This is a genomic window from Microbulbifer variabilis, from assembly GCF_020524905.1.
Classification (GTDB): Bacteria; Pseudomonadota; Gammaproteobacteria; order Pseudomonadales; family Cellvibrionaceae; genus Microbulbifer; species Microbulbifer variabilis_A.
On the sequence record NZ_JAIVKI010000018.1, the window covers coordinates 1 to 57,671 of the forward strand.

Sequence of the window (57,671 nt, forward strand, 5' to 3'; positions counted from 1 at the left end):
GGTGTGTTCAATGAGCCGTAAGGGAAATTGTTGGGACAACGCACCGACTGAACGTTTCTTCAGCAGCCTGAAGCGGGAATGGTTAACAGGAAATCTCTATCCGACAAGAGAGGATGCGACAGTAGATGTAAGAGCCTATATTGCTTATTACAACTCACGCAGAATACATACAACACTGGGGGACATAGCCCCTATCGAATTTGAGAAATATGCTTAAAGAAGTGTCCGGTTGGAGTTGACCACAACAAATGGCTTAAATACTTGACAGGGGACCATAGTCACTTGTTAGGCATTTTTAATCTCCAAACTCGGAAGCTTTACTTTTGGTATCGGCTGACCCGGCCTCCAACCAGGAGGTAAACTCGGGCCTCTGAGCTGGAACGGTTCTTTTGGAAAGGTGCTTTCTATAAATCGCTTATTTGTAATATTTTCACTAGGACACACTTCGATGACTAAATGCGTAGCTGTTACTGCAAAAGGAGAAATATGTATCCACTCTGGGTACCAACCTTTTTCATTTAGAAGTGTATCAATCACTTTCTCAGACTCTACAAACAATCTAGTATTAGGCAGCTTAACTTTACCCAGCCCAGGCTCCCACTCCTGATCATCAGTATCAAAAACGCGATAAAACAAAAGCTTATCTGGAAGTGGACCGATGCACGACTCTTCATTACATCTTTTTACGCAGCGGGCGACCTCTTCTAGAAACATTTCTAGAAAAGCTTCCTTCGTAAACGTTTCTTCAATTAGTTTCATAGCTTTACGCCTAACGCCGCCATAAAACGCGCGACGCAAGGAGCGTCGTAGGCCGCGCATTTTGCGGCCGATTTTTAATGGCCTTGTTATAACTTTTGTGGGTTAGAAAACACACAATAGAACACCCCAGACAAAATACCCCAAAGAGCACCTGCCAACAAAAAGGCTAAAGGTAAACCAGTGGGTAACAAAACAAGTAAAGCTATACCGCCACCTATGGAACCAACTACCGGCACTTTGAATATATTACGCTTAGCTAGCTGTGGATGAATGAACAGTGCTGCTAATAAAGACAGCAATAGGGCTACCGGAAACCCTAGCGCTACGACAGCGAAATGGATATCACTGCTGTCTGCCGGGCTAATTCCAGCAATCAAATAGCCTGCCAAGACTGTAATAAGCCCTCCTGCTACAGGCGCCAATACTATTGCAGCTTCACGTTTCATACTGAGTTATAACGCCGCAAGCAAAGGCGAGCGCTAGCGAGTCCAGCCCGCAGGGCGATTTTGCCTTGCTTTGTTAATTTTTGCCTAGTTCCATGTGCAACAGGGGATATGGCTTGCCTTGACCGTCTAGTGGAGAACGACCGACAATATTGAAGCCCAAATGCTCATAGAAGCCTAATGCTTGCTTATTTTGTTCGTTGACATCCACCTTGGTAGCGCCTTGATTTTTGATGGCGTGTTCCATTAGTTGAGCACCCACGCCTTTTCCTCTAGATTCTGGTGAGATGAAAAGCATTTCGATATTTCCTTCATGAACGCCGCAGAATCCATGAATTTTTCCATCATCATCTTTGGCACATTTCAAATCTACAGCATCGAAATATTGTTCTAAGATCAAAGACTTTAAAGTGATTATGTCTTCTTCCTGAAGAAAATCATGGGTAGCCCGAACTGAGGACTCCCAGATTTCTATCAGAGTTTCATAATCTTTCTTTTCTGATTTCTCAATTTTCATAACTTAACTCGAATAAGAAATTTAACGTTGCCAGCAAGGGCAGCCGAAGCGAAGCGTAGGCTGTCCAGCCCAGCCTCCGGCTGGGCGATCTTGCCTGGCCTAGTTATAGCTGGCGCGCTCTGAACGACCTACTTGCTCTCTGCCAGCCACCTTTGGCTGGCCACTGCCCGATAAATTTACAGGGAAAAATACCATACTTTCCCTACCGATTAACTAACTTACTGGCACTCAAAGATGGCGCGGCTGGCTTGCAAGGCCTGCTGACTTAAAACGAAGGCACTTGAATGAAACTGCGGTACCAGGTGGTAGAAAAACTCTTTGAAAAAGTGTGCCCAGTTAGAAATCGATGCTTGTAGCAACTACAAACTATCTAAAAATTGACCGCCACAATAACGCTGCCATAACCGGCAGCCGGAGCGCAGCGTAGGCTGTCCGGCGCCGCTAGGCGCGAAGTTCATGGCCTTGTTAGAGTTTGCTCAAACTCTATTCGTACTTTGTCTCCAGAAACTAGAGGGAAATTCGATTCCATATGGGTTTCAATGTAATTTCCATTTCGAATCACTTTCAAAATGACCCTTTTAGTCCGATGCTTCTTCTTTGAAAGCATGTGATTATATAAAAGGCCAATCTCTTCATGGCTCAGAAATTCCATTTTGACGTTGTACTTCTGACAATATTGATCCACTGCCTCTGAAAGAGTGCACGGTTCAACAGAAAAAGGACGTTTTGGAAAATCTCTTTGAGTCCGGCCATTATAAAAATCAATCTCTGACCAGTTTTGGTTGGCCGGCCCTTCAATTTCTATCATGTTGAACTCTAACGCCGCCAGCAGGGGCAGCTTACCTTGTGCGCGTTTTGCGCGAAAATTGGAGCGCAGCGACCGCGCAAAACGTGCACAAGGTAAGCTGTCCCGCGGAGGGCCGAAGGCCCGGAGCAAATTGCCTGGCCTTGTTAAGCTTCTTTGATCTGGTGGACCGAATCACACCAAATCTCCCCCCAACCTTCATCCAGGTAATCAATTTTTACATTGCCATACTCTTTTTGAGAGTCGGTATCTTTAGAGACGATTAGATGCTCTACGTCCATTAATCTTGAGAGGTTATCTATACTTTTTGGTGCTTCGAAGTACAGATTGACCTTTTTATTTTCGCTCTCAGTCTGAACACTAAAAGATAGTGGCCCCTCTCCGCCTTTGCGCTCAATGGAAACACGAGTAACTACCCACCCTGCACCAAACTCATAGAGCTTTTGTTCCTGGCTCATATCGTTCCCACGGAATACTTAACGTTGCCAACAGGGGCAGCCGGAGCGTTTGCGTGCGAAGCGCGCCGCGTAGGCTGTCCAGCCTAGCCCCACAGGGGCTGGGCGAGCCTGCTTGGCCTAGTTATGGGGCCCCATTGTGTAATAAGTAACCCTGAATTATCCCATAAAATAACACGCCCACCACAACACTACTTGGGACATAGTAACGAGCGTTGTTTACCGGTAAAGCCGCCGTCAATAATGCTGAACAAACTGCTGAAACCATAGCAACACCAAACCAATTTCCCTTTAACTCTGGTGAAACTGCCCAAAGTACATATGCCATGGGAATCAAGCTTGAAGCAAAAAGACAAACCATGAATTTCCAAAGATATACACTTAATTTTTGGTCTTTGTGAATTTGGCTCAATTTCTAGCCCTATAACGCCTACAGCAGGGGCAGCCGAAGCGTAGCGTAGGCTGTCCCTCCCAGAACCCGTAGGGGGCTGGGACTTGCTGCCTGTGTTTGTTATGGATGATTAGCATCATGATAACTCAATCATCCCAGGTAAAACCAGCTTCACTCAAGCGGTGCCTAACCTTGCTAACTTTTAATTCATCAGACTTACCAGATGATTGCGATTTATCAATATCTCTAGTTAGGTCAAAATAGTTCGTTCCTAGAAACTCTGAAAGTAAAGTGGCTAGGTTCCTATTTGAGTACTCACCGTATAGAGTGTCTATCAAAGGAAAGTACTCGTCATCCGTAATCCCATTTGGAAAAGCTGATTGTAATGCCTTTAAGTCATTCTTAATAAATTCTTCCATCACTAAATAGCCATAACGCCCGCAACAGGGGCGACCAATGCTATGCACGTTTTGTGCGAAACTGGGAGCGCAGCGACCCGCACAAAACGTGCATAGCGTTGGGCGTCCCGCGGAGGCCCGAAGGGCCGGAGCATTCTGCTTGCGCTTGTTATGAGCGCTTACGAAGTGCACCTTTTACTCCACCTATTTTTATGGGGCCAAACCTTCTGAATATCTGGTCCACCAGCAGTGGCAGCACGATAAAGATAACGAAAACGGCAAACCAGCTAAAGAAAAAAAACAGGTAAAAGAACGCTGCAGTCCCAATTGCCGATGCAACTATTGTCTCTATGAGATTTGCCCACCAAGTTTGATGAAAAATAGAGACGCATTCCGAGCATACATAGTTGTTACTAAGAATCGGAACACTGAGGCTCTTTTTGGAGCAGTTTGGGCATTTCCTTTTAAGCATGCTCGATTAGCTCATAACAGTGTATTCAAAAGCAGCTGCAATATATCACCCTGCAACATATCCCAAGATCAAAAAACCACCAAATCCAGAAAAAGGCTTACAAATCAAGGGGTTAGAAATATCTGACATAGATACACTCAAGTGGATATATTGCGGCTGCATTATATCTTGTTATTTTGTTGCTTTTGATCACTGTTGTAAATCATTAAAAATCAATAAGTTAACGCTAATCTTACCGCGGATATGTGCACCTGCTTGCGATCTTAGATATCGGCAATAGTTAACGGCAGTAAATTCCGTACATAAAATGGCAAAGGAAACCAACACTTATGAGACTTTTGCAAGTGGATTTAGCCTTGAATGCATAAGTTGGCTGGAATATTTTCGCTATATCCGATCGCTTCTAGGAAGGTCGCTTTAAGCTCCAGGCACAGCTAGATGGAAGAAGTGTCCTAGCCGCCCATAAGGCCTAGCTTGATCTTCTCAGCCGATTTGGTGGAAGGTTCTGGCCACACTGCCATTCAACGGCGTATTCGTGCTGCGATCTTAGTGAGTAACTCAATGACTTGTACCGCTTGTAGACCGCAAACCTTACATTCCTCAACGCAATGAGGTTTTGCCCTAGGCCAGCTGCACAAACGCCTGATACTGACTCAAAAATACCCTCCCAGACAACTTCTGCAAAAAACTACTTTTCTCCAAACAATCCATCACTGGCCCTTTCACTTCGGAGAGATGGAAGCAAACCCCTCTATCAGCCAGATTCGCATTCATGGACTCCAAAACTTCTAATGCACTCCAGTCAATCTCATTCACTGCACTACACATCAGAATGACATGCTTCACCTGTGAGCTATTAGCTAGGCCGCTATAGATACGCTCTTCCAGTACACCGATATTAGAGAAAATCAAGCGGCCATCTACTCGGAAGGTGAGAATCTCGGGAACAGTTTTTACCTGGTGTCGGTGAATATTGCGGAAATGCTCAGTGCCCTCCACCAGGCCCACTTCGGCGATATGGGGCTTGGAGGCTCGATAGATAAATAATAATAGGGATGCGGCAACACCACAGGCAACGCCGGGCTCGACACCCATTAATAGGGTAACGGCGATTGTCAGGGTAACGGCAATAAAATCTGCCTTGGCAAAGTGCCAGGTTTTACGCAGGATGGAGAAATCCACCAGGGAGAGAACCGCAACAATGATGGTGGCGGCCAGGGTGGTTTTCGGTAGGTAATAAAGAAAAGGGGTCAAAAAGAGCGCGGCTAAGGCGATGCCTATGGCGGTAAACAGGCTGGCAAATTGTGTCTGCGCACCTGCAGCATCATTCACTACCGAGCGGGAAAAGCCGCCACTCACCGGGAAACCACCAGAAAGGCCGGAGCTGATATTGGCCATGCCCAGGGCAACCAACTCCTGATTACTATCCACTCTTTGTCGGCGCTTGGCTGCAAGGGTTTTGGCCACTGATATGGATTCTACATAGCCAATAATGGCGATCATTAGTGCAGGAACAAGTAAAGATTGCAGTAGCGGCAGTGTTAGCTTTGGCAGTGATAGCGGTGGTAAACCGGCGGGGATAACGCCTACCAGTGCCACCTGGTGAGCTTCAAAATTTAGGACAGCGGATAAGGCAATGGTTGCCAGCACGCCCACTACTGGGGCCGCTCTGGCAAACAGTTCGGCATTATTGCGAGATAAGCCCATTTTCTCCAGCCATTTTGCAGCAAAGGCTCTGGCCCAATAGAGAAAAACCACCACCCCCACTCCAGTGATCAAGGCGAGGCTATTGGTGCTTTGTAGGTTCTGCCATAGCGATAGCAGTAACTCCGGTGCAGTATCACCATGGGCGGCCACCCCCAATAAATGCCGCAGCTGGCTGAGTGCAATCAATAATGCGGAAGCAGTAATAAAACCCGAGATCACTGGGTGAGAAAGAAAATTCGCCAGCATGCCGAGTCGCAAAGTGCCCAGCAGAAAAAGTATTCCTCCGGAGAGCAACGCCAGGGCGGCGGCTGCACTCAGGTAATCTACCTCACCAGTAGCGGTGACCTCTCCCAGGGCGGCGGCACTCATCAGTGAGATCACCGCGACCGGCCCCACAGATAGAGTACTGCTAGAGCCGAAAATACCGTAGACCACCAGCGGCACCATGCTGGCATAGAGGCCGACTTCCGCCGGCAGCCCCGCTAACAGGGCATAGGCAAGGGATTGGGGAATCAACAGTACCGTGACAATTGCGGCGGCGAGCAGATCGCGGTTTAAGGTGCGGCGGTTATAGGATTGAAAAGTAGTGAAGATGGGAAACCATCGGGAGAGTTTCTGCATAACCATGGTTTACCTTCCGCTTTTTCTCTTCACGTCGTCAGTTTCATCCGTATTGTCAGGGCATATGTCAGGCATATAACTGCGGCACCCTCTAACAATGCATAACGGTGCCGCAATCTTTGGTATGTATAAGCCAGCCATTAAAGCGCCTTAATTAGGTGCTCGATTAATTAGGGCTCGATAAGTTAGGAATCGATAGCAACCAATGCGGCGCTGACATCAAAACCTGCTGCCTGAGCCTGGCTATGCAATTGTTTTTTATCGGCACCCATTAAAATTTTGGCCCCGGCCCAAACCTGGCTGGAACGATTACCGGTGCGGCAAAATGCATGAATTTTTTCACCGCTCTGCAATACATTGCGAAAGGCCTCGCAGTCCTCCCGGGTCATTCGCCCACGGGTAAAAGGAATCGCAATAAAGCGTAGGCCGGCATCCTGAGCGGCCCGCTCCATAGCTTCGTAACTGGGGTGTACGTCACTCTCCCCTTCCGGGCAGTTGCACACCACCACTTGCACACCACTCTGTGCCAACGGTGCCATCTCTTCACAGGTAATATGTTCAGAAACGCTCACTTGTTCATCTAATTTTTTAATATTCATCGTCGCCTCGTTGTGACTGCGGCCCCAGCTAAACATGGCTGCAGAGTTCGGTTTACTTGGATTTTTTACAGCTGATTTAGCGGCACTTTTAAATAGACTGTGCCGTTGGATTCTGCCGGAGGAAACTGACCGGCACGAATATTGACCTGCACTGAGGGGATAATCAGCCGCGGCATGGGCAGGCTGGCATCGCGTTTTTTACGGATTGCCACAAACTCGCTTTCGCTAATGCCATCACGCAGGTGGATGTTTTCCCTTCGCTGGGCCCCCACGGTGGTTTCACACTCGTGCTCCCGCTGGCCCTGCGGTGGGTAGTCGTGACACATGAACATGCGGGTTTCGTCCGGCAGGGATAATATTTTTTTCACCGACAAATACAGTTGTGCAGCATCACCTCCGGGGAAATCACAACGGGCACTGCCCACATCGGGCATAAACAGGGTATCTCCTACAAACAGGGCATCGCCGATCAACCAGGCCATATCCGCGGGGGTATGGCCGGGGCTATAAATCACCCGCGCCTCCAACTCTCCCACCTGAAAATTTTCACCGTCTTTGAACAGGTGATCAAACTGGCTGCCATCGGCAAGAAACTCCCGCTCCAAGTTAAAAACCTCGCGAAAAATCTTCTGCACCTGGCAAATCTGCTCGCCGATGGCGATGCGCCCACCCAACTGCTCTCGAAGGAAAGGCGCCGCAGAGAGGTGGTCGGCATGGGCGTGGGTTTCCAATATCCACTCCAGAGCGAGGTTCTTTTCCCGGATAAACGCCACTATTTCTTGCGCACCCTTGTTGCTGGTACGCCCGGATGCCGCGTCAAAGTCAAGCACGGCATCCACCACTGCGGCCGAGCCACCGTCCCTGTCGTATACCACATAGCTCCAGGTTTCGGTCTCCCTATCGAGGAACGGCCGCACCTGAGTGCTTTGCTTTACCTGCGGCATTTTTTGCCCTCCAAATTCACTACCCGATCAATATACATTTTGATAATATGTAAAACAATATATTATTAACTTGTAGATTGTTGCCAGGCCAAATTTATGCCCGACACCACAAACCTCGACTTAAACAAGATGCGCGACTCCGCCGGCCAGGCCGCGGCCATGCTCCGCTCCTTGGCCAATCAAGACCGACTGCTACTGCTGTGCCAACTCAGCCAGGAAGAACTAAATGTAGGCGAACTTGAGGAGCGCCTGGGTCTTCGCCAGCCCAGCCTCTCCCAACAGTTGGGTGTTCTACGCCGCGAGGGGTTGGTGGATACCCGCCGGGAGGGTAAACATGTTTACTACCGGGTAGCAGACTCACGGGTTCTGGCACTTCTACAAACTCTTTATCAACTCTACTGCGCGGAGTAACCCCATGACCATCGATTGGACTGCCTTCACCCCGGTCACGGCACTCGCTGGCGGCGCCCTTATCGGGCTCGCCAGCGTCCTATTACTGATCTTTAATGGCCGCATTGCCGGCATCTCTGGTGTTTTAGGCGGCCTGCTGGAAGGCAGCTCCGGTATCGGCTGGCGCCTGGCTTTTATTATCGGCCTACTGGCCGCACCGCTGGCTTGGCAACTCTTTGCCCCCCTCCCCCCCATCAAAATTGAGGCGGGCTACCCCACCCTGATCGCCGCCGGCCTGCTGGTGGGCTTCGGCACCCGTTTGGGCTCCGGCTGCACCAGCGGTCACGGGGTCTGTGGCCTGTCCCGCCTCTCACCCCGCTCACTGGTCGCCACGCTGGTCTTTATGGCGGCGGGCTTTGCCACTGTTTATGTTGTGCGCCACCTGCTGGCCGTTTGAACGAGGATCGAATCATGAAAACCACTGTGACTGCGTTGCTGGCGGGCTTGATCTTCGGACTGGGCTTGCTGTTATCCGGTATGGCTAACCCGGAAAAGGTATTGGGCTTTTTAGATATTGCCGGCGCCTGGGACCCTTCCCTGGCACTGGTTATGGCGGGCGCCATCGCCGTCAGTCTGCCCGCCTTTCAATTATTTAAAGGGCGCAAAGAATCCTTACTGAAAGAAACCTTACAGTTGCCAACCAATACCCATATTGATCGCCGCCTGGTGATAGGCGGCCTGATGTTTGGTATCGGTTGGGGGCTGGCGGGCTTCTGCCCTGGTCCCGCCCTTGTGGCGAGCGGTGCCGGACTGGAAAAAGCACTGATATTTACTCTAGCCATGCTGGCCGGCATGGGCATTTTCAGGCTGAGCGCCCATAAGATGATCCCGGCGCGAGGGTAAGGCGGGCACCTGGGTGCGGTTGGCACTGATAACCAGCGCCGCCGCAGCGGTCTATCTTGTTGAATCAAGATATCGCCACGACGACTAAGAAGAAAACGGCTAATCAACAGAAGCAAAATATGCGTGTGCAGCAACTGATTCCCCTCTGGCTAAAACGCTACCAACCCAGGTGGCTGATAGGGGATGCCGTGGCTGCAATCCTCGCCAGTATGATGTTGATTCCCCAGGCTCTGGCCTATGCGGCACTGGCCGGCCTACCGCCCTACTTGGGACTTTACGCGGGTCTGCTGCCTCTGGTGGGCTATGCCCTGTTCGGCTCCAGCTCGGTACTCTCTGTAGGGCCCGTGGCAATATTGGCCCTGATGACCGCCTCCGCGCTTGCCCCCATCGCCACACCCGGCAGCGCCGAATATATTAATGGGGCCATACTGCTGGCCCTACTCAGTGGAATAATGCTGCTATTGATGGGCTTCCTAGGCCTTGGCAGCCTCTCCAATCTACTGAGCCTGCCGGTGGTCAATGGCTTTGTCTCCGGTGCGGCAGTGTTGATCATCGCGGGGCAAATAGCTCCGCTACTCGGCATTAAAAGCGAGGGGCACACAGCCCTGGAAATTTTGCTAAGCACGATTGATAACGGCCCATTTAGCGATCCGGATGCAGCCATAATGGGGCTGATTGCCCTATCCAGCCTGATTATCGCGCGCCTCGGACTTCCCTTATTACTGCGCACCCTGGGTGTTGAAGCCACACGGGCAAAATTGCTGTCGCGCCTGGCCCCCATGCTGATAGTGCTCCTCTCCATCGCCCTCACCGCTATCTTCCACTGGGAGCTGGATTTGCCCGTAGTGGGCGAAATTCCCGCGGGTCTACCAGACTTCACCCTACCAGTTTTTAACCCCTCCATGATTTACGAGCTGTTGCTGCCGGCACTGATTATCGCCCTGCTCGGCTTTGTCGAGAGCCTCTCAGTGGCCCATACCATCGCCCTTCGACGGGGGGAAAAGCTCGATGCCAATGCGGAATTGCGCGGCCTCGGTACCGCCAATCTTCTCAGTGCCTTTTCCGGAGGGTTTGCGGTAACCGGCAGCTTTGCACGCACCGCGGTGAACGATGAAGCGGGGGCAAAATCACCGCTAAGTGGCATTATCGCCGCAGTGTTGATAGCCCTGGTACTGCTCTATGCCACCAAGGTGTTTACCGAACTGCCGGTGTGTGTGCTGGCCGCAACCATTATTGTGGCGGCAGCCAACCTGATTGACCTGCGCGCGCTGGCACGACACTGGCACTACGACCGCACCGATGGCCTGGCCATGGGCGGCACCCTACTAGGCGTCATACTGTTTGGCGTGGAGGCGGGCATCGGCCTGGGCGTGGGGCTCTCTTTCGCCACCCTGATTTGGCGCGCCAGCCGGCCTCATATCGCCGTGGTGGGGCGTGTTCCTGGCACCGAGCACTTCCGCAATGTGCTGCGCTATACGGTAAAAACCCAGCCGGACATTCTCTTCCTACGCATTGATGAAAATTTGTTTTTCAGCAATATCAGCGCGGTAGAAGACCGCCTGTTTGCAGAGGTGAAACGGCAAAAGAGCCTGCACGACCTGGTGCTGATTCTCTCTTCGGTCAACCGCATCGACAGCACCGCCACCGAGCGCCTGCAGCAGGTCAACCAAGACCTGCTGGAGCGCAATATCCGCCTGCACTTAGCAGAAGTTAAGGGCCCTGTACTGGACCGGCTGGGACGCTCCAAGCTGCTGCAAGAATTAACCGGCCGGGTATTTCTCTCTGCCTATATCGCCGAACTGGCCCTGCGCCATCACAATATCAGTGATGATGATCAACCCAGCGCTCCGCCCTCCCCCGCCGATCCCACTTGACCCGTCACTTGGTTAACTTGTCTGCCAGCGCCAATTACTGGCAAAATATCCAGTATTTGGGCGAAGGACACCATGGCTGGCGATACACTGACACAGGAACAGCGGGCCATTGCGGATCACTCCGGCGGTCACGCCAAGATTATTGCCGTGGCCGGTTCCGGCAAAACCACCGCCCTGCTGCACTATGTAAAAAATCGCCTGGATGCCGGCATCCCCGCCGCCCAGCTGCTGGTATTGATGTACAACCGCAGCGCGCGGGAGGATTTCGAGCGCCGCATGGGTCAGCTGGGCAGTAACCACGCCCCTGCAGTGCACACCTTTCACAGCGTCGGCTACCGCCTGTACCAGCGCATGATCGCCAACGGCCATATCGCCGCAGCCAACCTCAGCCCCCTGCCACAATCCAGCGTACAGCTGCAAATCTGGAAAGCCATCGAGGAGTGTGCTCCCACCCATGAGCTAGAGGAAATTCGCGAGCGCAAGCAGTCGGAAATCGAGGCCGCAGAATTTTTTATCGACTACAGCAAAACCCTTCTCTGCGGTGAACACAGTGCGCTCAAGGAACTAAAACTCGGCGACGAATACAGTTATTTTTTACAGGTATTTCGCACCTTCGAAGACTGGCGTCGAAGCAAGGCAACCGTAACCTATGCCGACCTGATCTACGAACCGGCGAAATTACTCCATGAAAAACCGGAGTTGGCACAACAATACGGCGGAAATTATGAAGATATTCTGGTGGACGAGTACCAGGACATCAATGAGATACAGCACTTCCTGTTGCGAGTACTGCACGGAGGCAATGGCAATGTGATCGCCATTGGCGATCCCGACCAAACCATTTATGAGTGGCGCGGCTCCAAGCCGGAATTCCTGCTCAAATTATTCGACCAGGATTTTCCGCCGTCTTACATTTATCACCTGAGCCGTACTTTCCGCTACGGGCACCAGCTGTCCCTGGCCGCCAACCACTTTATTGAGAACAACCGCGACCGCGCCGAGATTTTTTGTGTCTCCGCCGATGGCGAGCGGCAAACCCCCATCGAACTTGTGAGCACCGATAAAGAGGGGCGCTGGCTGGTAGAACACCTGCGCCGCTGCCAAAAGCAGGGCCAATCTTTGGCGGGTATCGCCATACTGGTACGCCTCTGGTCTATTGCCGCTCCGCTGGAACTGGCGCTGCTGGCCAACAGCATTCCCTACCGCTCCGCCAGCCGTAACACGGTGCTGTCGCGCCGTGAACTGCGGCCGCTGTTCTGGAGCCTAAATATCGCCTCGGGACGTTTTAGCGAACTCCCACCCAAGCGGCGCCAGCAAGGATTATACGAATGGCTCACCGCGCCACATGTGCGCATCCCGCGCAAAGTACTCGAACCTCTCTGTGCCGCCCTCGCCACTCGGGAGAAAGGCTGGGGCAAACAACTGCTAGCGCAACTGCCTGAGCCCCTGAGCAAACCCCAAGCCAAACGCCTGCGCCAACGAGCGGAGCTTTTGATACAGATAGAGAGCTGGCGCGGCCACGCCGGCGAGCTGTTGCGCCGACATATTGGTGAGCTAGAGCTTCTCAGCGGTATTGCCGAAGACGCCTTCACCCGCCAGCAGGGTGAGGAGAGGCAACAGACTATTCTGGCCTTCTGCCAATACCTGGATACCCTTAAGCAACCTCCGGCAGAAGCCTTGGCGCACCTGCAGGAATTACAGCGGCAACACCGCGAGGGCGAGCAGACTGCGGCGGAGGCCATCCAGATCACCACCATGCACCAAGCCAAAGGGCTGGAGTGGGACCAGGTCATTATTCCCACCCTCACCCAGCACAATATGCCCTACCAGTCCCAGCGGGATTTCAGCACCCCCGCCTCCCTGGAGAGTGAGCGTCGCCTGATGTACGTGGCCATGACACGGGCAAAGTCCAAACTGTTTCTGCTGGCCCCCACCGAGGAAGCCAAGCGCAAAGACCCCGAGGCCGCACAGCCCTCGTTATTTATCGACGAAATGCGATTGCCCCTCAGCCAGCTGATGGCGCAATGCCTGCGCGAACGCCCCGAACATATCCATACCGATATCCCGGTCTCCCGCCAAGCCCTGCGCTACCTAGAGGCCTGCGACTACAACCCAACACTCAGCGCACCCGCCGCCCCCATACGCAAGCCCACCCAAGGCGAGGCCTTACGCCACAACAAGCTGGGCCAGGGACGCGTTTTAAAGTGGGAGGATCAGCGTGTGGAGGTGCAGTTCAGTGATGGCAAAACGCGACGCTTCGACTGGGACACCCTGGCCCGCTATTTGGTGTAGCGCTTGGCAAGGTCAGAATGTATGGGGTAAGACAATGATTTGTAACGATTTTTTTAAGAAAACAGTTGACTTGGGTAAAGCGTCTCTATAATATCCGCACCCGTAACGCGCTCGTAGCTCAGCTGGATAGAGTACCTGGCTACGAACCAGGCGGTCGGAGGTTCGAATCCTCCCGAGCGCGCCATACAAGAAAAAGGCTTATGTCTCGCGACATAGGCCCTTTTTGTTTTGCGGCACCCAATAAATAACGAGTTAGCCACCCGCAAGTTGAATCCCACAAACCTTCACCACCACCATAAATCGCTACACTCAGATAGCCTTAGCCAGCTCATAGAAAACGCCCACTGTCACCCCGATCTAGTCATCACCAATTAGCCACAGGCTCTCAGTAACTTCAGGTAGATACCTCTCCTTATATCTGCATCTGTCTGAACCAGAAAGATTATGACAACCTTAAAGCACCAGAGTCCCCCTCTATAAATTCACACTTACATGTGAAGTAAGCTGTGAAACTCCAATGCAACCTACCTCCAAGATAACTTACCCTTAGTGGCCCACCACAGTCATTCACAGGAGCGGCACTCAGAACAGGCCACTCACTGGAAAATCTGCGCTTCAAGAACCTCCGCTGCCCACTTTTCACTCATCTTTAATACATGCAAGGGGCCCTTACAGTAGATGGGTGCAGATTTAGGGGTATAGATTCATTTCTAAGCCACCCACGAGCCGTAAGCTAAAGAGGTTTTAATATCCAAGTCTTGCTCTATCTATCAGAATCCAAGAGCAGCCTCCTCTATTTCTAGAAGAAAATTGATGATTCTTTGATTAATAAAGGCTTCCCAAAAAGACATAGAGCAGAGAAAATAATGAATTATAAAGAAGCTACTCTATATCTTCCTTTGAACACCTGTGCCAACAAAAGATAACTTTGATCTTCAGAGTCTTTTTTTGTTTGCTGCAAACCTGGAAGCGCTTTCGAATTATAGAGAAGAGTGATACAGAGACCCCTCTTTTGAATGAACTGTGATGTGCTGCACTTAAAGGTTGAATGCAGGTAATGAAGATTTATGGATATACGAAAAACACATTGCGAAAGAATCCGTCAGAACTGTCTGAGGCCACGCTCTCAGCAAACCCGGTAGAGCTTCGCGAACTTGCGGATTTTCTAGAAAAGTGCGCAACCGAAATAGAACAGCAGGGCTCAAATTGGGAGCATGAGCATTTTCGAAGCGATGACAATAATCTTGATACACTATCGCTCATTATATTTAATTCAGGTGCCGAGCAGTAATTCATACACATAACAAGGGTTTCCAGTCGACACCCAAAGCTGCATGTTTTTTGTGCAAGGTCGAAAAGTTCCCATTCTTGTCCAAACCGCGCTCCCCTTCGGGCGCACCTGAACCCGGTTGATGAATTATCAACTGATCTGAGATGTATATGAAGAAAGTATTTTTTGCACTACTCCTATTATCATTATTTGGCTGCGCTACTCCCAAAGGCCCTTTTGAACGACTCACTAAAGCCGGGGAGTATGAGGTGAAGGCGGATGAAGCTAGAGAGATGAATAGATATTCCGAAGCGCAAAACTATGAAAAAAAAGCAAAAGCACTTAGGCATGAAAAACCCTTTAAGAAAGAAGATGTAGCGTTAGATGCATTTGAAGTGCTCGTAAATTGGATTTTTGGCAAGGAGACAAAAGAGGAAAATCTTGGATGGCAGTAAGATTCACAACAAAGACACTCAGCAATAACCACAAAAAAAACAAGCGTGGCTGGGACGCCCAGCCTCCCCTACGCTTCAACGCCTCCCGCTAACGGCATTAACTTATGGGAAACATATGAGCATAATTTCATCTTTCTATATTTTCCCATCAAAGCTTCAAGACAAACTTCTTGAGTCTGCAAAGGTAAAGATAAACGTAGAGAAAAAACTATTTGGTTTAATCAAATGTAAAACCAAAGATTTCTCAGGTTTTGACAAGTTCCTCTCTGAATATACAAATGAGCAAGAAGCTTATCCCATGAATGGATCAATCATGGTAGACCTTCTAGCTACTATGGAAGATGAAGGGCATAAAATTTTTGAGTATTCCCTAGAAAAATCCAATAAATTAGGCGACTTAGTTCAGTCATCAACTGCTCTATTTGACACAAAAGGTGCAAATAAATTTATATCTTCATTGAAGAACCATGAAATAAATATTGATACAATTAAATAACAATATAATGAATACAATATAGATTATTCAGAGATTGATCTTGATGACACATTTCAGAAAACAAAGAAACACCTTATAACCTGGCTTAAATCAATAAAAGACAATGAGACTGGACTGCTTATACTCGGCTAACAAACCAATGACCCACGTTTTTTTGATACCTGACAGCTTATACTTCACTGCGCTTTAGCAGTGAGCTATTGAAGAGCTATGCATTTCTAAAATTCAAGATAGGAAAAATTAAATGGTAACCTGCTATTTGAGATATGTGATAGATCCATACAAACTCGAAGAGTTCGAGAAATACGCAAAAATGTGGATTCCTCTCGTTAACAAGTTTGGCGGTGAACACAATGGCTATTTCTTGCCATCTGAAGGTGCTAACAATATTGCTTTGGCATTATTCACTTTTCCCAGCCTCGCGGACTATGAGAGGTATCGGCAAGATTCATTCAAAGATGCTGATTGCAAAGCTGCTTTCCAGTATGCGAAGGACACAAAGTGTATTCTTAACTATGACCGCAGTTTCTTTAAGCCAATTTTTGAATAGCAAGTATATGTACAACAAGATGCGCAACCGAACTACAGCATTTGTCACCTCTATTCTTGAAAAAAGTGACAATCACCTCCGGCACCTGCGCATGATGTCACAAGAAAAAAGGCATAATGGATGAAGTGCGGGCAGTAAAATCCAGCGAAGCTATTACGGCAGGAGACCTATACTTTATTGAAAGTATAGAAAAAGGTAAGCGATCAAGGCCAACTTTTGAGGAGGGCTTCCCAGTAGCATACCCAAATCGCTTTTTATGCCATGCCGCTAGCAGAGCTCGACAGCAAAGAGCTCTAAGTGTGATTGCTTTGCAGCCTTAATTGATTGCTCTCTATGGTTGTGTGTCGTAAACCATTACCCCTTCTGGTATTTCATACCAATCTTGTTTTTCACTAACCCAAACATGGATAGCCGGCTTTATAACGCTGGTATCTGCTAGCGTTGAGGGTTTCAGCATAATATGCTGTGAATTGCTTGGGTTGTAATGGTATATATGGTTGGCGCACACTGGACAAAATTTTGCCGTACTGGTGTTCCCACTTTTGGCTAGTCTGCTCCACTCTTTTAATTCGCCATGAATTTCAATGGCATTTGACTCGATCATTGCCGTTAAACTAAAAGCACTCGTTGAAAGCTTCTGACATTGGGTACAGTGACAAGCTGCAACCGCTATTGGTGGCTTTCTAAGCTTGTATGTAACTTGACCACATTGGCATGATCCATCTACTGGATATTCCATTTCATTCTCTCTCGATAGTTCTTTTGTAACTCACGTTTCGCAGACACTAAAACGTATAACCTCAACTCGCGCATTGTGACATACTCCTCCCGGTCGGTCTGTGAGTTGTCCCCCCAATTACTTTCAGCCTCTTTGGTATTTGATATAGGGCTACCACTCCCCTCCCCCTTATAGTGATCAATATTTAGCCTTGAGCACTCTTTTTAATAAAAGTACTTGACGCGCCATGAGTAAATCTATATTGTCCGCACCCTCAACGACGCGCTCGTAGCTCAGCTGGATAGAGTACCTGGCTACGAACCAGGCGGTCGGAGGTTCGAATCCTCCCGAGCGCGCCATTTCTAAAGGGCTTGTATCTCCGGATACAAGCCCTTTTTTTATCCCTCCAAGCCTTTCCTGCCAATGCAACCACGGGTGCCGATAGCGGGCGTAAAACCATATACTACGATAAATTATTAGCGAGTCTTGGTTTCGGTTTATCTTGATTCCTTGACTTTTTAAAGGTAAGAGTGGTTTGCAGTTTTATGCTCAAGCGTGCAGTGCTAGCCCTATTTTCTATTCTTGCTATTTATATTGCCGCCGCTTATGTCTATAACAACTATTTGACCCAATCTTTAACTTTTAACCGATCCCCTTACGAACCCAAGCAATCAGAAAGCCTCAATTATCTCAAAGATAAAGACACCCTCAAAATATTGATCATTGACGGCGGCGGCATCAGGGGGTTAATCCCTTTATATGTGATCAATTATATTGAGAACAGGCTAAACAAGCCGATTAGTGAGGTTTTTGATATCTATAGCGGGGTATCCACCGGTGCAATTATTGCCAGTGGCATCAATATTCCTGAAAAATATATTCCTGCAGACTATGCGGGGCATGATTCTGCAACAGAATACTTAATCCAACTCTATAAAGAGGAAAGCGATTACCTGTTTTCTTCTCCCTGGTATCATGATCTCTTGTCCGGCTGGGGGCTTTTTTCCCCTTCATTTCTGGGGGAGCGCCTTCATCGGGTGCTGGAAACTCATTATACAAAGTCTCTTACTTTTACTGACTTAAATAATTTTGTCATTATTCCTGCTCTGGATATTCACAGTGGCAGAATTCACCTATTCCAGAATCGTGGAGATGCGGTCAGACAACTGCCCACCAACAGCTTATACCAGTTAGTGGCTGCTGCTGTCAGTGCTGAAACCGTCTTCCCTCCTGTAGCCTTCAGAGCAGCTGAGCGCTCTCGGGAGCACAGTTATTTTGCCGATGCCGCCATGGCTATGAATAACCCTACTAGCTTAGTGTTACTCAATATCCTTGAGAAGTTCCCAAACAAAAAATATTACGTACTTATTTTAGGGGCGGGTTCTCCACCATTGGTCAGTGCGCAAATGGATTATAGCGAGCTAAAAAACTGGGGGCGCATCCGCTGGATTCAGGATGCTTTCAGTAGTATTTATAGGTTTATGGACCGCCAGCAATTACTCGCACTGGATCTCGCTCAACTATTCTCAGATAGAGAGCGACTGGAATACGATTACTTGAATATTGAAGTCACTGACCCGTTCGTCGATATCTTTGACTACAAATCTCTTCAATATCTAGAAATTCACGCAGATCGATTAATTGAAGAAAATCAGCAGAAAATGGAAAGAATCATAGAGCGACTTAACCTGCCTGATGAAAAAAATTCTAAAAATGACTCCCAAACAAAAGCGCCATCCCATTGAGGTGATATACCTGGCTTCCTAGTGTGGGCTACCCCAATCAGCAAGTTCTAAAAGAAAGAGTCCGCATAAGCAGCCCCTCAGAATAAGCCATAGGCATATTCCGACTATATCAGAGAGCCAACACCATTCTGGGCGGAGGAGTCCTAGCTCTACAAGGCAACGCGCACTTCACTGCAGGTATTAGCTATAGATATTCTTTATTTGATCGCGCTATATATGCTGGCCTCATCGGTATACAAGGCGCTTTTTACACAATCAGTAATATTTAACACGGTGCCTATAGCAAGAAAAACATAAAAAATTTTGAATCTATGCAGGAAAAAGAAACAGTTTAGATTTTAATTATTGAGGGAGGCGGTATTCGAGGGTTTATCCTCCTTTATGTACTTCAGCACCTTGAATCCACTCTTGGCAACCCTGCCCATCAACTATTTGATATCTATAATGGCGTATCAAGCGGAGCAGCCATTGCCTCTGGAGCCAATGTTCCCATTGAGCCCATCCTCATCTATCGTGGAAGAGCACTAAGAGCCACAGATTATATGATCAAAATCTTTAGGGAGGATGCCTTTTATCTTTTCTCCTCTCCCTGGTACCACAAGGCATTAACGGCAGGAGACTTACTTTCTCCCGCTTTTTTGGGAGATTGTTTGTATCGAATTATGGTCAAACACTTCACGGAGAAACTCAAATATACAGATCTGGAACACTACGTAATCATTCCAGCATTTGATATCCGCAGAGGACAAGTCCACCTCTTTAAAAATTGCGGCCTTTCGACCACCTAACTACCTATCAATGCTCTCTATCAGCTAGTTACTGCTTCTCTTAGTGCAGAAACAGCCTTCCCTCCCGTTAAGTTTAGATCACCCTTTGGAGATGGAACACACCACTTTTTTGCTGATGCCGGTATAGCGGTTAACAACCCAGCCAGCCTGATATTACTTGATATCATTCGCCAGTTTCCCAACAAAAACTATTATGTCCTTATTTTAGGTGCCGGGAATCCCTCTTTCCGCAGCGCAGACACCAGTTATAACCGTCTCAAGAATTGGGGACGCTTACGTTGGCTTCGAGATGCCTTTTCCAGTAATCAGGCCTCTATGGACAACCAGCAGATTTTTGCTCTGGAAATCGCCAAGTCACTCAGTGAAAAAAGCCGTATAGAGTATGATCACCTCGATATTGATATCACCAACCCTTTTGTAGATATCTTCGACTGACACAGTCATAATTCCCTGAGGTATTATGCCGATAGGCTTATTAGAGAGAACAAACGCTCTTTGGATCGAATCATTAAAATTTTAGATGGCTAGACGCAAACTCTCCCTCTCCCAGCTTCACAAAATTGTCTTTATTGACTATTTCAATTTTCACCTTACTATGCTGGAGTAAATCTCCAGGAACTACCAGCTAAACTGGTACCTTCAACCAATAACGCGGTAAGGAGACATACTCTGTGGAACTACTTATAAACTGGTTACGCTTTCTATATCGGGAAAGAGCCTTCTTCACTTTCTCCTGCAGTCACAAACGATCATTACAACAACTTTGGATTACTTATGCCGTTAAAGGATCTGGCCTTAGCTTGTACTGTTGTTATCATTTGGGGAGTTAACTTTTCGGTTATTAAAATTGGACTGGAGGAGCTTCCTCCCATCCTATTCTCCGCACTTCGATTCCTTATAGTTGCAATTCCGGCCGTACTTTTTATCCCCTTTCCCAAAACCTCTCCGTGGAATCTACTGGGTGTCGGTGTCTTTCTTGGGGTGTTCAAGTTTGGGCTACTCTTCTTCGCCATGAAAGCGGACGCCTCTGCAGGAATTTCGTCGCTGATCCTTCAGGCTCAGGTCTTCTTTACCATCTTACTGAGTGCAATTTTATATAAGGAGGCAATAGGCCGATATCAACTGTTGGGTATTTTCATTGCAATGGCCGGATTTTCACTGTTTCTCTTCAGCAGTGAGGGGAGCGTAACTTCATTCGGCTTGGTTCTGTTATTACTTGCCGCTTTCTTCTGGGCCCTGTCGAACTTGATCATGAAACGCACTCAGGGCGTCAATCTGTTGCACTTTATGGTCTGGGTATGCCTGGTGCCTCCCATACCTCTTTTTACCCTCTCCTATTTTCTGGAGACTCAAGACCCTTTAACTCTGATTATTAGTACCAATGCGAAAACCTGGCTTTCCCTCGCCTTTGTCAGCTATATCTCTACATTGATTGCCTTCGCGATCTGGGGCAAGCTTCTGAGAGCCCATTCTGCGGCAACGGTGACCCCTTTCGCCCTATTGATCCCCGTGGTGGGCGTTATCACTTCCAGTATTATTTTGGACGAAAAATTAGAAACCATAGAGATCATCGGCTTTACACTGATTATGGCTGGGCTTATATGCAACTCTCTATATAGTAAGTTATTGGGGCTGGTAAAAGCCTCAAGGCAAGCTGTGCAAGTTCCACCAAAGATTTAATCGCTTGGTCGGGGTGCTCAGTAAGAGAGCACCCCCCAAAGGAGATTAGACGATCTCATATTTAAAGGTGTACGGCGCAAGCTGTTCCGCAAGAGCGCCATCGAGACTGGAATCCCCTCCGGTGGTAACCCTGGCAATAGTACCAAGCACCTTGTCCTGCTCTACTTTTACCTGACTCTCGGTAATGGCTGAATCTGTTCCCTGCACCAATCGATCAATAATGTCCTGAACACACAACCGGATTTCTTCCATCTCCAAAGCGGGCTTGAAAATCTTGCCAACCGCCGTAGTAGGGAGTCCCGCTCGGAGCACAATTTTTCTGGGGATGGCCGCCCGCTCGGTAATATTTTCTTTGGCATAGGCAGTAATTTCTTCAAGCAGGGCTCTGGCAGAATCATCCATAACAACCTCCTGCCCTCTGACTGTCAGCGTGCTCATCGCTTCACCCGACAGCATGACATAAGCGACGGGAACCTCTCCCGCATGTGCATCTGGCGTACCTACTGCTGCAGCGATAGCAACGGAAGGATGTCGACAGAGGACTTCTTCTATCAATTTGGGCTCAATATTATGCCCTCCCCGTACTATCAGCTCTTTTTTACGGCCTGTGAGCCAAAAATAGCCTTCTTCATCTTGCCTGCCCAAGTCTCCGGTATTCAGCCAGCGCTGCCCTTGATCATCCTGTACCCAGATTCCCTTATTGTGCTCAGGGTTGAGATATCCATCGAATACATTGTCTCCTCGAATAAGCAAATTGCCGATTTCATTGGTCTGGCTGTACCGAATAAAATTGCCCCGCTCATCTAGCTGGACACTTCTCATCTCTTGTAGCGGTAAACGCAGTCCGATGGAGCCAACCTTCTTGGTGCCACGAGGTGGCGTGAGACTACTAGCACAGGTACCTTCCGTTAAGCCATACCCCTCTACGATTTGCACGCCGGTTATGCGCTCAAAAGCATTGAAAACTTCAATCGGCATAGGTGCCGCGCCACACAAGGCCATTTGCAATGAGGAGATATCACACTGATTTACTGGCTGCTGCAACAAAGTAGAATAAACTGTTGGCACAGCGCTAAAACTGTTCACTCGATAGAATTCAATAATGCTCCAGAAGTTACTAAAAACACCCTCACCCCGGTAGCCCTGTGGAGTCATTAATACCACCTCACAGCCGTTAATAAACGCTGCAAGCCCCGTCACGATTGCCGCATTCACATGAAATAGTGGCAAGCCGCACAGAATAACTTTTCCGGGCCCCATAATATCGCCGGCGACCAAACCAATACTTTTTGCATTCGCCAATTCATTCCCGTGTGTATGGGTGGCGATCTTTGGCAGCCCTGTTGTACCCCCGGTACAAAATAGGGAGGCGGTGTCATCACTCTGGATACTACGTTTAAAGTTCAAATGGCTAGATGGTTGCTGCTTAATCGCCGACTGAAAGGGTATCCGTTTTTTGCCTTCCAGTGATTTCAGCCGCCTGCGGTATTGATACTGTATTGCACTAGCCGCAATGCCTTTAAAGCCTCCGGTGTGATAAGCCGGGTCCACATGAAAGATACTTTTTACCTCGGGTAAATTCGGCAAAATATTCTCAACTTTTTCACAGATATCAGTGCCCGGGAAAGGACTCAAGGTAACGATGGCTTTTGCCTGGCTATGCCGAATCAGCTCTTCTATCTGTTTGCCCTCCAGTAGCGGATTGATCGCCAATACTTTAGCGGCTGCCTCCGCTCCCCATAGTACATAGTGGGTTTCTGGTAAGTTTGGCAGTACAAATGCGACAGTGTCATGCTCTTGAATACCGACACTATTGAATAAATTGGCAGTTTGGACAATACGCTCAGCCAGTGTTTGATAGCTGATCTTTACTGGTTTTCTATAATCTTTGCCTGAAAGAAAAAAAGAGATCGCCGTTTGCCGGGAATAGCGTTTGCACGCAGCCATTAATGCTTCAAAAGTATTTCCGCTAAATTTCTCCGAAAAAGCTTTTAAGCTGGAAAAATCTTGCCCTTCTGGCTGCTTACCTGTTTGCAGGTAGACTTCCAGAGCCTCAATACCTTTCAAGGTTGAAGTGGACATAATATTACTCCCTGACTGCCAATCAGCAGATGGTTGTATTGAATTATTTTTTACTTTGATGCTTAGACTAATTTCATGTTTGGAAAACGACCGCAAGCCTAGTTTAAGTGCTTGGCAAGCCATTCTTGCTCTTCTCCGGGTTCTGGCATAACCGCGCCTCCCTCTATCACCCAACTGGCGGGAACATCTATAAGATCCACTGTACAGCGAGCGGAAGAACACTCTAAAACCTGGGAGGCCACTTCGATAAAGCGATTGGCTAGAGCTGACTTGATCCTATCGCTGCGACCTGCGCGAATGGAACCCAGGATATGGAGACTGTTCTTTGAACGTAAATGAACGCCTCGACTAAATACAACCTGTACAAATTGTGCGGGTGCGCCAGTTATTGTGCAGTGGGCTTCAGTAACTCCAGAGACCAGAGCCTGTTGCTCAGGAGCAGATAATGGGCACCGGGTAGAAATCGTATAAAGCGGCATTTTTGACCTCTCATAAATTGATATGGGTGTTGAAATGACCCGTGGCGCTTTTGGATCTCACTAAACGCACCAGTGTTTTGGCTATGTAGGCAATTTGCCGCAGCGGTGACATACGCTTGCGATTTGCGCTTAAGAATTCCCTGCTGAGCGATTGGTCAGGCGCCGTAATAACGACTTCGTTTTTGTTGACCCCTGTTGCGAGGCACCACTGCTCCAGCAGTTGGTATAAAAACGGGTGTCGCAACTTATTTGATGTTCCATCAGGCACTGGGGCCATCAAGGTGGCCACCGCCGATGTCTTCCCCTCCAAAAAGGCTTGGTTTGACGGAACCTCCATCCATATCACCCTGGGCGTTACCGCCTGATTTAGGTGTTCCCGGTAAGCCCGGCCTATGACTTGCTCCAGGGCTTGCTTGTTGAAGCTCGCTCGCGAACCTTCGACCAGAGAACATAAAACGATAGGTTTGAAGTGCATGACACACACCATAAGTTGCATTTTGGAACTAATCTAATATAAATAAGTTCCAAAATGCAACTTAATCGCGCGGGTTATAGCTAGAACCTTCAATAACTTATGGCTATATAACGACCTGATGCGGCCTCCTGGGAAGTTTTGTTTTGGAACTAACTTGTGAGACCATGGCACCTTGAACAACCCTGGAACGGCTATGAGCGACAGTAAACCCGCTGTTCAATGTGGGATCGAAGAGGCACTTTCTGTGATCGGCGACCGCTGGAGCCTGCTGATTGTCCGCGATGTGCTGAGGGGCGTTAATCGATTTGACTCATTGCAAGATAGTTTGCAGATATCCCGAAATATCCTCACGCAAAGATTAAGTAATCTGGAGGAAGCCGGCATCTTGGTTAAAGCGCCCATTAAGTCCGGTGCGCGGCGTATGCTCTACAACGCTACCCCAAAGTGCCTTGCACTAGTCCCCGTCTTGGTCTCTCTGATTGATTGGAGTACACACTGGTCTGAGAAAACCAATGCACGCTGGTCCCGAGTGATTGATAAGAGAACCGGAGAAGCTGTTAGGGTGGACCTGGTAAACAAAGAGGGTGAGCCGGTATCCTTGTTGGATCTGGATTTGAAATATTAAGAGCCCGCTTAAAACTAACGATCTCAGTTCAACCTGTACCCCGCCGAGACTCTAGCTTCCTTCCCCGTGCCGACTCCGCATACAGAATCCTCACTCTGACTGCTTGCGGCTAGACTGGTTTTATCGATCGATAAATACTGCCAGCCATCCGATGCTTCTTTATTGTGATCACTGTGGCCAAATCTGGGATATCAAGGATTCCGCACTTATTCCGATACGGGAAATCCTCCGCGCCTTTCCCGATCGCAGGATCAGCGCGAAGCTGATTAAAGCCTTAAAATCCGCTATTGGCCTCCCTATGATGGAGGTAAAGCGCTTCGCATGTCACAAGACCTTAAAGAGCGGCCGCTGCTTCGTCTGCAATGCATGCCTGGACAATATTCCAGTCCTCATCAAAAACTGCAGCAGCTGCGGAGCGCTGAATCTTGATACCCCAAAGAAACAGGACCAGCCGCCTCCTTAAAAAATACTCTCTTAAACATCTACCAGTGGCAACGCTTCCCAGCGTGTGGTGTAGGCGGGTGAGCGGTAAGCCTGGCGCATTTTCCAGTGTTTATGTACCCCCTCAGCACCCAAGAAAAGGGTGCCGCGGCCAAAACGCTGATTGACCCTATCGAGGGCCTGCATCATCTCCCCGGCGCGGGCCGGCTGACCGACAGTGAACAGATCCCCCTGCCCCAGAGACCTAGGCACCAGCTCTACCAGGCCCACACCGGCTTTCATAAAGCGGCGGCCCGGGCAGTAAAGCTCAGCTATAGCCCCCTTGGCCAGACTGGCGATCAGGCGGCTATCATCGGTAGCATAGGGGCACTGAACCAGTGTACTGCGGCTGTAATAGTGAGGCTCGTGGGGTGAGGTGTGCAGAAAAACATGTATCGAAGCCACCAAGCATTGCTGGCCGCGCAGCTTTTCTGCCGCTCGACTGGCATAGAGACTAATTGCCTGCTGAATGGGCTGCAGTTCGGTTAGCTTCTCCCCAAAAGAGCGCGTGCAATAAATCTGCTTTTTTGGCGGCGGTTGCTCCTCCAGACTCAGGCACGGAACTCCATTTAACTCCTCAATAGTTCGCTCAATATTGATATTGGTGTGCCGGCGCAGGATCTTGGGATTGGCCTGCGCCAGATCATAAGCGGTCTCTATACCCAAGTGCCCCAGCCGCTTTGCCAGGCGCCTACCAACGCCCCAGACTTTATCGACTGGCATACGCTTTTGCAGCCACTGCCACTTCTGCGAAGTATCCAGAGCACAGACTCCATTGCAGCTAGCGATTTTCTTCGCCGCCCGGTTGGCGAGTTTGGCCAGCGTCTTACTCGGGGCAATCCCCACCCCCACCGGCATACGCACATCACGCCACAGGGTTGTGCGAATCCGCTGGCCGTAATCCAGCCACTGCTCTTGCAGCCCATGCAGGCTGAGAAACATCTCATCGATACTGTACACCTCCACTTCTGGACTGAAGCCCTTGAGGGTTTCCATCACCCGGTGGGAAATATCACCGTACAGCGGATAGTTGCTGGAGAAGATGGCCACCTTATGCCGCCGCAACAGGTGTTCAATCTTGAAGAAAGGCTGCAAATCCCCAATCCCCAGCGCTTTGGCCTCCTTCGAGCGCGCCACCACAAAACCATCATTATTGGAGAGTACCACCACCGGCCTACCCCTTAAGTCGGGCCGGAATATCTGTTCACAGCTGGCGTAGCAGCTGTTGCAATCCACCAGTGCCAGCATTCAGGAAGGGCGGTGGTAGCGGATAGAGGCTTTAACCACCCCTTCAACAATAAGCTCCTGCCCCTCCCAAACCGGTATCGGCGGATAGCGGTCGTTGGCCGATAGTAGCCGCCCATGGTGACGATCCAGCACCTTACAGGTGAGCTGGCCATCCAGGGCCACCACCACAACATCACCGTGTACCGGCGTCAGTGAGCGATCGACAACCAGGAGATCGCGGTCGAAGATCCCCAAGCCCTGCATGGAGTCGCCATTGGCGCGGGCCATAAACGTGGCCGCTGGATGAGTGATCAAATGTTGATCAAGGCTGAGACTTTTCTCTTTATGGTCATCCGCAGGGGATGGAAAGCCAGCGGCAACACCGTGACTGTAGAGCGTCACTCGTTTCATAAGATTCACCGAATACTGTATATGCATACAGTTTATGGGCAGTTCGCCAATTCCGGCAAGAACGATGGCTGACCAGCGGGCCGCCAGCCGTACCAATATCAGGTCCACGCCAAGCCCCGTTGCGGACCTACAGGCTTCCCAGGTATGTCAGCTTGGCAGCTTGGCTGTGTGAGATTATGATCCGCGCAGCGGGCAGGGAGTGATTAACGACAAGGTGTGCCCCGCAACGGCAACAGCCCCCTCTCCCTATGGGCACGGTACGGAGACGAGACAAAAATATGAATTTAATCATAGCGGCACTGATCGTAGCCTCTTATTTTATCTGCATGAGGCTTAGCTCCTCCGCTATCAGCCGATTTGGGCAAACCAGGGCCGTCAAGCCCTATCGCCTCAAGTACATTTCAAAGACCATCAGTATTGCTCTTTTGGTGTTTCACCTGGTCCTACTGATCAGCGCCCTGGGATTTGAATACACCCAGGTTTCCATCTTCCTCTCTTCCGTGTTTGCAGTAATTGGCGTGGCGCTTTTTGCCCAGTGGTCGATATTGAGCAACATCACCGCCAGCCTGATTATTTTCTTCGGCTTTCCCTACCGGGTTGGCGACAAGATTCAGGTGATAGACAAAGACGATGACATCTCGGGCACGATTGAGGAAATCACGCTGTTTCATGTCCTGATCAGAAGGGGCGAGGAGTTAATTACATACCCCAACACTTTAATCCTGCAAAAAGGCGTGATTAAAAACCCAGGCAAACAGCTAACGGAAACTCCAGCAAAGCTGCCGGAAGCCAACCAGGCCGAAGCGCAATAGATTTCTCCTTCTCCCTGCCCTTATTTCTGGGCAGGGAGTTCTTGACGGACAATTCTTTTCCCCCGGATTTCCACATCAATCTGGCCTCCTTTAGCCCTAATAAGCCCCTCCTCGTCCTCAACTGCCTTGAAAATAACAAGCAGCAAACCCATAGAACTCTATTAAAGGCACGGAAAAGCTCTCACCACTTCCCATCCTCAGTGAAGCGATTTGCTTCAACCGTCTCAATGGTTAAAAATGCGCAAGATTCAATGAAATTGGCTTTAAGGGACTGCATGACCGATACCCTGAAAGATATACTCCACTTCATACAGGAAATGGGCCTAAAAAATGGCCTGTTTGTCGTGTTTTTCATCTTTGCGCATTATTTATTGTTCTGGATGTACAGTGGGCGATTGAAAGATCGCCAAGTTGAAATTGATCGATTAGCAGCAGATAATAAAGAGTATCGGGACAGGTTCCTCAAGCTGATGGATAATGCCTTTTCCTATTCTCCGCCCACTAGAAAAGTGGTCCCCAAGAAGCCAGTTAATGAAAAGGAGTTTGAGTAGTGTTCTCCATGTTGCTCGCGATTGCTCTTGTCTTCATTGCAATTCAGATATACCGGCTTTTTGAAATAAGAAAGCATGACCAACACCTGTTCGAATTCTGTCAATTACGGAGAGATACCATCGCGTATCTCTCCAATTCCTATGAGCACCTATCCAGAACAGATTACATTGCCCTCAGAAAAATCAATGATGCCCTGAGTAGCATCATAGCCGGGTACAAAGAGCACAAAACGGTTGTCTTTAATTACCGCTTATTTACCGAGTACTTGGATGAACTCAAAGCTTTTGAGAAAAAAGCTGAGAAGATATCTACCGGCAATAAAGATATTCAAGATCTACTTAAAAGAATCCACTGCTCTATTTTCAAAGCCTTTCTGGCATTTACTCCCCACCTCAAATCAGAACTGGCATTCTCCCTGGTGATAAAAGTGATTTCCCTTGGGGTGAAGGCTGGGCTCAACTCCCTGAAGGACTACTTACAGCGTCTCAAGGAGGCAAAGGTCATGGTTAACACCTTCAAGAGGTCTACCACACCCTGTTAGTCCCCAGCAGTCTATTTGGGGGCCTGTGCGCCCCCTCCATCCCACCTTTTCTACTTCCACCATTTCCACCCCTCTCTCCTCTTATCCTCACCTCCACGAGCTCGCTCTCTCCATGGGTAATATTCAGCAACTTTGATCAAGTGACACGGACACACAGAATTTAGAATACTTTTAAGTAGAAAAGGCGGTATCGATGATGAGGTATAGGGAAAGGTTTGCGCAGGTTCTGCACTATATCGAGGTCAACCTGGACTCCGACCTGGATATCGACAAGCTCTGCCAGTACGCCAGCTTGTCTAAGTACCACTTTCACCGGCAGTGCTCCGCATTCTTCGGGATGCCGGTGACCGCTCTCGTCAGGCTATTGAGACTCAAACGGGCGGCCTATCAACTCGCCTATCGGAACAAAAAAGTGGTGGATATAGCTCTGGAGAATGGCTATGACAGCCATGAAGCCTTTACCCGAGCTTTTAAGAAACTCTTTGGCAAGAGCCCTTCAGAGTTTCGCCGAAGCCCAAACTGGGAAATTTGGCATAAACACTATGAGCCAATAATGATGTTAAGGAGCCAGTTAATGGAAAGTTCCGCTAGTTACCAGGTCGATATTATTGAATTCCCCGAGACCCAGCTTGCCGTTATGGAACACCGGGGCGCAGCCCACCTATTGGGCACAACCATCAGACAGTTTATTCAATGGCGGAAAGCTCAGGGGCTTTCACCGAACAACAGCAGAACCTTCAACCTAGTTTACGATGATCCAGCAACCACACCTCCCGATCAGTACAGGTTTGACGTCTGCTGCACGGTAAAAACCTCTACCGACACCAATGCCGAGAATATAGTCAACAAAGTGATTCCAGCTGGGAAATGTGCGGTCATTAGACACAGAGGGAGCGATGACTCAATCGGCACAGCCGTTCGATACCTGTACTTTCAGTGGCTGGATTCTTCAGATTTTACACTGCGTGAATTTCCAATGTTTTTTGAGAGAGTAAAGTTTCTTCCAGAGGTGTCGGAAAGTGAAATGATCACCGATATCTTTCTGCCCATAGAATAATATCCCCCCAGGGAAGCAGAAAGCAGGATACAAAAAAAACAATCTGTAAACAGATAAAAAGCTGCACCTGAAAATCCTTAATGGAATAGCCAAAGATAAAACTATCGCCCTATCCTGTACTCTTTAGGATATAGCTTTAAAGAATGCTATGGACTTAAAGAGTACAAACAGCTTATGAAAGCTCGGCATCTATCAGCCATTATTGCTTTTCTTATTATTATTTTTGTGAGCTTAGTGTATTTATACAATAACCGCCTCACACAGAGCACTAAGTTTGATGCTTTTCCGGTTACGAGTGAGTTTATTAAAACTAATGAAGGTCTCAAAGACAAAGAGACCATTAACATTCTGATTGTAGATGGCGGCGGTATCCGCGGATTGATCCCACTTTACGTAATTCAATACATAGAACGCCAGACTGGTAAACCTATTGAGGAACTGTTTGATGTTTTCAGTGGCGTCTCAACGGGGGCCATTATTGCTACAGGGGTCAATGCGCCCTATCTACCCGCAGACCTACACGGTCCTAAAGTACAAAATGTTCACTCTAAAAGCGATAGGATAATTCAAATCTACAAAAATGAGAGCGGTTATATATTCTCTACCCCTTGGTATCATAAGCTATTGACAGCTAACGGTCTTTTTTCGCCCCGCTTTATAGGAGAGCGACTGAGCAACACAATGGAGAAACACTACACAGATGAAATGAAGTTCACTGACCTGAATAATTACGTCATCATACCCTCCCTTAACATCCATACAGGCCAGGTAAAACTATTTAAGAATCGAGGCCAGGAAGTTACTGAACTGCCCACCAATACGCTTATCAACTTGTAACGGCAGCCACTAGCGCTGAGAGCCTATTTCCTCCTGTAGAATTTATGACTATAGGAAAGGACGTTAGCCACCGTTACTATGCCGATGCCGGCATAGATGCGAACAATCCTACCAGCATCATTCTTTTAGAAACCATCAGGGAGCTCCCTGGAAAAAACTACTATGTACTGATCCTTGGAGCTGGCACATCGCCTTTAAATACTATGGAAACCGACTACAGGAGCTTAAAAAATTGGGGAGAAATAAGCTGGACTCAAGATCTTATATCGAATGTACAAAGATCTATGGATAATCAACAACTATATACTCTGGAGATTGCCAGATCACTTAGTTATAAAGGTCAAATAATTTACAACTACTTAAATATAGAAATAATCGATTCCTTTGTTGACCCATTTAATTACAAAGACATCGACAAGCTGAAAATTTTAGCGGATCGACTTATCAACGAAAATCAGGCTGAATTAGATCGGGTAGTACAGAAACTCAAGCAAAGAGGCTGATGATTTGCCCTTACAATATTGGCCAGCGAGTAAAGTTTGTTTTTCAAGGGGATAAACAATATTGTTTAGCGGTGAACCTTTCACCTGTGCGGCAATTAGCATGGCAACTGGAAATTTTACGCTGGTAATAGTTACACTCTTAATACTATTAGGTACCTCCTCTTCCAGCCTGGCGAGCAGCCTCAATGAACAAGAAGCTCGCAAGCGGTGCGTAAGGACCTGTAAACATGTTTATTACCGATGCCTTGGAAATAATAGGGAGATATCAGCTGATTGCGTTAGCGATAAGAGGTTCTGTGATTTTATTTGTTATGACGATAAACTCTATTATCGCGAAAGCGACTACCTGAAACGACTACACAGAAGAAACCGATGGGAGAATCGATGGAATTAACGTCTATACGACTGGCAGGAACATCAATACATAGGCACTAAAAACTGTGACCAAAAAATAAAGACCAGACAGAAAGCGGAAACTGATAGAAAGAGCTAACTAATCAATTTAACATCAAAAAAATTACTCAGAAAATCACCTTTCACCAAGCCCTCCTTCTATCCCGCACACCCAAATAATAAATTAATCTAATACACTTAACTATCGGCCGATCTTGTTGAGACCTCTTCATCAGGTACTTTATAAACAGTTCGCACAATGTATCCAAATCGACTTCCCTGAACACCAAGCCTTACCGTATCTCCTGCCTCGACAGTATCAAAAAAACGTTTATTTACACACGTAGAGTAAGTCTGACCATAGTCAATACTGTAGCAAACATGCCACAACCGACCTGTCCTCACCTCCTTGCCGGCAATACCCCTCTCAATGCTAGTCTCTTCGCCAAACGTAATTGTATAGTATGAGGGGATAGCATAATGAATCACACCCCAGGTAAGTCCGTAGTACATGAAATAAAGCAGAGCCCAATAAACACCTCGAACTACAATATTCGATCGGCTTATTTTGTTTGATGGATGTCTATCCAAAAGAACAGGTAGAACCCAAATCGCAGCCAATATCCAAACAACTACACCACCATAGCCTGGATCATCATAGAACTGGTATCTACCAGCACTAGTAGACCCCATCAATAAAAGTACTATTACTAGGGATATCAGGGTGTAAATCTTTTCTTTGCCATTGGCACCCTCACGAAAAATCAATTTCAAACGAAAACCTCACCAAGAAACAATCAAAAATACAACTGGCTATCGAGCTTATCCAGCACTCCCAAAAAATTGACCACAAAGAACGAATTTCATACAGATATGTAAGAGAAGAAATACAAAAAATAGGGAGGCCAAAAATCAAACATCACCTCCCTAAAAATCATCTAAGTATCCAGAAAGCTTTTAACAGCCGTAATACCTTTATAAGCCATTATGCCCGCCTGCCGTATAATAGTTTCCTTATATTTACTGAACGTCGCACTTTCAGCCAAGCGATGATCAATACAGCTCATCATATTAATAACCTTCGCAGTGTGGCTCTTATAGATTAGAGGACCCTGAACCACAGAGTAACCGAAACTTTTTAACCCTATTAATTCTCTGCCAGTAACCCTAAAAATACGATCCAAAGGATCACCACTTTTATAGCCCTGATTAGCAATAGTCGAAGAGGTTGGCCGGGAAACAAGTTCTACTTCAGCCTTTGCATGTACAGCACCCAATATCCATGAATCATTTAAAATAATCGACCAGGTATTAGTTCTCAACACCGATCCATTATCTCTTGTATTGGTAGGTCCAAAAATCCTTAGGGCTTCATGTAAGTCCTCAATACTTCCAGCGACGATCTTTCCATCCCTCGTGGTGGCAGCATTATTGTATACCTGCCAGCAGGCTTCGATATGTTGAGCGGTATTATTAGCCGGGTCTAGAAGCCCCCTGACCTCTTTCTTGAAATCACTTTCGGTATACATATATATCCCTTTAAATCCATGAGAGAAAAATAAGTTCCAGACAACATGGCCGAGCCGTGGAATTTGAATCTGCACCAACTGTTATCTTTCCCTATAACAGCCTGCATTTATCATAAGCACCTTAAAACAGGATTTATAAATCCTGTACGTCAGTACCCAATAATTTTCTCCGACTAATCACCTTTGCAGCAACATTCGCAAGAATCTTGGTATACATGAGGCATGTCAGAATGAACAGGCATGAACGGTTATCGAGATTACTTGGCTAGCTCTTAAAGTCAATACACCGAATAGTTTTTAATCTAATAACCAGAAGAGCTTCACACTCTCCATTACAGAGACTTTCCAGCCCCTCTACTCCCTAGACAATACGATTCGATACTTTGGATTACCCGATTTCAAGTGCTTGAAAGCTTCTTCAATCTGGCTCATAGGGTAAATCTCCACCTGTGGCCTGATTTGGTGATGAGCAACAAAATCGAGCATGGTTTCAATGGTTGCCGGGCTGCCCACCGGGGAAGCCGAAATGGAGCGCTGACCGAAGATCATAGGGAAAAGGGTAAACTGAATTGGGTCCACAACGGCACCGACAAAATGCAAGCGCCCTTTTGGCTTTAACGCCTGGATATATAGATCCCAATCCAAGTTGACATTTACTGTAGAAATAATGAAATCGAAACTCATAGAGGCCGATTTAATTTCTTCCGGGTCACGTGAATTTAATGTCTTGTGGGCACCGAGAGATAGTGCTTCGGTGCGTTTGTGCTCACTGGAAGTAAAAGCCGTTACTTCGCAACCCCAGGCATTTAAAAACATCAAGGCCAAATGGCCCAAGCCACCGATGCCAATCACCGCTACTTTAGCGGTGGGTTCAATACCAAACTGCACCAGAGGGTTAAATACGGTAATACCACCACACAGGAGTGGCCCTGCCGAGACCAGATCCACCCCTTCGGGAATAACCACCAGGCTGCCCATATCAGCGCGGGCTTTATCGGCGAAGCCCCCACCGGTAAGAGTGGTAAACCGGGCTTCGGCACACAAATTTTGATCGCCCCGCCGACAATAGTGGCAGGTCTCACAATAACCGGAGTTCCAACCCAAGCCGACAAAAGTACCAGGCTTGAAGTGCCCAGCTTGCTCTCCCGAAGCAAGAACCCGCCCAATCACTTCATGACCGGCAACCATGGGGTATTTGGATACTCCCCATTCATCCTCGATCATGCTGAGGTCACTGTGACAAATACCACAGTAGAGCACTTCCAACTCCACCTCGGTTGCCCCCAGATCCCCCACTTTTACCTGATACGGTTTAAAGGGGCCTCCAGCTTGCATAATCCCATAGGCATTGATGGTAGTGCCACTGGCCATAACTGACTCCCATGGTATTTACTGAAAGATCAACGCTTTGCTTTCGGCTTTAAAACAATTGCCCCGGCTAAATCCCGTAAATAGAACATAAAAAAGAGCCGGGGATTTCCCGGCCCAAGCCAAGTCCTGTGAGGTTGCCGAATATCAGAGGACCCACGAGAAAACTTGGCTAACTCCTGTGAGGGGAATTAATTCAACACGCGATACCCGCGTCCGCGCAGGCAGTTCTTGATAATTTGCTGCGCCTCGGCACCGGCACTACCAGCGCCGGAGAGACCACCCACCAGGGCACCCGCACCAGCACCTGCCGCCGCGGCCCGACTGCTATCGCCAACGATAGCGCCCAGCGCACCGCCAACTACAGCGCCCCCGGCAGCCCCTGTTAAGCCCCGGCGGCCCTGATCGCTATAGGTGGAATAGGCTATCCCCTTGCACTCAGAGAGGTCGATTTGATACTGGTTCATATTGACGCCCCAGGTATCAATTACGATGCCGCCGGCACCAGGTACCTGTTCCGGTTGAGCAGCACACCCAATTAAGAGGGCGAGGCAAAATCCTGCGGTGGCGTTAATACCAGTCTTCATCGGACACCTCTTACAGCCTGAGCCTAGAGATTGCGTGTATGTCACGCTTTTCATCTTTAGGTTTAGCTGTTGGTAGAAGATGGCGCCAGTCGACAGCGGGGAAAAGCAAAGAAAAAGAGCGACTAAAAAGTCAATAAAGAGACCCCATCAGACAAGGGCCGCACACGAGAAGGCCTAAGTGTGTCGTCCATTAATTAAATGAAGAGTGATGATGGCTGTTACGACAACCCTATGAAACATGCTGATTTCTGTAAGTTGAATCTTCAATAACTGTTCTGAAGTAGCACCGAACCCCCAGTGAGTACATCCGGCTAGCACCAGACATAGCCTACTCTGATGGGATAGTCGGTCTTTTTTCGCAGGGAAGACATGCACAGCAGCAAATCACCCGAAGACGCATTGAAAGCGAATACCGAGAAAGCACAGATAAAACCACTGGTATTTTATGGTTCTGTTGTGGGTATTGTACTGTTCTCCCTCTGGGCGATGATTTTTACCGATCAGGCAGTCAGCGTCATTTACGGAACCTTGGGATGGATCTCGGGCAGTTTTGGTTGGTTTTACTTTCTCGCCGTCGTCATCTACCTCGTCTTCGTGATCCTGGTGGCCATCTCCAAATTCGGGGACATCAAACTCGGCCCCGATCACTCAGAACCCGATTTCAATATCGTGACCTGGGCTGCCATGCTTTTCAGCGCCGGAATTGGCATCGACCTGATTTTCTACTGCATCGTAGAGCCCGTGACCCAATTTATGGAGCCTCCTGTTGGCGAGGGCGGCAGCATCGAAGCGGCACGCCATGCGATGGCGCTGACTTTCTTACATTGGGGTCTATCCGGTTGGGGAGTTTACACCCTGGTAGGTATGTCCCTGGCCTTCTTCAGCTACCGACACGGGCTGCCTCTTACCATTCGCTCCGCACTCTACCCTCTGTTCGGTAAACGTATCTACGGCTCTATCGGTAACACAGTGGATATTGCCGCGGTATTGGGCACGGTATTTGGCGTTGCCACCAGCCTGGGGATCGGGATTATCCAGCTGAATTACGGCTTACAATACATGTTCGGCATACCGGAGAGCATAATCACGCAATCGCTACTAGCGGTCATGATTGTGGTGTTCGCCGCATTCTCTGCCGCTACCGGTGTCGAGCGGGGAATCCGGCGGCTGTCAGAATTCAACATGCTACTGGCAGTAGTGCTGATGCTGTACGTGTTGATTACCGGCAAGACGCGATTTTTACTCGACGCTTTCGTCACCAATATCGGCGACTACCTGCAAGACTTTATCGGCTTGTCCTTCAATACCTATGCTTTCGCCCCACCCACGGATTGGCTCAATGCCTGGACACTGTTTTTCTGGGCATGGTGGATTGCCTGGGGGCCATTTGTCGGCTTGTTTCTAGCGCGAATTTCCCGTGGCCGTTCCATTCGCTCATTCGTTATCGGCACCTTGATTCTACCTTTCACATTTATGGCGGCCTGGATGGCCATCATGGGCAACTCAGCCATCGATATGGTAATGGGCGGCGCCACAGAGTTTGGCGTGCAGGCGGTAGAAAAACCCGGGTCGGCCATCTACCTGTTTCTCGAGCAGTTGCCCTGGAGCTTGCTAACCACGATTGCGGTAACCATCCTGTCGATCGTGTTCTTTGTCACCTCTGGAGACTCGGGCTCGCTGGTGCTTTCCAACCTCACTATCCGGCTCGAAGACCCCAATCAGGATGCGCCACCGTGGATGCGGATTTTATGGGCTGCAATCATTGGTATTGTGACAATTGCCCTGCTGATGACTGGTGGCCTTTCCGCCCTGCAGGGCGCAGTGGTGATCATGGGGCTGCCCTTTGCCATTGTCCTGCTACTGATCATGCTGGGGCTGTACAAAGCGTTGCAGCTTGAGAAGCTGAAATCCGCGAGTATGCAGGAGGCTTTATCCGGGCATCTTTCTGGCAGGACTATATCGCGGGAAGGTCATACCAATTGGGCCCAGCGGCTGTCGCGAGCAATCAGCTTTCCAACTTTCAAGCAGGTGGAAGCATTCATGCGGCGCACGATACAGCCTGCGTTTGAAGCGGTGAAGCAGAAACTCGAAGAGGAAGGATACCCGGTCAATATCGTTGATGACGAGGGCGATAAGCTGCACATGGAACTTAACGTGGACCTCGGCGGCGAAGTGGACTTTACCTATCAGGTATGGCCACGGCAATGCTCAATGCCGTCGTTTACCCTGCGGGCGGAGCAACCCCGCTCCAGCTACTACCGGCTGGAGCCACATCTGCGGGAAGGTGGATTGACTTACGATCTTATGGGATACACCCGTGAGCAGGTCATCAGTGACATCGTCGACCACTTCGAAGCACATCTACAGTACCTGCACATGCGTCGTGAGCGCGCGGCACGCAGCACCGGTGAAGAGGGCGAACCAGGGCCAGCCTAGGGCAAACAGATGAGTAATCAGGACTTTGATCAGACTGTTGACTATATCGTAGTGGGGGCGGGCTCTGCCGGCGCTGTGCTGGCCAACCGGCTGACGGCGGACAGCAAAAATAGTCTTTTACTGCTGGAATTTGGCGGTAAGGATAATTCCATTTATATCCGTATGCCTTCCGCGTTTTCCATCCCGCTGAATATGCCTAAGTTCGATTGGGAGTTTTATACCGAGCCAGAGCCGGGGCTGCATGGACGGCGTATCCATCAGGCTCGCGGCAAGGTCATTGGCGGTTCTTCTTCCATCAACGGTATGGCATTTGTTCGGGGCTGCGCTGGAGACTACGAGGAGTGGGTAGAGCACGGCGCATCCGGCTGGGGCTACGCGGATGTCCTACCCTACTTCCGCCGGGCCGAAACCTGTGTCTATGGCAGTGACGCCTATCGCGGCGACCAGGGCCCCATCACCGCGTGCAACGGCAACAATATGAAAAACCCGCTTTACCGCGCCTTTATTGAGGCCGGTACCCAGGCGGGCTACGGTTTTACCCAGGATTACAATGGCTATCGGCAGGAGGGCTTCGGGCGCATGGATATGTCTGTGCGCGACGGTGTTCGCTGCTCGACCGCCCTCGCCTACCTGAAGCCGGTTCTGAGCCGCAGTAACCTCGAACTCAAAATGCATGCCCTCACAACTCACGTGATCATGCAGGGCAAGAAAGCCATAGGTGTGGAATACCGGCAGAACGGAAAAATATTTCGCGCGCGCGCCAATAAAGAAGTAATCGTTTCCGCCAGTTCATTCAACTCACCCAAGTTGCTGATGTTGTCCGGTATAGGTCCGGCGGCCCACCTGCAGGAACACGGTATCGAAGTCGTTCACGATCTGCCTGGTGTCGGGCAAAACCTGCAGGACCACCTTGAGGTCTGGGTGCAACAGGAGTGTAAACAGAAAATCACCCTCAACGGCTGGCTCGGGCCATTAGGCAAGGCCTGGATTGGCATTAACTGGCTGCTCTTCAAACGAGGGCTGGGCGCTTCCAATCATTTCGAATCCAACGGCTACATTCGCAGTCGCGCCGGCCTTAAATACCCGGATATCCAGTACCACTTCCTCGCCGGCGCCATCGCTTACGATGGCTCCAGTGCGGTGAAAGGGCACGGATTTCAGGTACATCTGGGAGCAAACAAACCGCTCAGTCGTGGCTGGGTCAAACTCAAGTCAGCAGATCCAGCGGCCGCACCAGAAATGGTCTTCAACTATTTAGACCACGAAGAGGACAAGCAAGCCTTTCGCTCCGGCCTGCACTTCACCCGTGAGATTTTTGCCCAGGCAGGCATGGACCCCTACCGAGGGCGGGAGATTTCTCCGGGACCGGACGTGCAAAGTGACGATGAGATCGACAATTGGCTCGCAGAAACGGCCGAAACCGCCTATCACCCTGCCGGCAGTTGTCGTATGGGCAGTGATGAGATGGCCGTAGTGGATCCCGAATGCCGGGTACACGGCGTAGAAAACCTGCGCGTGGTAGATTCCTCCATCATGCCAACCCTCACCAATGGCAATCTCAACGCCCCCACCATCATGATTGGCGAGAAAGCTGCCGATCATATTCTGGGTAAGTCATTACTAAAGCCATCCACGGCAGAAAGTTATGTGGCGAGTGGCTGGGAAAGCTGCCAGCGCGAGAAAAAGCCGGAACGCCCTCTGCGCTAAGCCCTACTCAATACCAGGTAAGCGCGGGCATTGGTGGATGAACCCGCAAGTCTGCCTTAGTTGGGAAGATTTAGGATTCTTTTAAATTTAATTTCCAACCCTATGCCAGCTTACATGGCTTCCGGCTATGGCCTTTTACGTGGATGGTCGATGATTGGAGTCTTTACTGAGGGCAAAAAAAGAAGATTCGAAACGAAATTTTCACCGGCGCAGAATAGGCAAAAAGCGTTTGCGATTTACTTTAGAAGCTGCGAGTGACTTTAAAAACAAATCGCCCATCGGTCAGATTTTTGGCAGCCAGGAATGGATCGACACCATCGGTATCGTACCAACGCAAACCCAGAGTGTAATCACTGATTTTCCAGTCAATACCGGCGTCGTAATAGCCATAGTTGAGATAGTCGTAAGAAGATTCAAAAGTTTGCTCGCCAAGATGCACAGAGATATCCATATAGCTGGCCAACTCAAAGCTAAAGGTCGCTTCATAGGCCAGGGAATCAACATTATTGAGAAAGTCCCTGCCAAAGTAGTTATTCGAATACCAGAGACTCGGGCTGATCGTTAATTTATCCACCGTAAAACTAAGAATCAGATAGGTTTCGCCATAGTCGTAATCAAATTCTGACTTCGGGTAGTTATAGGACCAATAGCCAATATTTAGGTTGATTTTGGTTTCAGGGAGATCTCCCGACCACCCGACATAGGGATCGAACTCCATACTGTTACCGGGGCCACCAAAGTCCGTATTGGTCGTCCAGACACCGATATAGAAGCCAATATCGTGGGTCCAATTGAGGTCGCCCTGGACGGTAGGACCATTATTCGAGTTCGAGATACTGCGGAACATATAATCAGAAGCAATTACCAGGCTACCGGCGACAGTACCAAACCCGTCATCTTCGCCATTCTCGTCGTCCTCACCGTTCTCATCGCCCTCACCATTCTCGTCACCCGTGTCGATCTCGCTAAATTCACCCCGCTCATCAACGACCACTTCCTCCGATAGGCACCTGGAATTGAATGCCCCTAGAACCCCGACCAAGATCAGGGCCCGCGCGAGGTAAGCTTTCATTGCCGGCTCCTTGGTGGCGTTGGTGAATAAGGTGACTGAATCAGAAACTACGTTTTAATTTAATAGGCTATGTATAGGTGGCGAGGCCGCTGAATACAAGCTTTGCGCCACCTTGCCCAACTGCACGGCCATTTACCGATAGGCAGGGTTAATAGTGCGCGCCAAGTAGGTAAACCCCGGAAGCATCAGCGCCCACAGAAGCGACAGTAACATCAATGATTGCCACAAGGGCTGGCCAAGCTCTACGGTGCCGTTTAAAAAGGCACCCGTGTAGTAGCTAAAAGGGCCAAAAAAGCCACCTAACAGCGCAGCCAGCCATAAATTACGCTGCATAAATACCAAGCTATAGCGCAGTGTCATGGCGAAATTTAACCACAGACATACCAGCCAAATGGGGGGCCAGGAAATATCATTGAGGTTTTGCAGTACCCCCAGGTGAAAAAGTACCGAGTCCACCCCCACACCAAAAAGAAACACGCCCCCCAACCACAAGGGCTCTCTGCGCAGGTTAGCCACAAAAAACAAGTGAATAAATAAATTGACCAGCGTAAACGGCACAACAATCCAGGGGCGCGCAACGATCACGCATAGGGGCCAGGCAATATCAAACAGCAAGGCATTGGCGATCAAGCGCCACATATCAGCCGATAAGAGCGCGCGGCTTGGCAAAAATAAACTGAGCTGAACTGATCACCCGCTGCATAAAACCACCTTCGCAGTAGCACAAATAAAATTCCCACATGCGAATAAAACGGTCATCAAAACCCAGGTTGCGCACCTGTGGGAGTCGACTCAAAAATGCATTGCGCCAATGCCTCAGTGTGCGCGCATAGTCCGCAGTAATATCCTCCAAACCCACCATCTGCATATCGGTAGCGGTGGCGATCTGCTGGGCGATGACCTGGTTGGATGGTAGGCAACCACCAGGGAAAATATAGTGCTGAATAAAATCGATGTCCTTACGATATTGATGGTAGCGCTGATCCGAAATAGTTATTGCCTGCATAAACATCAAACCATCTTCTTTCAGTAAACGACTACAAATGGAAAAGAACTTGCGGTGATATTCATGCCCCACCGCTTCCACCATTTCAATAGAAACCAATTTATCGAAGCTGCCATCTAAATCCCGGTAATCCTGCAACAGCACACGCACCTTATCTTGCAACCCCTCACGCTCTACCCACTGGCGAGCATACTCGTACTGCTCTGCAGAAATTGTCGTGGTGGTTACCTGGCAACCGGTATGCTTTGCCGCGTAAATAGCCATGCCACCCCAGCCTGTGCCAATTTCCAGCAGATGATCGTCAGGTTTTAATTGCAGCTTTTGGCAAATATGCTCCATTTTGTGAACAGAAGCCTGGTACAAGGTGGCCTGCTCAGAAGGGAACATGGCCGAGGAATAGAGCATGGTTTTATCGAGGAACAAACGGAAAAAGTCATTCCCTAAATCGTAATGCGCGGCAATATTTTTGCGGGAGCCCCTGCGATTATTATTGTTGAGGTTATGCAGGGCGCGTAACACCATGCGGGGCAACTGACTCCCGCGGCTATCCATACTCTCAATCAGGGACATATTGTCGACCATCAGGCGAATCACATCCAACAGCTTTGGAGAGTCCCAGGCATTCTGCATATAGGCTTCGCCCGAACCGATTGTGCCGTTTAACAGTACCTGTAGATAGGCGCTGGCATCCCGAACACGAATATGCGCCCGCACCGCTGCCTGCTGCACTGGCTGACCAAAATGGTAACTAACCTCCCCATCCTCAATCAGCAGATGCCCCCGCTCTATCACTTGCATCTTAGCCAGGACCAGCTTGCGCGCGAGTCGCACCAACCAGGACTGGTTTTCCTCTCCAACGGTTGCCCGTGAAGCTTGCTCTGGATTCATAAATGCTTCTCCCCTCCCTGGATTTTGCCCCTGTCACCGGGATGTGCATAGACAGGAGTGCGCTTGAACCATAACTTCAGTGCCTGCCAATAAATGGTGGCAATCACTTTTGCAGTCATAAATGGATACTGGACCAGAATGCGATTGAGCAGGCCAGCGCTCAGCTCATGGCGGCGCAAGCTCAGTATGGCATCGAACAGGGGACGCTCCTCCTCTCCTTGGCCACATCGATCAAAATTCTGTAAATAGGCAGTGAGGCGATCACCCGGCGTTATGCTTCTCCAGTGGTATCCCTGGGAGATGGGCATAAAGGGAGAGACATGAAAAGTCTTGGCAAAAGCCACTTTCTGCACCCGCGCCCCGGAGCGGCAGTCCAGCACATAGCTGTGGCGCTCTTTCCAGGGGGTATTGTGAACATCCAGTAATAACCAGCGCACTTCCCTACCCTCGGCATCAAAGCAGTAATAAATACTGATAGGATTCATGTTGTAGCCAAAGTAGCGCCAATTGGCGAGCATACGCACGGGCCCTTGCGGGCGCTCCCCGGCAACCGACTCAACCCTACGGCGCACGGCCTCATCAATACTGAATTCCGGATCGCCAAAAAAATCCTCACGCCGAAAACGGGCTAGAGCCCAAGGCTTTTTCGACCACCAGGGAGAGAGTGCACAAAATTGCTCTAACTCCGCCAGGTCTAGATACACCATAAAAACCTTGTAGCGGAAGGCATTTTGGCGGGGGGCAAAGCGGCGATGCTGGACCCAACCGGTGTAAATGGCGCTCTCCATTGTTGCGGCCTCCATTAAGGTTTCCCCTTCACCAGGTTACCCCCAATCCCTCGGCGACCCGCAAAGCGCTGCTCACCCCATCCTCATGAAAACCATTGGCCCAATAAGCACCACAAAACCAACTGCGGTTTACCCCATTAATGCGCGTCCATTGCTGCTGGGCACGAGTGCCCGCGACAGAAAACTGGGGATGAGCATATTCAAAGCGCGCAAAAATCTTTTCTGGAGCGATACGTTCCTCGGCATTCAGGGTGACACAGTAAGTTTTATCTGTTGCCAGCCCCTGCAAAATATTCATGTTATAGGTAAGCACCGGTAGCGCATTGCGCTCGGCACCTAGCCGGTAATTCCAACTGGACCAGCTGCGCCTTTGCTGCGGTAATAAACTGGTATCCGTATGCAATACCACGCTGTTGCGTGCGTAGGGAATGGCACTAAGCAGTTGCCGCTCCAACTCAGAGGCATCTTCAAGACACTCCAGCGCCTGGTCCGAGTGGCAGGCGAACACTACCTGATCAAAACTGAACCGCTCACCCGTGCAGGTCAGCAGTTCCACATTTTGTTCCCTGCGCCTGACAGAATGCACTTTAGTAGAAAGCCTAACCCTGTCGGCATAGGGCGCACTCAGTGCGGGAATATAAGAGCGAGAGCCCCCTTTAATCACTCGCCACTGGGGCCGTCGCACCAGGTTTAGCAAGCCGTGATTGAAAAAGAAACGCACAAAAAAACTTACCGAAAACTCGAGCATCTGCGCCACACTGGCCGACCAAATCGCCGAGCCCATAGGAACCAGATAGCGATGGGCAAATTCTGCCGAGTAACCATTCGCCGGCAAGTACTCTCCCAGGGTCAGGCCTTCATGCAAGCGCCCCTCGCGCCAGTCTCGCGTGGCCGTACGATTAAATCGCACTATGTCCCACAGCATGCGCCAGTGACCGGCGCTTAGAAGGTTGGAGCGTTGAGAAAATAATGTATTGAGGTTATTGCCGGCATACTCATAGCCTTCCTGATCGCAGCGCACACTGAAACCCATGGAGGTCGGCTGGGACTCGATGCCCAGCTCATCGAGCAGGCGAATAAAGTTCGGGTAGGTCCAGTCGTTATACACAATAAAACCGGTATCGATGGCCAGGGTGCAATCACCTTCCTGCACACCGACCGTCGCAGTGTGCCCACCCAGGCGATCCTGCGCTTCAAATACGGTGATTTCGTGCTTGCGGCTCAAAAGATAAGCCGCCGTCAGTCCGGCGATCCCGCTGCCGACAATCGCGATACGCATCAGCTCTTCCTTAAGGTACGAATCCTGCTTATTTTTGTTGTGCAAAAACGAAACCAAAGGGAACGGAAAAATCCCAAAAAACGCAGTGGCAAACTCAAGCGCAACGGAAAATCGATAACAGACTTTCCGCGAGCCAGCCCCTCCTCAATAAATTCCGCTGCCCGCTCTGCACTGATTAAAAAAGGCATGGCAAAATCGTTTTGCGCGGTAAGGGGAGTGTCGACAAATCCCGGACGGACCAGCACGACCTTGAGGTCTGTATGGCAAGTATCCGCACGTACCGATGCCAAAAAGTAATCGAGCGCGGCTTTGGAGCTGCCATAGGCCTCCGCTCGTGGAAAAGGTACAACCGAAGATAAGCTGCCCAGTGCCGCAAAAAGTGGAGAAGTGCTGGCAGCCAGCAGGGGTAAAGCACAACGCAGAGTATTCACTACGCCAAAGAAGTTGGCGTCGAACACCCGCCGGTACATAGCGGTTTCTAGCTGTAAATCATTGTCATATTCACAAGTGCCGGCACAGGCGATCACCCCATCCAGGTGATCAGTTAAATCCTTCAGGCGCTCAAATGTAGAGGCCGTGGCACTGTCATCGGCCACATCGCAATCGAGTATGCGAATGCGTGTGGGAGCAAACTGCTGCAACTCCGCCAGTGCTTCACGCCGGCGTCCGCTGGCAATCACAAAATTATTGTGATCGGCAAGACGCAGAACCAGGGCTCGGCCGATACCGGAACTGGCACCCGTAATCCATAGTATCTTGTCGCGAATTTCCGCCACCGGTCAGCCCTGCCCCAGGCACTGTTTAATTTTGCGCACGAGAGAACCCAGTAGCGGCACCTGTTCATAGACCATCGCTCCCATGTCGTAAAAATCTTCGTGATAAAACACTTTGTCGGAAAAGCGCACCAAACTGCAACCGCGCAAGCGCAACGGCCGACCACCTTTCAAAGACTGGTGCGCATAGTGCATATACCAGGGCAGGCAAGCACTATCCTGGGTAATCGAAGCCTCTTCAAAGCGAAAACGGCACTGGGTGAGCCCACGGCTCATACTAGAGAAATACGTTTTCAGGGCGGGTAGCCCTTCAATCCGGTGCAAAGGATCACGGAATACAATTTTATCGCTGTATATTTTCGATAGCTCGGCGGGGTCTCTAACCAAAAAATCCTGATAATAGGATTGGATTTCTTTTACCAATGTTCGGCTGCTCATCATCCCTTCCACTGTAATCCCCAGCGTTATCCCTATGATTTACGTTAGCCTGCTGACGGCAGATCACAGCGCCAAAATAAAAAAGCCCAATCCATTTGCTGCGCACAAGCGTAGTAAAAGATCGACATCACAGTAGAGAGCGCTAATATGGCGCATAAGCTAAGACACAACGGCAATGGAATTGCGGTGAAAGCTTCCCAGGATTACAAGGATGACTGGAGCAGGCTACTGACGCAGGTTGGCGCCCAGCGCGATCGCCAGGCGTTCGAGCGTGTATTCCGACACTTTGCCCCGCTGATCAAGGGCTTCCACCACAGCCGCAGCACTCAGGCACTCAATGCCGAAGCGGCGGATGAGCTGGTTCAGGAAGTCATGCTCAAGGTATGGCATAAAGCCCCCTGTTTTGATCAGGGCAAAGCCTCGGCCAGCACCTGGATATTTACCATTATGCGCAATTGCCGTATCGATATGCTGCGCCGCAGTCAACGCCACCAAAATCGTGACAGCGATGTTGATGTGGCCGATATCTGGGATGAAAACCTGGAAAACCAACCCCTGTTATTTTTGCAGCACAAACGCAACGAACGTGATATCGCCGACGGCCTCAACGCCCTGCCCGCAGAGCAGAGCCATATTTTGGAAAAGGCCTATATGGAGGGAAAATCCCACAGCGAAATTTCCGAAGAACTGCGCCTGCCCCTGGGTACAGTCAAATCCCGCGTGCGCCTGGCCATGAAAAAATTACAAGCCAGGTTCGTCAGGTGAACCTCGAATGATTCGCCACCACCCGGACGAAAACCTCCTACTGGAATACGCCTCCGGCAGCCTGGCCCGCGGCCCCAGCCTGGTTGTTGCGGCCCATGTACAGATGTGTGCCGACTGCCGCTCCCAGTTATCTACCCTGAATAATCTCGGTGGCTCTCTCCTCAACGGAAGCCCCGCACAACCCCTGCAAGCCAATGCTTTCGAGCGCCTGATGGAGCGCATCAGCCAGATTCCAGAGAAGATCATTCATAAGAGCGAAGATACCCCCACTCCAGTACCGGTTGGCAGGGAGCCGGCCATGGATCACTTGCCCAAAGTCCTGAATAAACTATTGGCCAGCAACCCTAACCGGCGATGGAAGACCCTGACCCGGAACCTGCAAATGTGTCGGCTCAAGTCTGGGCAGAGGGATTACGAGGTGGCTTTTCACTGTCTGCGCAGTGGCAGTGGTCTGCCAAAACACGACCACCGTGGGCAGGAGTTCGCCCTGGTACTGCACGGCAGCTTTTCCGATCACAACGGTATTTATGGGCGGGGGGATTTCGTCTTGCGCGAGCCGGGGCAGGTACACAGACCCATCGCCACTCAGGACATGGATTGCCTGTGCTTTTCTGCAGTCGCGGCCCCGGTATCCCTTACGGGAATCCGCGGTCTGTTCCTCAACCCGCTGATCCCTTTCAGGCCAGGTTAAACCCAGGCAGAACTCTGCTTTTGAGTTATTTAAAACCTGTATCCAGGTTATCGGCATCCATGCCTCAAGCGCATTCCTTGTCAAATTCCCAGGCTACGATCTATGCAAGTATGAATTTTTACTTTCGCCTTCTGACACTTTCTAAATAATTCAAGAAACTGCTGCCGGCTCCTCTACCCCATTGCGAGCGGAAAACTGAGTAAACAGCTTCTGCCAGCGCTCCTGCACCAGGGCAAACTTCTGCTCGCGCACATGGCCGTAGCCACGCACCTGCATGGGTATCTCCAGCAGCTCACGCGCCGCGGCGATATTATCAGTGCTCAGCTGGGCCGCCACCGATTCCACCGCTTGAGCCACTTGGCGGGCCCAATCGCGCTCGGCGCGGCGCTCTTTGGTGTAACCAAATACATCCAGCACGGTACCGCGCAGTACTTTACCCCGCGCCAACAGCGGCATTAAGCGGCCCATCCAGGGGCCAAATTGCATCTTGCGCACCCGACCACTGGCATCAGGCCGAGCCAACACGGGCGGAGCCATATGGAATTTCAGGGAGTAATCGCCGCTAAACGTCTCGCGCAGTTGGCGCTGGAAATCCTCACCACTGTACAAGCGCGCTACCTCGTACTCATCCTTGTAGGCCATGGCTTTGAACAGGCTGTTAGCCGCGGTGCGGGTCAACTCCCCCGCCGTGCCGGCCAGGGCCGACTCCGCCCGCTGCAGCGGCGCAATAGACTGTGTGAATTGTCGAGCGTAGGCGGCATTTTGGTATTCACCCAGTTCACTGCTCAAACGCGCGATCAGTTGCTCTACCGACTCCTGAGGCTCAATCATTTTAACTGGCTGCGCCGGCACCGCCAGTTTTTCAATCGCCCTCGGATCCGTCGCCAACAAACGCCCCGCGCGGAATGCGCGCAGATTGTTTTCCACTGCGACACCATTCAGTTCGATCGCCCGCTCCAGTGCCGCCTCACCAATAGGCAGCAGCCCTTTCTGGCAGGCGAAGCCCATGATCATCAGGTTACTGGCGACGGTATCGCCAAACAGTGCCTGAGCGTATTTATTCGCATCGAAGGCAAAGTATTCGGCACACAGGGACTCAATGCTCTGCTGGGTGGCATCTGCCGGGAAGGCCAGCTCGTTGTTTCGCACAAACGCCGCTACAGGTACCTCGGCCGTATTGACCAGCGCGCGCATTTTGCCGGTAGCAAACTTGGGGCGCTGACCGGCAGCAGTGACCATATCGCAACCGAGCAGTAGCTCGGCGGCGCCATCACGGATACGCGCAGTGGTAATGGCCTCTGGGCGCGCGCCCACTTTTACGTGAGCAACCACCGCGCCATTCTTTTGTGACAGGCCGGTGAAGTAGAGCGTGGTACTGCCTTTATCTTCCAGGTGCGCGGCCATTCCCAGAAGTGCGGCCACGGTAAGTACACCGCTGCCGCCGATACCGGCCACCAAAATACTGAGTGGCTGTTCCAAGGCGGCCACCGGCGCCGCCGGTAAATCGACAATGGCAGCATCCAGGGACTCGGCCAGGGACTGCACCGGTGGTTTTTTTAGTTTGCCCCCCTCGACAGTGACAAAACTGGGACAGAAGCCATCGGCACAGCGCATATCCTTGTTGCAGCTGGACTGGTTTATCTGACGTTTGCGTCCATAGGGGGTTTCCAGCGGCTCCACGGCAATACAACTCGACTGCACGCTGCAATCGCCACAACCCTCGCATACGCGCTGATTGATCAGCAGGCGCTTGGGCGGGTCCACCATCAGCTTTTTCTTGCGGCGGCGGCGTTTTTCTGCGGCGCACACCTGCTCGTAAATAATGGCGGTGACACCGGGCGTTTCACGCAGGCGACGCTGGACGGCATCCAGCTCTGAGCGGTCCAATACTTCCACCTTCGCCGGCAACTGGCCGCGGTGCTGGTGCCAGTGATCGGGGTTTTCACTGAGCAGGACCACCTCACCCACCCCCTCAGCCAGCAGCTGCGCGGCCAGGCTGGGAGCATTTACTTCGCCATCGGCGGGCTGGCCGCCGGTCATGGCTACCGCATCGTTGAGCAGGATCTTGTAGGTGATATTGACCTTACTGGCCACCGCCTGGCGAATAGCCAGCAGACCGGAGTGATTATAGGTACCGTCACCCATATTCTGGAAAATATGCTCGGCACTAGAGAAACGATGCAGCCCCACCCAATGCGCGCCTTCACCACCCATATGGGAATAGGTATCGGTGCGCAGCCCCTTGCCCAGCGCCATAATGTGACAGCCGATACCGGCGCTGCCGAGACTCCCCTCCGGCAGCTTGGTGGAGGTGTTGTGGGGGCAGCCAGCACAGAAGATCGGCTCCCGCGCCAATAGACCCTGGGTACGCTGCGGCACATTACCGCCCAGCTTTTCTGCCAGTGGAATCAGTCGCTGCGCGAGATCGGTGTCCGCCAGCCACCGGGCGATGGCCTTGGCCACCTGGTCCGGGCCAAACCCCCAGATCGCCGGTAGCAGGTCTTCACCATTGAGATCTTTCTTACCGACCACTTTCGGGCGGCGGCCATCTTCCCAGCCATATAAAAGATTCTTCAGCTGGTCTTCCACCAGTGGGCGTTTTTCCTCAACCACCAGCAGGCGCTCCATGCCATCGGCAAACTCACTGATACCGCGGGGCTCCAGGGGCCATGACATCGCCACCTTATAAATGGCAATCCCCGCCTGGCGCAGGTCCTCTTCACTCAGGTTGAGGAGCTGCAACGCCTCGAGTAGATCCCCGTGGGCCTTGCCGACCGTCACGATGCCAAAGCGCTTGCGCTCGGCCTTGTGAGTCGTTCTATCCAGGTGGTTGGCATAGGCGAAAGCCCGCGCCGCCGGCAGGCGTTCCTCCAGCATACGGCGCTCATATTCCAGGCGCTCCGCCGGCCAATTAAGGTACGGATCGTAATTCAGGCCGTGCGCGGGAATGGGGAAATCCGCCGGAATGGCGAACTGTGGCAGGCTCGGAACCACCAGGGAGGCACCGGCCTCAACCGTTTCGGTAATCGCTTTGAAGCCCACCCACAGGCCGGAAAAGCGCGACAGGGCAATACCGGCGAGCCCGAGGGTGAGATACTCATCGATACTGGCTGGAAACAGCAGCGGCATCATGACCGATTCAAAAATCTGATCGGTATTGTGGGAGAACATGGAAGATTCAGCGGTGTGGTCATCGCCACACAACGCCAGTACGCCACCGAGCTTGGCGGTACCCTGGATATTGGCTTGGCGGAACACATCCGCGGTGCGATCCACCCCATGGCCCTTGCCATACCAGATGGAAAAGACCCCATCGCGAGTGGCCTGCTTGCGGTAATGATCGATCAGCTGGGTACCCCAAATATTGGTGGCCCCAAGATCTTCATTGATACCCGGCTCGAAGTGAATATCGTGCTCAGCCAATAACTTCTTGTGCCGCCACAGGGATTGGTCGTAACCACCGAGGGGAGAACCCCGGTAACCGGAAATAAAGCCCGCAGTATTCAGGCCCGCCAGCTCATCCATGCGTTTCTGCATCAACGGCAGGCGTACCAGTGCGTCGATGCCGGTCAAAAAGACCCGGCCAGAATCGCGGGTAAACGCAGCCTTGAGAGAATACTCTGTATCAAAGCCCAGCTCCTGATCGCCTTCGACCATTGCCATGGGTACCACCTATTTGTTCATTATTGCTTTTCTTTTGCCCGGTTCGATGGCGGCTGTCACAGTGCTTATTTCATCTCAACACTCAGGGAGCCAGTCGAAAGCCAAACCGAGGCATCTGCTTGGCCGCTAAAATTAACACCGCCCGGCCAAGCAGGTCATACCAAAATAAGCCTGGCTAGGGCATAATACGGACACAACTCGCTAAAGATCATAAGCTACTAGCAACAATTCACTCAAAAAGCCGTTTTTTTGGGGATTCATCGAATAGGAACTTCACGGGGATGTCGCTGCGGGATACAAACTGATCGATCCCCCCACATGACCTTTTTCCTCGCTCGCTGGACGACAAATGGAAAGGCAGAATGAACGAATGCATGGTGGCTGGTCACCCAGCGCTGAGCTGGCGAGCGAATGAATATTGATAACAAAGAATAAACGGTTTCACGGCGCTGCAATAAAACAGGATAATTGCCCAGACAGGATTCAACCGGGATGTTTTGCCATGCCGGCTAGGCAGTGAAGCGGCCGGATAATCCGGTGTTCGTTCAGAGAGAAGAGATACGGAAAAAGACCATGGCCTATTTACTGGATGCCATTGATAAAAAAATCCTGGAGATTCTCCAGGAAGATGCCACTATCCCCAATATTGAGCTGGCAGAAAAAGTCTGCCTCTCCCCCTCCCCATGCTCACGCCGGGTCAAGAACCTCAATGAACAGGGCTTTATCAAGCGCGCCGTGACCCTCTTGGAGCCGGAAAAAGTAGGGCTTCCAGTCAGCGTCTTTATCCAGGTCACCCTCAACCACCAGGTGAAAAAAGAGCTGCAGGATTTCGAATCCGTTATCGGCCAATGGCCGGAGGTTATGGAGTGCTACCTGATGACCGGCGACTTCGATTATCTGCTCCGGGTTGTGGTCCCCAACCTGCAGGCCTACCAGGAGTTTCTCGATAAAAAGCTGACAGAGCTGCCGGGAATTGACCATATTAAGAGCAGCTTTTCCTTAAAACAGGTGCGCTACCGTACCGAGTTGCCGTTGGATCAGTTGTTGGAGAAATAAATTTAGTAAGGATTTTTGGTTCCCACTTCTCCAAAAAACTGTGGTGAATCACTCCCAGACTTATCAGCGCCTGTTTTACACTCAGGCGCTTGTTCAAATTCGAACCCTACCTTTATTAACGCCATGTCTATCACAACACAACTTAGGCTGACCTACAGAATAAAACCTGCACATAAGAAGTTGTTACAAGGGAAATAGTTGGAAAAATTAATCAGACGAGTCTTACTATTTGCCTCAATTGGCGGTGGTTCGATTGGAAGTATTATGGTTGCAATAGATATTGCAACTTCAGATCAATTGACCAAGGAAACCGTAATTAGTAATGGCCTGCTAATAGTAGTATTTATATACACAGTGTATGCAGGCTTACAATTTTCACGATCCAGATCAAGCATTAAGAATCTTACCAGGGCTTTTTTCCTGCAAATCCCCTGGATTACCTCTCCTATCATCAGCTTTAAAATTGCCAGCGGCATAGGTGCATCCTTTGCAATTATATATTCAACTCTAAATTACAAATACCGCCTTAGCTTGGGAGCCGATTACACACTTTCTTTATACAGTGACCAGCCCTTGGGAATTGGAATTAATTTAGCTGCGGTAAGCTTCTTGATTTTTATTCAGCTATACAAAAACCCCTCTGAAAATTAAAAGGGTCGGGGGCTGGCTTTAACAGCCAACCCCCTCAACAAAGATAGTCTTAATCCGCCTTACAAATCCGCGCCTCAGAATACCAACTACCGGCCTGACAAGTCGCTCCCTGCTCACAGTGCTCATCGGTTCTGCAATAGCACTGACCATCGGCATTACAATGTGGCGTCAGGTAATTCTCAAGTGGATCTTGGCCACTGACGCGCTCCCAGAACGGATTGGTAAAGACATTCTCTGGGTCCAGCTCTGCCTTGGCGTCGAGGAATTGAGACCATTTCGGGAAGCGTGAAGGCATATCCTCAAAAATAGCCACCGAGTTCTTACCCCAGTGCGGCCTGGCACCATACTTGCGCAGGGACATCTGTTCAATTTCCAGATTCACAAAGTAGTTTTTCGGCACCGCCTCACCACGCTGGCGAAGGGTGTACTCAATTCCTACGAAAGCGGTATCGCGCCCAGCACTCATTCCCAGGTAGCTATCGGAGGCCTTGCCAAAGCGGAAATAAATACCGTTCAAGGGGAAGCAAGTGCGCTCACTGTGGGCGATAATCTGGCGCACATCGGCAATCCAGTTGGGCAGCTCCTCAAACGGAATGGCCACTTCCTGTAAGGCAATCGGCAGCTTGTCCCAGACACAATTATTCGGCTCCTTACAAACAAAATGCTGCATCAGGTCCGCATGGCCTGTGGGCTTAATCAACTTCTTAAAGCCCGTATTAACATCGCGGAAGTAGGAGCTGGAGCGGGCCGTATAGCGCAGAGACGCGGCAAAGCACTGTAAGGCTGCGCTGTCGGCCTCATGCAGGCTGTCGAAGATAAGGCGAAATAGGTACTCAGAAAAATCGGAAACATCCGCCTGAGCATTGTAAGCATTGCCCTTGGTACTCAAGGGCACCTTGTTATAGGTGGTTACCGTATAGCGGCCCAATCCAGGGAACCAGGCAATATTTGCGGAATGGTTATCTCGGGCAAGATCCAAGACAACATTTTCCAGGTCGCTATCATCCCGGTGCCCCTTCACTTTGGCCCGCACCTTATAGCCCGGTTCTGCTTCGATGGTGACTTCAACCACAACCCCCAACACGCCCAAATTAACCCGTGCAGCATTGAGTAGTTCACCATTAATAACACGTAGATCCCCCTTACCATCAACGAGCTTTATCTCGGTGACATAGTCCGAGATCATATTGCTCTTCTGGGTAAAGGTAGAACCGTGTGTGCCGCTACCGAGCATCCCACCAATCGAGAAGATTGCCAGCTCGGTGACCATAGGCACACTGAGCTCATGCTCACGCAAGTAGGCCGCCAAATTATTAAAGCGCATGCCGGCCTGTACAGTTACCAAGCGGTTTTCTTTGTCCAGGCTAATCACCTGATCCATATTTTCCAGAGTGATTTGCACCTCTCCATTGCCGGCACAGGCAGCGTCTATCTGGCTGTTAAAACGCCGTGTGCCAGTCATCACCTTGCGGCCTTGGGCGGCTGCATCGCGCACAATTGCCTGCACCTCAGCAATCGTTGAAGGATCGTGAATAACCCCAGGAAAACACTCCTGAGTCTCCTGGTAGTTTTTTATAACCTCTGGTACATCTATGGGGGGTGGTAACTGCTCCGCCGAAGCCCCTGCAGCAAAAAACAAACCTGCCGCACATAAAAAACTGGTGGCCCGGCGCAACAAATGACATCGCCTGGAGAGTAGTTGATGGTACATGCCTTTGTTTCCTTGTTGTTGTATTACAGAGTCGTTGTATTCCAACTAATTAGAAAAATTAACCAAACCTTGGTAGCAGCTCCCGGTTGATAATGTCCTGAACATTGCGACTGTGATCCGGCGCCTTACCGCGCAGGAAGTCCCCATATCCAGAGCGATAAGCCGTGGCGGGGCGGCGACTTATAGAAGGCACCCATAGGGCATGGTTGGTAGTGGCGAATTCCAGGGAGTCACTGGCGAGGATACAGAGTGGCCCCCTACTGAGTGCAGCGGCATCGAATATCCAAAATTCTTTGCCGTTGGATTGAGCACCACTCGGATATTTTCGGACAACGGCGGCTATCAGGTAACCATCATCCTGAGCGGTGGACCCTGGTCGTGCCATAAACTGCGGAGTGCGCATCACACAATCATCGGGGAACTGATAAGCATCGGCAATTTGCATACGGGAGCAATCCATATGCACCAAAGCAGATGGCCTGCTTTGCTCGGGCATATCCCAATAGCTATATAAACGTTCAGGGTAATTGCGGTATGCCCAGGATACGCGCATTGAAACCAAATCGGGACGGTAACCCACTGCGGCCCAATAAAGATGCTCAAAGGTATCAGGAAACTGGAAGTGGCCACGATAAGCTGGGTCATTCATGTCCCACAACAGATTTTCATCTCGAATAACCTGATAGTCTTCCTTAATCTCCCGCGCGAAGTCGGAGGTTACCTGTATCCGTGCCCGCACCAAGCCACCGACATCCACCGGTGCTGCTGGATAGCCGGACAGCCATTTCGGTACCAGCCCGCCCTCCTGGAATATCTCATATCGGAATAACTGCTCAGACTTATCCATGGCCCCCATATACTGGCCATAGAGGGTGATTTCACCAGCGCTATCATCATAATTACAAACAATATCCGAAGTATCGAAGCCCAACTCCAGATAATCGGCAATAATATCTTCGCGCCCAGGCACCATATCAGATTTGCGTAACACCCAGCAGCGGGTGCTGTGCTCCTGCGGCAATACGATATGAGTACCGAGAATGCGGGTAGACTCCACCCTGGCCGCTGTCTCAAAAATAATGACATGATTGCGCGTAACTCCCAGGGAGTGAGAGCTGGCGGCAATGTAGGCGTTGTTTCCCTGACGATCGCGAATATTCCAGCTTTTAAAAGTCCCCTGCTGATCCCAGGAGATCAGGCGAATAAAGCCCGAGCGCCCGGAGTCACCCATGCTGCCACCATAATTTATGGTGATACACTCACCCGAATCCAGATCAAAGAAGGGGTGGCCTGTGGTACGAATTTGCGGGAATAGCCACTTCTTTGGCGTTAGGTTATCGAGCAGTGGCGGCAGGCTGGATTCCCACTCATCCACTTCACCAATAGGCGTTATCATTTCCAGTGTGGTCGCATCAAATTCATAGGGCATTCCACCCTCGTAGCTCATAGCAAAGCGGTTATCCCCCATATAATTGGGGGCCGTGTTGCAATAATTCATGAAACCCAGGTTTGCACTGGAATAGATCGTTCCCCCCAGCAGATTAAACTTGTCGAAACCATTCAAATCCTGCTCCTGCATAATTGCAGAGGCGGTTCTGATCATTTTTCGTGTAAAAGCAACACTACCATTACTAGCCCTACCACTAAAATCCAACCGGGTGAGCGCGCCTTTTCCGTTAGGGGTCAAATGATTAGGGGCGAGAGGGATACCTTCGGCCATCAGCAGGTGACCGGTGACATCATCTGGCAGGTTACCCTGAACTACCTTAAGAAAACCGGCTGAGTCCTGCAGACTACCGTGCATAATAGATTTCGGAAAATTCTCTAAGCGATTACTTGCCTGAGCTGTAGAAGATGTCATACCAGCAATAGGCAACGCAGAGAGGGCACCAGCGGCTTTAAGAAGATCGCGACGTTTCATTATTTTCCTTGTAATAAAAACGGCCGACTGCTTTACCTGACCTTTTGCTTATAGATATAGATTTATATAGTTAACTCACTTCATCCATATATAAATTTTCTGCACCTTTGGAGGCCGATATGAAAGGTTAATCATCCCAGCAAGTTAAAAAGATCAAAGGTGTAACTACCGAAAACTGGAGAGCAGTTAATTATATTAAACTGCAAAAATCAAGAACGAGTTTATGACACTGTTAACCAGTATTCCCGATAGGGGACACTCCTACCGGGACCAAATAGTCAAACAAAAAAATACCGGTAAAACATCTACTAGATTGCACTTAGGCTCAGGAAATAAAACTACACGAGTAGAAAGGCGAATCCATTTCAATATCTATCGCTCCTCTTAGATTTATAAACCTAGAGAGCTCTAAATCTCTAACTTGAGTCTCTCACCATTAGAGTTACCTGAAAAACCTTCTCGACGATAAAAATCTTCTGTTCTTTTCCACTTTTCCTTCTCTGGTGTGCTCACTTCCAAGCGAGACCAACCCTGCTCCCCTGAAAATTGAATCACCCGGTCAAGTAATCTTTTGCCGATCGATTGGCTACGGTATTCAGGCTCTACGTAAAACTCTTCAATCACACCGTAAAAACCTCCGGCATAGATAGCCGCAGACCTGGATACCGTAATAACAGCTACAGGGTTACCCTCAACATAATAAAGGAAGGCATTAAAACCACTATTACCGGCTAGCAATTTACTGCTCGCCTCGGCTAATTGTTCAGCGTTAATTTTGCGCTTATGCCCCACCAGAACAGTTAGCAACTTGGCAATCAAGTGCGCTACAACTGCCGCCTGCTTAGGCGTGGCGGGTAAAATTTCACCCTGCATCAATCTGCTCCCTGATCTTGTCAATCCTGAAAATAAGTCGCCCCCCGGAGAGTGCACAAAGCTACCCACATAAAAATGTGATCACATTTGCAGCCTATCAGTCAGCAGGTGCAATAGCAAGGCGTATCGAATATTGACTAAGACACCCAATGCGGGAAGAGAGAGAAATAGTTTTTACCAAAACACTAAAAACAAAAATACCAATCATAATTTTTAAAGGGCACCCACAGTGAGTCACAAAAGTCTTGATTTACCGATAGTTGAAAAAATCTATTTAAAAGTTTATAGGTGAGAATAAGCAGCGTTGTTATGCAGGATTATCGATCAGAGGAGAGTGAGAAAGGCGATGTATACGCTGAAAGCCCCCACTTACGGGAGCTTTCATAGTCAATGAGATTTATTAATCCCAGCGATTAAATACAACGTGCATACCGTGATTATCGTCGCTAATAAAGACAAAGTAGCCAGCATTTGTGTACCTGGAAGCACACACCTTGGTGCCGCCTGAAGTCTCTGCACACTCCATTTTGTAAGCTTCAATACCTGTCGTTTCATAGGCACACTGCTCAGACTGTCCCGCCAGGTTTTGTACAAGGTCACGAGTAATTCTAGCTAAAACAAACCGGTAATCACCAAAGTAACGATAGCTATACGCATCCTGGTAATAAGCCTGGGAATCCCAGCCAGAGCCCAGTAGATCGGAGTAACATTGCGCAGGGTTGG

General features: G+C 49.8%; 57 protein-coding genes and 2 tRNA genes (1 of these 59 running past the window's edge). 28 read left to right on the forward strand and 31 right to left on the reverse strand.

Annotation, left to right across the window (positions count from 1 at the left end; genetic code table 11):
• The coding region (locus tag LC073_RS17155) for an integrase core domain-containing protein (protein WP_226648544.1) at window positions 1–217 on the forward strand (217 nt) is incomplete at its 5' end.
• A gap of 68 nt (window positions 218–285) precedes the next feature.
• On the opposite strand, the gene LC073_RS17160 is transcribed toward LC073_RS17155, so the two are convergent.
• From LC073_RS17160 to LC073_RS17180, 5 genes are all read right to left on the reverse strand, one after another.
• Complete coding sequence (locus LC073_RS17160) at window positions 286–759, reverse strand: hypothetical protein (RefSeq protein WP_226648545.1); 474 nt, start codon at window positions 757–759, stop codon at window positions 286–288.
• A gap of 86 nt (window positions 760–845) precedes the next feature.
• Entirely contained in the window at window positions 846–1,205 is a 360-nt protein-coding gene (locus LC073_RS17165) for a hypothetical protein (protein WP_226648546.1), read from the reverse strand.
• 73 nt (window positions 1,206–1,278) lie between these two features.
• On the reverse strand, window positions 1,279–1,719 hold the full coding sequence (locus LC073_RS17170; RefSeq protein WP_226648547.1) for an acetyltransferase: 441 nt from the start codon (window positions 1,717–1,719) through the stop codon (window positions 1,279–1,281).
• A 454-nt stretch (window positions 1,720–2,173) separates the two neighbouring features.
• Entirely contained in the window at window positions 2,174–2,527 is a 354-nt protein-coding gene (locus LC073_RS17175) for a hypothetical protein (RefSeq protein ID WP_226648548.1), read from the reverse strand.
• Window positions 2,528–2,670: 143 nt separating this feature from the next.
• Window positions 2,671–2,982, reverse strand: coding sequence for a hypothetical protein (locus LC073_RS17180; RefSeq protein WP_226648549.1), 312 nt, complete (start codon window positions 2,980–2,982; stop codon window positions 2,671–2,673).
• A 212-nt stretch (window positions 2,983–3,194) separates the two neighbouring features.
• Between LC073_RS17180 and LC073_RS17185 the strand changes: the two genes are divergently transcribed.
• The gene (locus LC073_RS17185; protein WP_226648550.1) at window positions 3,195–3,380 is read left to right on the forward strand and encodes a hypothetical protein; all 186 of its coding nucleotides are present in this window, start codon (window positions 3,195–3,197) and stop codon (window positions 3,378–3,380) included.
• A gap of 136 nt (window positions 3,381–3,516) precedes the next feature.
• Here the strand turns inward: LC073_RS17185 and LC073_RS17190 are convergent, their stop codons facing one another.
• From LC073_RS17190 to LC073_RS17205, 4 genes are all read right to left on the reverse strand, one after another.
• Window positions 3,517–3,789 (reverse strand): hypothetical protein, encoded by a 273-nt coding sequence (locus tag LC073_RS17190; RefSeq protein ID WP_226648551.1) that lies wholly within the window; start codon window positions 3,787–3,789, stop codon window positions 3,517–3,519.
• Between the two features lie 1,072 nt (window positions 3,790–4,861).
• The gene (locus LC073_RS17195; protein ID WP_226648552.1) at window positions 4,862–6,568 is read right to left on the reverse strand and encodes a SulP family inorganic anion transporter; all 1,707 of its coding nucleotides are present in this window, start codon (window positions 6,566–6,568) and stop codon (window positions 4,862–4,864) included.
• Window positions 6,569–6,753: 185 nt separating this feature from the next.
• Window positions 6,754–7,167, reverse strand: coding sequence for a TIGR01244 family sulfur transferase (locus LC073_RS17200; protein ID WP_226648553.1), 414 nt, complete (start codon window positions 7,165–7,167; stop codon window positions 6,754–6,756).
• A 65-nt stretch (window positions 7,168–7,232) separates the two neighbouring features.
• Window positions 7,233–8,111 (reverse strand): MBL fold metallo-hydrolase, encoded by an 879-nt coding sequence (locus LC073_RS17205; RefSeq protein ID WP_226648554.1) that lies wholly within the window; start codon window positions 8,109–8,111, stop codon window positions 7,233–7,235.
• 96 nt (window positions 8,112–8,207) lie between these two features.
• On the opposite strand from LC073_RS17205, the gene LC073_RS17210 reads away from it, so the two are divergent.
• The 9 genes from LC073_RS17210 to LC073_RS17250 all read left to right on the forward strand — a co-directional run bounded on the left by LC073_RS17210 (window position 8,208) and on the right by LC073_RS17250 (window position 16,341).
• Entirely contained in the window at window positions 8,208–8,522 is a 315-nt protein-coding gene (locus LC073_RS17210) for an ArsR/SmtB family transcription factor (RefSeq protein ID WP_226648555.1), read from the forward strand.
• A gap of 4 nt (window positions 8,523–8,526) precedes the next feature.
• Window positions 8,527–8,958, forward strand: coding sequence for a YeeE/YedE family protein (locus tag LC073_RS17215; RefSeq protein WP_226648556.1), 432 nt, complete (start codon window positions 8,527–8,529; stop codon window positions 8,956–8,958).
• Between the two features lie 14 nt (window positions 8,959–8,972).
• A complete protein-coding gene (locus LC073_RS17220) occupies window positions 8,973–9,404 on the forward strand; it encodes a YeeE/YedE family protein (protein ID WP_226648557.1) in 432 nt (143 codons plus the stop codon).
• A gap of 56 nt (window positions 9,405–9,460) precedes the next feature.
• A complete protein-coding gene (locus tag LC073_RS17225) occupies window positions 9,461–11,278 on the forward strand; it encodes a SulP family inorganic anion transporter (RefSeq protein ID WP_226648558.1) in 1,818 nt (605 codons plus the stop codon).
• Window positions 11,279–11,350: 72 nt separating this feature from the next.
• Entirely contained in the window at window positions 11,351–13,570 is a 2,220-nt protein-coding gene (locus LC073_RS17230) for an ATP-dependent helicase (RefSeq protein WP_226648559.1), read from the forward strand.
• A gap of 107 nt (window positions 13,571–13,677) precedes the next feature.
• A tRNA-Arg gene (locus LC073_RS17235) sits at window positions 13,678–13,754 on the forward strand.
• 1,256 nt (window positions 13,755–15,010) lie between these two features.
• Window positions 15,011–15,295 (forward strand): hypothetical protein, encoded by a 285-nt coding sequence (locus tag LC073_RS17240; RefSeq protein WP_226648560.1) that lies wholly within the window; start codon window positions 15,011–15,013, stop codon window positions 15,293–15,295.
• A gap of 115 nt (window positions 15,296–15,410) precedes the next feature.
• Window positions 15,411–15,791 (forward strand): hypothetical protein, encoded by a 381-nt coding sequence (locus tag LC073_RS17245; RefSeq protein WP_226648561.1) that lies wholly within the window; start codon window positions 15,411–15,413, stop codon window positions 15,789–15,791.
• Window positions 15,792–16,035: 244 nt separating this feature from the next.
• Window positions 16,036–16,341 carry an NIPSNAP family protein gene (locus tag LC073_RS17250; RefSeq protein ID WP_226648562.1) on the forward strand — a complete coding sequence of 102 codons (306 nt, stop codon included), beginning with the start codon at window positions 16,036–16,038 and terminating at the stop codon, window positions 16,339–16,341.
• A gap of 331 nt (window positions 16,342–16,672) precedes the next feature.
• Here LC073_RS17250 and LC073_RS17255 read toward each other — a convergent pair whose 3' ends face one another.
• Window positions 16,673–17,080 carry a GFA family protein gene (locus tag LC073_RS17255; RefSeq protein WP_226648563.1) on the reverse strand — a complete coding sequence of 136 codons (408 nt, stop codon included), beginning with the start codon at window positions 17,078–17,080 and terminating at the stop codon, window positions 16,673–16,675.
• A 261-nt stretch (window positions 17,081–17,341) separates the two neighbouring features.
• Between LC073_RS17255 and LC073_RS17260 the strand changes: the two genes are divergently transcribed.
• From LC073_RS17260 to LC073_RS17275, 4 genes are all read left to right on the forward strand, one after another.
• Window positions 17,342–17,418, forward strand: a tRNA-Arg gene (locus LC073_RS17260).
• Window positions 17,419–17,604: 186 nt separating this feature from the next.
• Window positions 17,605–18,804, forward strand: coding sequence for a patatin-like phospholipase family protein (locus tag LC073_RS17265; protein WP_226648564.1), 1,200 nt, complete (start codon window positions 17,605–17,607; stop codon window positions 18,802–18,804).
• A gap of 371 nt (window positions 18,805–19,175) precedes the next feature.
• Window positions 19,176–19,592, forward strand: a complete 417-nt coding sequence (locus LC073_RS22020) for a hypothetical protein (protein WP_413231460.1) — start codon at window positions 19,176–19,178, stop codon at window positions 19,590–19,592.
• Window positions 19,593–20,366: 774 nt separating this feature from the next.
• Window positions 20,367–21,272, forward strand: a complete 906-nt coding sequence (locus tag LC073_RS17275; RefSeq protein ID WP_226648565.1) for an EamA family transporter — start codon at window positions 20,367–20,369, stop codon at window positions 21,270–21,272.
• 45 nt (window positions 21,273–21,317) lie between these two features.
• On the opposite strand, the gene LC073_RS17280 is transcribed toward LC073_RS17275, so the two are convergent.
• The 3 genes from LC073_RS17280 to LC073_RS17290 form a co-directional block, all read right to left on the reverse strand.
• Entirely contained in the window at window positions 21,318–23,354 is a 2,037-nt protein-coding gene (locus LC073_RS17280; protein WP_226648566.1) for an acyl-CoA synthetase, read from the reverse strand.
• A gap of 98 nt (window positions 23,355–23,452) precedes the next feature.
• Complete coding sequence (locus tag LC073_RS17285; protein ID WP_226648567.1) at window positions 23,453–23,833, reverse strand: tautomerase family protein; 381 nt, start codon at window positions 23,831–23,833, stop codon at window positions 23,453–23,455.
• A 10-nt stretch (window positions 23,834–23,843) separates the two neighbouring features.
• On the reverse strand, window positions 23,844–24,308 hold the full coding sequence (locus LC073_RS17290; protein ID WP_226648568.1) for a hypothetical protein: 465 nt from the start codon (window positions 24,306–24,308) through the stop codon (window positions 23,844–23,846).
• Window positions 24,309–24,501: 193 nt separating this feature from the next.
• On the opposite strand from LC073_RS17290, the gene LC073_RS17295 reads away from it, so the two are divergent.
• Complete coding sequence (locus LC073_RS17295; protein WP_226648569.1) at window positions 24,502–24,933, forward strand: winged helix-turn-helix transcriptional regulator; 432 nt, start codon at window positions 24,502–24,504, stop codon at window positions 24,931–24,933.
• A gap of 474 nt (window positions 24,934–25,407) precedes the next feature.
• On the opposite strand, the gene LC073_RS17300 is transcribed toward LC073_RS17295, so the two are convergent.
• The gene (locus tag LC073_RS17300) at window positions 25,408–26,661 is read right to left on the reverse strand and encodes a Y-family DNA polymerase (RefSeq protein ID WP_226648570.1); all 1,254 of its coding nucleotides are present in this window, start codon (window positions 26,659–26,661) and stop codon (window positions 25,408–25,410) included.
• The gene (locus tag LC073_RS17305) at window positions 26,662–27,159 is read right to left on the reverse strand and encodes a LexA family protein (protein WP_226648571.1); all 498 of its coding nucleotides are present in this window, start codon (window positions 27,157–27,159) and stop codon (window positions 26,662–26,664) included.
• A gap of 170 nt (window positions 27,160–27,329) precedes the next feature.
• Between LC073_RS17305 and LC073_RS17310 the strand changes: the two genes are divergently transcribed.
• From LC073_RS17310 to LC073_RS17335, 6 genes are all read left to right on the forward strand, one after another.
• Entirely contained in the window at window positions 27,330–27,863 is a 534-nt protein-coding gene (locus LC073_RS17310; protein WP_226648572.1) for a mechanosensitive ion channel domain-containing protein, read from the forward strand.
• 275 nt (window positions 27,864–28,138) lie between these two features.
• On the forward strand, window positions 28,139–28,414 hold the full coding sequence (locus LC073_RS17315; protein WP_226648573.1) for a hypothetical protein: 276 nt from the start codon (window positions 28,139–28,141) through the stop codon (window positions 28,412–28,414).
• A gap of 8 nt (window positions 28,415–28,422) precedes the next feature.
• Window positions 28,423–28,956, forward strand: a complete 534-nt coding sequence (locus LC073_RS17320; RefSeq protein ID WP_226648574.1) for a hypothetical protein — start codon at window positions 28,423–28,425, stop codon at window positions 28,954–28,956.
• 193 nt (window positions 28,957–29,149) lie between these two features.
• Window positions 29,150–30,013: an AraC family transcriptional regulator gene (locus tag LC073_RS17325; protein ID WP_226648575.1), complete on the forward strand. Its 864-nt coding sequence runs from the start codon at window positions 29,150–29,152 to the stop codon at window positions 30,011–30,013.
• Window positions 30,014–30,187: 174 nt separating this feature from the next.
• Window positions 30,188–30,850 (forward strand): patatin-like phospholipase family protein, encoded by a 663-nt coding sequence (locus LC073_RS17330; RefSeq protein WP_226648576.1) that lies wholly within the window; start codon window positions 30,188–30,190, stop codon window positions 30,848–30,850.
• Window positions 30,851–30,894: 44 nt separating this feature from the next.
• On the forward strand, window positions 30,895–31,353 hold the full coding sequence (locus LC073_RS17335) for a hypothetical protein (protein ID WP_226648577.1): 459 nt from the start codon (window positions 30,895–30,897) through the stop codon (window positions 31,351–31,353).
• Between the two features lie 591 nt (window positions 31,354–31,944).
• On the opposite strand, the gene LC073_RS17340 is transcribed toward LC073_RS17335, so the two are convergent.
• From LC073_RS17340 to LC073_RS17355, 4 genes are all read right to left on the reverse strand, one after another.
• Window positions 31,945–32,520, reverse strand: a complete 576-nt coding sequence (locus tag LC073_RS17340; protein ID WP_226648578.1) for a hypothetical protein — start codon at window positions 32,518–32,520, stop codon at window positions 31,945–31,947.
• Window positions 32,521–32,684: 164 nt separating this feature from the next.
• Window positions 32,685–33,350, reverse strand: a complete 666-nt coding sequence (locus tag LC073_RS17345; protein ID WP_226648579.1) for a hypothetical protein — start codon at window positions 33,348–33,350, stop codon at window positions 32,685–32,687.
• Window positions 33,351–33,629: 279 nt separating this feature from the next.
• Window positions 33,630–34,646, reverse strand: a complete 1,017-nt coding sequence (locus LC073_RS17350) for an NAD(P)-dependent alcohol dehydrogenase (RefSeq protein WP_226648580.1) — start codon at window positions 34,644–34,646, stop codon at window positions 33,630–33,632.
• A gap of 188 nt (window positions 34,647–34,834) precedes the next feature.
• On the reverse strand, window positions 34,835–35,230 hold the full coding sequence (locus tag LC073_RS17355) for a glycine zipper family protein (RefSeq protein ID WP_226648581.1): 396 nt from the start codon (window positions 35,228–35,230) through the stop codon (window positions 34,835–34,837).
• 369 nt (window positions 35,231–35,599) lie between these two features.
• Between LC073_RS17355 and betT the strand changes: the two genes are divergently transcribed.
• Both betT and betA read left to right on the forward strand, forming a co-directional pair.
• On the forward strand, window positions 35,600–37,666 hold the full coding sequence (gene betT, locus LC073_RS17360; protein WP_226648582.1) for a choline BCCT transporter BetT: 2,067 nt from the start codon (window positions 35,600–35,602) through the stop codon (window positions 37,664–37,666).
• A 9-nt stretch (window positions 37,667–37,675) separates the two neighbouring features.
• The gene (gene betA / locus LC073_RS17365) at window positions 37,676–39,373 is read left to right on the forward strand and encodes a choline dehydrogenase (protein WP_226648583.1); all 1,698 of its coding nucleotides are present in this window, start codon (window positions 37,676–37,678) and stop codon (window positions 39,371–39,373) included.
• A 241-nt stretch (window positions 39,374–39,614) separates the two neighbouring features.
• On the opposite strand, the gene LC073_RS17370 is transcribed toward betA, so the two are convergent.
• The 7 genes from LC073_RS17370 to LC073_RS17400 all read right to left on the reverse strand — a co-directional run bounded on the left by LC073_RS17370 (window position 39,615) and on the right by LC073_RS17400 (window position 45,617).
• A complete protein-coding gene (locus tag LC073_RS17370; protein WP_226648584.1) occupies window positions 39,615–40,445 on the reverse strand; it encodes a TorF family putative porin in 831 nt (276 codons plus the stop codon).
• A 132-nt stretch (window positions 40,446–40,577) separates the two neighbouring features.
• Window positions 40,578–41,084, reverse strand: coding sequence for a DUF2878 domain-containing protein (locus tag LC073_RS17375; RefSeq protein WP_226648585.1), 507 nt, complete (start codon window positions 41,082–41,084; stop codon window positions 40,578–40,580).
• A 1-nt stretch (window position 41,085) separates the two neighbouring features.
• A complete protein-coding gene (locus tag LC073_RS17380; RefSeq protein WP_226648586.1) occupies window positions 41,086–42,339 on the reverse strand; it encodes an SAM-dependent methyltransferase in 1,254 nt (417 codons plus the stop codon).
• Window positions 42,336–43,142 (reverse strand): DUF1365 domain-containing protein, encoded by an 807-nt coding sequence (locus tag LC073_RS17385; protein ID WP_226648587.1) that lies wholly within the window; start codon window positions 43,140–43,142, stop codon window positions 42,336–42,338. Before LC073_RS17385 ends, LC073_RS17380 begins: the two co-directional genes overlap by 4 nt.
• A gap of 13 nt (window positions 43,143–43,155) precedes the next feature.
• On the reverse strand, window positions 43,156–44,406 hold the full coding sequence (locus LC073_RS17390) for an NAD(P)/FAD-dependent oxidoreductase (protein ID WP_226648588.1): 1,251 nt from the start codon (window positions 44,404–44,406) through the stop codon (window positions 43,156–43,158).
• Window positions 44,406–45,182, reverse strand: a complete 777-nt coding sequence (locus LC073_RS17395; protein WP_226648589.1) for an SDR family NAD(P)-dependent oxidoreductase — start codon at window positions 45,180–45,182, stop codon at window positions 44,406–44,408. The genes LC073_RS17390 and LC073_RS17395 overlap by 1 nt, the downstream gene beginning before the upstream one ends.
• A gap of 3 nt (window positions 45,183–45,185) precedes the next feature.
• Window positions 45,186–45,617 carry a nuclear transport factor 2 family protein gene (locus tag LC073_RS17400; protein WP_226648590.1) on the reverse strand — a complete coding sequence of 144 codons (432 nt, stop codon included), beginning with the start codon at window positions 45,615–45,617 and terminating at the stop codon, window positions 45,186–45,188.
• A gap of 147 nt (window positions 45,618–45,764) precedes the next feature.
• On the opposite strand from LC073_RS17400, the gene LC073_RS17405 reads away from it, so the two are divergent.
• Both LC073_RS17405 and LC073_RS17410 read left to right on the forward strand, forming a co-directional pair.
• Window positions 45,765–46,382, forward strand: coding sequence for a sigma-70 family RNA polymerase sigma factor (locus tag LC073_RS17405; RefSeq protein WP_226648591.1), 618 nt, complete (start codon window positions 45,765–45,767; stop codon window positions 46,380–46,382).
• A 7-nt stretch (window positions 46,383–46,389) separates the two neighbouring features.
• Window positions 46,390–47,073 carry a ChrR family anti-sigma-E factor gene (locus LC073_RS17410; RefSeq protein WP_226648592.1) on the forward strand — a complete coding sequence of 228 codons (684 nt, stop codon included), beginning with the start codon at window positions 46,390–46,392 and terminating at the stop codon, window positions 47,071–47,073.
• A gap of 150 nt (window positions 47,074–47,223) precedes the next feature.
• On the opposite strand, the gene LC073_RS17415 is transcribed toward LC073_RS17410, so the two are convergent.
• On the reverse strand, window positions 47,224–50,736 hold the full coding sequence (locus tag LC073_RS17415; protein ID WP_226648593.1) for an indolepyruvate ferredoxin oxidoreductase family protein: 3,513 nt from the start codon (window positions 50,734–50,736) through the stop codon (window positions 47,224–47,226).
• Window positions 50,737–51,309: 573 nt separating this feature from the next.
• Here LC073_RS17415 and LC073_RS17420 point away from each other — a divergent pair.
• Together LC073_RS17420 and LC073_RS17425 are read left to right on the forward strand one after the other, a co-directional pair.
• Window positions 51,310–51,792: an Lrp/AsnC family transcriptional regulator gene (locus tag LC073_RS17420; RefSeq protein ID WP_152456185.1), complete on the forward strand. Its 483-nt coding sequence runs from the start codon at window positions 51,310–51,312 to the stop codon at window positions 51,790–51,792.
• A 198-nt stretch (window positions 51,793–51,990) separates the two neighbouring features.
• The gene (locus LC073_RS17425; RefSeq protein WP_226648594.1) at window positions 51,991–52,443 is read left to right on the forward strand and encodes a hypothetical protein; all 453 of its coding nucleotides are present in this window, start codon (window positions 51,991–51,993) and stop codon (window positions 52,441–52,443) included.
• A 49-nt stretch (window positions 52,444–52,492) separates the two neighbouring features.
• Here LC073_RS17425 and LC073_RS17430 read toward each other — a convergent pair whose 3' ends face one another.
• The 4 genes from LC073_RS17430 to LC073_RS17445 all read right to left on the reverse strand — a co-directional run.
• Entirely contained in the window at window positions 52,493–54,154 is a 1,662-nt protein-coding gene (locus LC073_RS17430) for a D-arabinono-1,4-lactone oxidase (protein WP_226648595.1), read from the reverse strand.
• Window positions 54,155–54,212: 58 nt separating this feature from the next.
• Window positions 54,213–56,075, reverse strand: coding sequence for a carotenoid oxygenase family protein (locus LC073_RS17435; RefSeq protein WP_226648596.1), 1,863 nt, complete (start codon window positions 56,073–56,075; stop codon window positions 54,213–54,215).
• A gap of 408 nt (window positions 56,076–56,483) precedes the next feature.
• Window positions 56,484–56,948 carry a GNAT family N-acetyltransferase gene (locus LC073_RS17440; protein ID WP_226648597.1) on the reverse strand — a complete coding sequence of 155 codons (465 nt, stop codon included), beginning with the start codon at window positions 56,946–56,948 and terminating at the stop codon, window positions 56,484–56,486.
• Between the two features lie 400 nt (window positions 56,949–57,348).
• A protein-coding gene (locus LC073_RS17445; protein ID WP_226648598.1) for a hypothetical protein crosses the window boundary here: on the reverse strand, window positions 57,349–57,671 show its 3' end. It continues 451 nt past the right edge of the window; the window shows 323 of its 774 coding nt (coding positions 452–774); its start codon lies beyond the right edge, outside the window; it ends in the stop codon at window positions 57,349–57,351.

Bases quoted from the DNA above. Each gene is read 5' to 3' on its own strand.
- LC073_RS17220 (WP_226648557.1), top strand. From the start codon at position 8,973: ATGAAAACCACTGTGACTGCGTTGCTGGCGGGCTTGATCTTCGGACTG.
- LC073_RS17315 (WP_226648573.1), top strand. From the start codon at position 28,139: ATGACCGATACCCTGAAAGATATACTCCACTTCATACAGGAAATGGGC.
- LC073_RS17170 (WP_226648547.1), bottom strand. From the start codon at position 1,719: ATGAAAATTGAGAAATCAGAAAAGAAAGATTATGAAACTCTGATAGAA.
- LC073_RS17355 (WP_226648581.1), bottom strand. From the start codon at position 35,230: ATGAAGACTGGTATTAACGCCACCGCAGGATTTTGCCTCGCCCTCTTA.
- betA (WP_226648583.1), top strand. From the start codon at position 37,676: ATGAGTAATCAGGACTTTGATCAGACTGTTGACTATATCGTAGTGGGG.
- LC073_RS17200 (WP_226648553.1), bottom strand. From the start codon at position 7,167: ATGAATATTAAAAAATTAGATGAACAAGTGAGCGTTTCTGAACATATT.
- LC073_RS17290 (WP_226648568.1), bottom strand. From the start codon at position 24,308: ATGCACTTCAAACCTATCGTTTTATGTTCTCTGGTCGAAGGTTCGCGA.
- LC073_RS17210 (WP_226648555.1), top strand. From the start codon at position 8,208: ATGCCCGACACCACAAACCTCGACTTAAACAAGATGCGCGACTCCGCC.
- LC073_RS17280 (WP_226648566.1), bottom strand. From the start codon at position 23,354: ATGTCCACTTCAACCTTGAAAGGTATTGAGGCTCTGGAAGTCTACCTG.
- LC073_RS17325 (WP_226648575.1), top strand. From the start codon at position 29,150: ATGATGAGGTATAGGGAAAGGTTTGCGCAGGTTCTGCACTATATCGAG.
- LC073_RS17435 (WP_226648596.1), bottom strand. From the start codon at position 56,075: ATGAAACGTCGCGATCTTCTTAAAGCCGCTGGTGCCCTCTCTGCGTTG.
- LC073_RS17230 (WP_226648559.1), top strand. From the start codon at position 11,351: ATGGCTGGCGATACACTGACACAGGAACAGCGGGCCATTGCGGATCAC.
- LC073_RS17215 (WP_226648556.1), top strand. From the start codon at position 8,527: ATGACCATCGATTGGACTGCCTTCACCCCGGTCACGGCACTCGCTGGC.
- LC073_RS17410 (WP_226648592.1), top strand. From the start codon at position 46,390: ATGATTCGCCACCACCCGGACGAAAACCTCCTACTGGAATACGCCTCC.
- LC073_RS17350 (WP_226648580.1), bottom strand. From the start codon at position 34,646: ATGGCCAGTGGCACTACCATCAATGCCTATGGGATTATGCAAGCTGGA.
- betT (WP_226648582.1), top strand. From the start codon at position 35,600: ATGCACAGCAGCAAATCACCCGAAGACGCATTGAAAGCGAATACCGAG.
- LC073_RS17245 (WP_226648561.1), top strand. From the start codon at position 15,411: ATGAGCATAATTTCATCTTTCTATATTTTCCCATCAAAGCTTCAAGAC.
- LC073_RS17385 (WP_226648587.1), bottom strand. From the start codon at position 43,142: ATGGAGGCCGCAACAATGGAGAGCGCCATTTACACCGGTTGGGTCCAG.
- LC073_RS17390 (WP_226648588.1), bottom strand. From the start codon at position 44,406: ATGCGTATCGCGATTGTCGGCAGCGGGATCGCCGGACTGACGGCGGCT.
- LC073_RS17405 (WP_226648591.1), top strand. From the start codon at position 45,765: ATGGCGCATAAGCTAAGACACAACGGCAATGGAATTGCGGTGAAAGCT.
- LC073_RS17375 (WP_226648585.1), bottom strand. From the start codon at position 41,084: ATGTGGCGCTTGATCGCCAATGCCTTGCTGTTTGATATTGCCTGGCCC.
- LC073_RS17430 (WP_226648595.1), bottom strand. From the start codon at position 54,154: ATGTACCATCAACTACTCTCCAGGCGATGTCATTTGTTGCGCCGGGCC.
- LC073_RS17175 (WP_226648548.1), bottom strand. From the start codon at position 2,527: ATGATAGAAATTGAAGGGCCGGCCAACCAAAACTGGTCAGAGATTGAT.
- LC073_RS17380 (WP_226648586.1), bottom strand. From the start codon at position 42,339: ATGAATCCAGAGCAAGCTTCACGGGCAACCGTTGGAGAGGAAAACCAG.
- LC073_RS17415 (WP_226648593.1), bottom strand. From the start codon at position 50,736: ATGGCAATGGTCGAAGGCGATCAGGAGCTGGGCTTTGATACAGAGTAT.
- LC073_RS17295 (WP_226648569.1), top strand. From the start codon at position 24,502: ATGAGCGACAGTAAACCCGCTGTTCAATGTGGGATCGAAGAGGCACTT.
- LC073_RS17335 (WP_226648577.1), top strand. From the start codon at position 30,895: ATGACTATAGGAAAGGACGTTAGCCACCGTTACTATGCCGATGCCGGC.
- LC073_RS17320 (WP_226648574.1), top strand. From the start codon at position 28,423: ATGTTGCTCGCGATTGCTCTTGTCTTCATTGCAATTCAGATATACCGG.
- LC073_RS17310 (WP_226648572.1), top strand. From the start codon at position 27,330: ATGAATTTAATCATAGCGGCACTGATCGTAGCCTCTTATTTTATCTGC.
- LC073_RS17180 (WP_226648549.1), bottom strand. From the start codon at position 2,982: ATGAGCCAGGAACAAAAGCTCTATGAGTTTGGTGCAGGGTGGGTAGTT.
- LC073_RS17205 (WP_226648554.1), bottom strand. From the start codon at position 8,111: ATGCCGCAGGTAAAGCAAAGCACTCAGGTGCGGCCGTTCCTCGATAGG.
- LC073_RS17330 (WP_226648576.1), top strand. From the start codon at position 30,188: ATGAAAGCTCGGCATCTATCAGCCATTATTGCTTTTCTTATTATTATT.
- LC073_RS17400 (WP_226648590.1), bottom strand. From the start codon at position 45,617: ATGAGCAGCCGAACATTGGTAAAAGAAATCCAATCCTATTATCAGGAT.
- LC073_RS17255 (WP_226648563.1), bottom strand. From the start codon at position 17,080: ATGGAATATCCAGTAGATGGATCATGCCAATGTGGTCAAGTTACATAC.
- LC073_RS17420 (WP_152456185.1), top strand. From the start codon at position 51,310: ATGGCCTATTTACTGGATGCCATTGATAAAAAAATCCTGGAGATTCTC.
- LC073_RS17195 (WP_226648552.1), bottom strand. From the start codon at position 6,568: ATGCAGAAACTCTCCCGATGGTTTCCCATCTTCACTACTTTTCAATCC.
- LC073_RS17190 (WP_226648551.1), bottom strand. From the start codon at position 3,789: ATGGAAGAATTTATTAAGAATGACTTAAAGGCATTACAATCAGCTTTT.
- LC073_RS17275 (WP_226648565.1), top strand. From the start codon at position 20,367: ATGCCGTTAAAGGATCTGGCCTTAGCTTGTACTGTTGTTATCATTTGG.
- LC073_RS17165 (WP_226648546.1), bottom strand. From the start codon at position 1,205: ATGAAACGTGAAGCTGCAATAGTATTGGCGCCTGTAGCAGGAGGGCTT.
- LC073_RS17440 (WP_226648597.1), bottom strand. From the start codon at position 56,948: ATGCAGGGTGAAATTTTACCCGCCACGCCTAAGCAGGCGGCAGTTGTA.
- LC073_RS17370 (WP_226648584.1), bottom strand. From the start codon at position 40,445: ATGAAAGCTTACCTCGCGCGGGCCCTGATCTTGGTCGGGGTTCTAGGG.
- LC073_RS17265 (WP_226648564.1), top strand. From the start codon at position 17,605: ATGCTCAAGCGTGCAGTGCTAGCCCTATTTTCTATTCTTGCTATTTAT.
- LC073_RS17300 (WP_226648570.1), bottom strand. From the start codon at position 26,661: ATGCTGGCACTGGTGGATTGCAACAGCTGCTACGCCAGCTGTGAACAG.
- LC073_RS17285 (WP_226648567.1), bottom strand. From the start codon at position 23,833: ATGCCGCTTTATACGATTTCTACCCGGTGCCCATTATCTGCTCCTGAG.
- LC073_RS17250 (WP_226648562.1), top strand. From the start codon at position 16,036: ATGGTAACCTGCTATTTGAGATATGTGATAGATCCATACAAACTCGAA.
- LC073_RS17240 (WP_226648560.1), top strand. From the start codon at position 15,011: ATGAAGAAAGTATTTTTTGCACTACTCCTATTATCATTATTTGGCTGC.
- LC073_RS17160 (WP_226648545.1), bottom strand. From the start codon at position 759: ATGAAACTAATTGAAGAAACGTTTACGAAGGAAGCTTTTCTAGAAATG.